The following is a 57,079-nucleotide window of genomic DNA, read 5'->3' as shown; positions in this document are numbered from 1 at the left end:
TCGGCACGGCGTTCACCCAGCGGCTCGTGACGCAGATGTACTTCCCGAGCGACCCGCTGTTCCCCTACGACCCGATCATCCAGTCCGTGACGGACGACGCGGCCCGCCAGCGACTGGTCGCGACGTACGACCACAGCCTGTCGGTGCCGGAGTTCTCGATGGGCTACCACTGGGACATCGTGCTGGACGGCCCGCAGGCCACCTGGATCGAAGAAGGGCGCTGACCAGCCATGACGAGGATCGACACCAGCCGGCCGGACAGCGTGCTGCCCACCCCCTCGCACACCGTCGGCCCGTTCTACGGCCACGCCCTGCCGTTCCGCGGGGGCGAGGACATCGCGCCCCTCGGCCATCCGGACACGGTCACCGTGCACGGATACGTCACCGACGGCGAGGGCGACCCGCTGCCGGACGCCCTGATCGAGCTGTGGGGCCCGGACCCCGACGGCAACCTGCCGACGGCCGACGGCTCGATGCGGCGTGACCCGGCCTCGGGCGGCTTCCTCGGGCGCAACGGCGTGGAGTTCACGGGCTGGGGGCGGATCCAGACCGACGCGAACGGCCACTGGTACGCGCGGACGCTGCGGCCCGGCGCCCGCGGGCGGAACGCCCCGTACCTCAGCGTGTGCGTGTTCGCGCGGGGGCTGCTCGTGCACCTGTACACCCGGATCTACCTGCCCGGCGACGCGGCGGTGCTCGCCACCGATCCGCTGCTGTCCGGGCTGGAGGACGCCCGCCGCGACACGCTGATCGCCGCGGAGGAGGGGGACGGCACGTACCGTTTCGACATCCGCCTTCAGGGCGAAGGCGAGACGGTCTTCCTGGAGTTCCAGTGACATCTCCCTCTGGTGACACCGCCCTGCTCGCCCCCGGGTGGGCCGGTTCGGCGGCCGCGGCGGCCACCGGCGACCACGCGTATCTGCGGGCGCTGCTGGACGCGGAGGCCGCGCTGACCCGCGCGCAGGCCGCCCTGGGGCTCGCCCCGGCCGCGGCGGCGACGGCGGTGACCGAGGCAGCCGGCGGCGCCTTCGACGCGGTCTCCCTCGCCGGGCGGGCCCGGGCGGGCGGCAACCCCGTCATCCCGCTGGTAGCGGATCTCACGAAGGCCGTGGGCGAGCCGTACGGCCCCTACGTCCACCGGGGCGCGACCAGCCAGGACATCCTGGACACGGCGACGATGCTGGTCGCCGCACGGGCCCTCGACCCGGTCCTCGCCGACCTGGGCCGCACCGAACAGGCCCTCGCCCGGCTGGCCGCCGAGCACCGCGACACCGCGATGCCGGGGCGGACCCTCACCCAGCACGCCGTACCGACCACGTTCGGCCTGAAGGCGGCCGGGTGGCGGTCGCTGGTGCTGGACGCGCGGGACCGGGTGAAGGCCGTCCGGGAGTCGTTGCCCGCCCAACTCGGCGGTGCGGCGGGGACGCTGGCGGCCTTCGGGGCGTACGGCGCGAGCGATCCGGCCGCGCTGCCGGAGGCGTACGCCCGGGAACTCGGGCTGCGGGCGCCCGATCTGCCCTGGCACACCCTGCGGACGCCGATCGGCGATCTCGCCGGATGCCTGGCCTTCACCGCCGGGGCGCTCGGCAAGGTCGCCGTGGACGTCCTGACGCTGTCGCGCACCGAGATCGCCGAAGTCGCCGAGGGCAGCGGCGGGGGTTCGTCCGCCATGCCGCACAAGTCCAATCCCGTACGGTCCACCCTGATCGCCTCCGCAGCGCGGCGGGCACCGCAGCTCGCGGCCACGCTGTACGGGTCCATGGCCGCCGAGGACGAGCGTCCGGCCGGGGCCTGGCACGCCGAGTGGGAGCCGCTGCGGGACCTCCTGCGGCTGGTCGGCGGGGCCGCCCGGGACGCCGCCGAACTGGCGGAGGGACTGCGGGTCAGGCCCGAGGCCATGCGTGAACACCTGGACCTCACCCACGGGTTGATCGTCTCCGAGCGGCTGTCCGCCGAACTGGCCCCGGTGCTGGGCCGGGCCCGCGCCAAGGAACTCCTCACCCGGCTGGCCGCGGCGGGGCGCCCGCTCGCCGAGGCGCCGGAACTGACGGACGTCGACCTCGACCCGACCCACTACACGGGCTCCGCCGGGGCCCTCACCGACCGTGCCCTGGAGCGACGTTGACCCTCCTGAACCACCGTGCCGAAGGCCCCTCCTCCGCTCCCCCGCTGCTGCTCGGGCCCTCACTCGGCACGTCGTACGCCCTGTGGGACGAGGTGGCGCCCGAGCTGTCGATCAGCCATCGGGTGGTCCGCTGGGACCTGCCGGGGCACGGCGGTTCGGCGGCCGGCCTCATCAAGGCGGGCGCGACGGTCGGCGACCTCGCCGGGCTGGTGCTGGCGCTCGCCGACTCGCTCGGCATCGAGCGATTCGGGTACGCGGGCGTGTCGCTGGGCGGGGCCGTGGGGCTGCATCTCGCCGTGCACCATCCCGAGCGGCTGTCGTCCCTGGCCGTGATCTGCTCGTCGGCGCACTTCAACGGTTCCAGGCCCTGGGAGGAGCGGGCCGCGCTGGTGCGGCGCGAGGGGCTCGCCGCTCTGGCGGAGAACGCCGACGCGCGCTGGTTCGCCGGTGACTTCACCGTGCCACGCCTGGTCCGGGACCACCGGGACGCCGACCCGGAGGCGTACGCCGCCTGCTGTGACGCGCTCGCCGCGTTCGACCTGCGGGACCGGCTCGCGGAGATCGCCGTACCGACCCTGCTGGTCGCGGGCCGCGAGGATCCGGCGACACCCCCTTCGCATCTGCGGGAGATCGCCGACGCCGTTCCGGGTGCGACGCTCGTGGAGCTGCCGGGCGCCTCGCACCTGGCGCCCGCGCAGTGCCCGGAGGCGGTGCTGACCGCCCTGCGCGCCCACCTCGGCCAGGGCGCCTCCCGGGGCATGGCGGTACGGCGCGAGGTGCTGGGCGACGCCCACGTCGACCGGGCGCAGGACCGGCAGACACCGTTCACGGCCCGCTTCCAGGACTTCATCTCGCGCTACGCCTGGGGCGAGATCTGGACCGACCCGACGCTCTCACGCCGCGAGCGCAGCATGATCACCCTCACCGCCCTGGTCGCGCACGGCCACTACGACGAGCTGGCCATGCACGTCCGCGCGGCCCGCCGCAACGGCCTCACCCCGGAGGAGATCGGCGCGGTGCTGCTCCAGACGGCGGTGTACTGCGGGGTGCCGGCGGCGAACTCGGCGTTCGCGACGGCGCAGCGGGTGCTGGCGGAGGAGGACGGCACCTCTTGAGGGCCGGCGCGTGCGTCACGCCGGGCCTCGGCCGTCACGTCGCCTCCGCCGCCGATCCGCGCCCGACCTACGCCGGGCCGACACCGGCCTTGAGGGCGGCGCGCGCCCGGTCGGCCAGCCCGTCGGCCCCGCAGGAGACCGCCAGGTCCAGGCCGCGGTGCAGGTCGGCCGCCGAGCGGGCGGCGATGCCGAACTCGATACGGGCCGCCGCGTGTTCGTACTGGCAGGGCGAGGCCTCCAGGTACGTGACCGCCTGGGCGTAGAGCCGGACGGCTCGCTGGCCTGTCTCCAGGTCGGCGGCGCAGCGCAGGGCTTCCCCTATCGCCGTGTCCGTGCCGAAGCGCTCCGCCTGGCGGCGGACGTCGACGGCGAGCCGGGCGGCACGGGCCGGGTCCTCGGTGCTGAGGGCGCGGGCGAGGTCGGCCGCCCATGGGACGAGCACCGGGTTGTGGTGACCGCGGGCCGCCGCCGCCTTCTCCGCGGCCTCCAGTTCGTTGATGCCTTCCTTGGTGCGGCCGACGGCCAGCAGCAGCCGGCCGCGCACCGAACGGGGGTCGGGCAGGACGATGGTGGACGGGTAGGGCGGGGCGAAGCCGTGCCGTTCGGCGACCTCCCAGGCCTGCTCGACATGGCCGCGGGCGAGCAGGGTGTCGACGAGGCTGCAGGTCGCGGACCAGTACAGGGGCAGGCCGCGCCCGACGCGCTCGGCCAGGCGCAGCGCCTCACGCAGGGACGCCTCCGCCTCCTTCAGACGGCCCCGCCTGCGGTGGCCGATCCCGACGTAGGCGTGGGCCAGGGCGAGGTGGCCGCCGCTCCAGCCGGCCGTCTCGTAGGCGCGCAGCGCTTCGTTGTAGAGGGTCTCGGCGCGGTCGAGGCGGTCGGTGAAGCCGTAGGCGTTGGCCAGCATCAGCAGCAGTTCGATGCCCCACTCGGTGTCGGTCCAGCCGAGTCCGGGGGCGAGACGGCCGTTGACGAGGGCGCGGTCGCACAGCTCGGCGACCTCCTCGGCGTTCTCGCCGTGCATCAGGGCGTCGAAGCCGCGCAGGATGAGCAGGGCCCGTTCGGAGTTGTCCCGGCCGGTGCAGGGGCGGGCGAGGTCGGCGAGCCGCTGGGAGCGGCCGGGTGAGGCGGCCTCGCCGGCGTGCAGCCCCTCCCACATGAACTGCGCGGCCTGCAGCCGCATCCGGTCGGGACCCGGCTGGAGCCGGGCGGCCTCCGCCTCGACCGTGCGGACGGCCTCCTCCAGCTGGTCGTTGTGGAGCAGCGCCTGGGAGAGGCGGAAGACGGCGTCGACCCGCTGGCCGCCGTGCAGGCCGGGCATGCCGAGCGCGGTCCGCAGATGGCCGATGGTGCGGGCGGGCGCGGTGAGGAAGGTGGCCTCGGCCAGTTCGTACAGCACCTGCGGGTGCGACTCGGGCCGGGGCGGTTCCTCCAGGGCGCGCTCCAGGCAGCGGCGTGCCGCGTCGGGGGCACCGACGGCGAGGTGCTCGCGGGCGGCCTCGCGCAGTTGCCCCACGAGTTCCTCGTCGTCGTCCGGGTGGACCTCCAGAAGGTGGCGGGCGGCGGCCGCGGCGCCGTGCCCCTCGTCGGAGACGATCCGGGCGGCTATGCCGTGCATGGCGGTGCGCAGGGCGTCGGGGATGGAGTTGTAGACGGCGGACGCGATCAGTGGGTGGACGAACTCCAGGTCGCCGTCGGCGCTGCGGCCGGTCGCGGGGTCGGGCGCGGTGAGGATGCGGGCGGTGCGCAGCAGTTCGGCGCAGCGGCGGGCGTCGTCCGGGCGCAGGGTGGCGAGCTTGGCGACCAGGTCGGTGGAGATGCCGGTGCCGAGGATGGCGGCGGCCCAGGCGAACCGGGTGGCGTCGATGCCCAGTTCCTCCAGGCGGGCGACGAGGCCGCCGCCGCGGGCCGAGCGGTTCAGCTCGCGCAGCTCACCTGCCCGGGCCTCGACCGGTTCGAGTTCGCTGTCCTGCACCCTGGCGAGGAGTTCGACGGTCTCGTAGGGGTTGCCGGCGGTGACGGCCCAGACCTCGCGGCAGAACGCGGCGTCGGCGTGTTCTCCCAGGGAGGCGCGGGTGAGCCCGGCCGTGGCGTCCGGGGTGAGGGCGCTCAGCGTCGTCACGGGGCCGTCCGCGGCGGCGGCGACGATGTCGAGGTGGCGGGCGCTCACGCCGGAGACTTCCTCGGGGCGGCGGGTGACGACGACCAGGACGGACATCTCTTCGATGCGCTCGGTGAGCCCCGCGAGCCAGTGCAGGGTCTCCTGGTCCGCCCAGTGCGCGTCGTCGAGCAGCAGCACCAGCGGCCAGTCCCGGCGGGCGAGCCGGCGCACGGCTGCGACCAGGCCGTCGCACACGCCCTGCGGGTCGGCCTGCCGGTCGCCGGGATCCGCGATGCCGAGGGCGGGGCCGGCGATGTCGTACCAGTCGCCGAGGTACTCTCGGGCCTCCTCCGGCAGCATCGACACCAGGGCCGGCTGCAGCAGTTGCCGTACCACGTTGAAGGGGACCGACCTGAGGGTCTCGCCGCCGCGCGCCGACCAGACCGTGCAGCCTCGGGCCTCGGCGATGCGGCGGGTTTCGGCCAGCAGGGCGGTCTTGCCGAGGCCGGCCTCGGCGCGGAAGACCAGCAGTCCGCCGGGTGAGGAACGGTCCGTGCACAGGGTCTCGACCGCCCGCGTGACGGCGGCGATCTCCTCGTCGCGCTCCCACAGGGAAGCCGAGGCGGCGGCCGTGGGCCGTACCTCCGTCATCCCGCTACCTCCCCAAGTCGCCCGAACGACGTACAGACGTCGAGCGTAGCCGTCCGATTGCCCGAGTGGAGGGTGGACGGGGCACCTCTTGCCGTGACGGGTGACACCGGGTGCGGCCGGGCGACGCGCCTGGCCCGCCACCAGCCGTATTTCGGTCAACGCCGGGCAAAGTCAGGGGAGATGACGTGCATTCAGCCATAGCGGGACGAGGCGTCTGCGGTTGCTTCGCCGGTCGCCGCCGTGCCGTGTCGCGGCCCTGCGCGGCTGCCCTGGAACAGCCTGTTCCGGGTCCTCTCATGCCTCTTTCACCGACGCCTCATACGGTGGGGGCATGACGCAGGAGACTCCTCCCGGGTGGTACCCCGACCCCGGACAGACAAATGACGGGCCCGCCACCGAGCGCTGGTGGGACGGCAAGACCTGGACGGACCGCGTCCGCCCGGTACAGCCGCCCGCGACCTGGGGTCCCCCGACCGGGCCGGCGGGCCGTCCGGCTGCCGCCGCCGGGACGACGGCCGGGGACGGGACGACGGCCGGGACCGGGACACCGGCTGGGGCGGGGCATCCGACCGGAACCGACGTACCGGGAACCGGACAGCCCGGCAGCGATGCGCAGGGAGCCGGGAATCCGGCCGGTCCCGAGGCGCCGGCTGCCGCCGAAGCACCGGCAACGGGGCAGCCGACCGGTACGGCGGGGCCGGGAGCCGCCGGGCATCCAGGTGCTGCCGGGCAACCGCAGAGCGGCGCGTATCCGGCTGCCGCCGGGCAACCGGGGAGCGGGACGCATCCATATCCAGGTGCCACCGGGCAACCGGGAGCCCACGGGCAGCCCGGGAGCGGCGCCTATCCAGGGAGCGGCGCCTATCCAGGGGCTGCCGGGTATCCCGCCTACCCCGCCTATCCCACGGCGCCTCCGGGCGACCGCGGGCGACGGCTGCGGATAGGCGCCGCCGTCGCGGCGGCCGTGGTCGTGCTCACCAGCATCGGCGTGGGCGTGTACGCCCTGACGGACGACGGCGGGGGCGGCTCGCCCACGTCGCAGGGGCAGCCCGGCGGGCCGGGCGCGCCCGGCGGCCAGGGCGGGCCGTTCGGCGGACCGGGCGGGTCCGGGGGCTCCGGCGGCGACGGCGGGTCCGGGGGCGACGGCGGGTCCGGTGGGCAGAGCCCGGGGCCCGAGCAGTCCGAGCCGCCGAAGATCAGGAGCGGGTCGGTGACCGACGCGGTGAGCGGGATCAGCCTGCCGATACCGAAGGGCTGGTACGGCCAGCAGGCCCGGGCCGGCGCTCAGGTGACGTCCGACGACTCCTACAAGTGCCCCGGCGACACCTCCTCGACGTGCACCAAGGGCGGCGCCTACTCCGCACCGGCCCTGGCCCTCGGCAGCAAGGGCGCCACCGCCGAGGAGATCGCCAAGGCCGACATCGGGAGGAACGCCGAGGAGTCCTACGGCGGCAAGTCCTACGGCGGGATCACCTCTCACGACGTGCTGGAGTCCAAGGCCGTGACGGTGGCCGGGCAGAAGGGCTACCTGGTCCGCTGGAAGGCCGTCACGAGCAAGGGCGCCGACGGCATCGTGGAGTCGCTCGCCTTCCCCTCCCCCGCGAACGCGAAGCAGATGGTCGTCATCCGGTTCGGCGTCGACGCGGGTGAGCAGGAGAGCGTGCTCGACGACATCACCGAGGGCATCAAGGCGGCGACGGGCAGCGGCAACGGCCAGGACGTCTGACCGGGAGCGGACACCCGCACACCGGTCGGCCGGGTGGGGCGCCCCTGCCGCTCACAGGGGAACCCCACCCGGCCGTGGGGTGCGCGCCGCCCCCGTCCCCACGGGTCGGCGCGGTCGGGTCACCGTCCGGTCATCCGGCGGACGGCGGCCCGGGTCTCAGGTCAGGCCCAGTGCCGGCAGCACGGCGGCCTCCACGAACCGGACGAGGTAGTCCGGGTCCGCGTACTCGCCCTCCAGGACGGGCCGGATGCGCAGGACACCGAACATCTGCGCCGGGATGTACTCCAGCGCCGGGTGGTCGGCAGGCACTTCTCCCCGTTCGACCCCGCGCCGGATGATCTCCTTCAGCGCGGCGATCTCCGGCTCGACCAGCGCCTCGCGCAGGGCGCGTTGCAGCTCCGGGTCCTGAGGGGCCGCGTGCACGAGCGCCTGGAGGAGCTTGGTGTCCCGGCCCGACAGCTCTCCCGCCGCCCGGGCCGCCTCACGCAGGTCGTCCGCGAGCGAGCCGGTGTCGATGCAGCGCGTGCGCCGGTGCGAGCGCAGCGCCGCCGCCACGAACTGCGGCTTGGTCTTCCACTGGCGGTAGAGCGTGGACTTGCTGCACCGGGTGCTGGCCGCGATCCCCTCCATGGTGACGGAGTCGTAGCCGCACTCCCGGAGCTGCTCCAGCACGGCGTCGTAGAACTCCTGCTCACGCTCGGGCGTGATCTTGGAGCGGCGCGTGACACCGGACGGCTCGGGCCGGTCCGCAGCCTGCGACGTCATGGGCGATGCTCCTGGCTTTCGTCGGGCGGCCGGAAAATTCCCGGCCGGCGATGTGTCGTACGTCTATCGATACGGCAGTGTACCGGTACGCAGCCGTATCGGTACACTGCCGTATCGGTACGCTCTCGTACCGATAACAGCGCCACCGTCACCGAAGGGGCCGGGGGATGAATGCCCGCACCGAGCCTGCGCAGGCGGGGTCCGACGCGATAGCGCGGCCGCCGCTCGTCCGGGAGCTCCTGCTCGTCGCAGGGCTCTTCCTCGTCTACAAGTTCGGCCGGCAGCTGGCCACGGGCCACAACGGCGAGGCCTTCCACAACGCGCACCGCGTGTGGGACTTCGAGCGAGCGGTCCATCTGCCCGGCGAGGGGGCGGTGCAGTCCCTGCTGCTGCACGGCGACGGCCTGGTGCACCTCGCCAACACCTACTACGCGGCCGTCCACTTCCCTGCCACCGCCGCCTTCCTGATCTGGCTCTATCCGCGCCGCCCGGCTCACTACGTCTGGGCCCGCCGGGTGCTGGCCGCGGTCACCGCCGCCGCCCTGGCGCTGCACCTGCTGTTCCCGCTCGCCCCGCCGCGCATGCTGGCGGCGACCGGTCTGGTCGACACGGCACGGGTGTACGGGCCGTCGGTGTACGGCGATCCCGCGACCGACTCCGTGTCGAACCAGTTCGCGGCGATGCCGTCGCTGCACTTCGGCTGGGCGCTGATGGTGGCCGTCGGACTCATCGTCGCGACCCATTCCCGGTGGAGCCGGCTGTGGCTGGCGCATCCTCTGCTGACACTGCTCGTGATCGTCGGCACCGCCAACCACTACTGGCTGGACGCGATCGTGGCGACGGTCCTGCTCGGCCTCGCGCTCGCGGTGATCCTCCCCCGGACTCCGTCCGGGGGGACCCCCGTCCCGCTTCGCTCGCCCCACCGCACGGCGACCACGGCCGGCCGCACGCAGGGCAGCCTCGTACCGGCCCAGCGGGACGAGCAGGCACTCGCGGGAGCAGGCCGGTGAACGCCGTCCTGGTCGCCGTCGCCCTGTCCCTCGTCTCCGCCGTCGCCTACGCGGCCGCCGCGGTCGCCCAGGAGCGGCTCGCGTCACGCTCCCCCGGTGCGGGCACGCTGCGGCTGCTGGGCAGCGGCGCCTGGTGGTGGTCGGTCGGACTGAACGCGTCGGCCGCGCTGCTGCACGTCGTCGCCCTCCGGTACGGTCCGCTGACCGTCGTCCAGCCGCTCGGCGCGCTCACCCTGGTCGCGGCGGTACCCATGGGGGCGCGGATGGCGGGACGGCGGGTGAGCGCGGTCGAGTGGAAGGGCACCGCGCTGACGCTGCTGGGCCTGGGCGCGATCCTGGTCACGGCGTCCGGTCCGGCGCCGGACGATGCGCTGAGCGTTCCCGAGGCGCTGGCGGTGGCGGGCGCCACCGCGGCGTTCATCGGGGTGCTGTCCCGGCCGGGCGCCCGCCCCGGACTGCGGCACGCGACCGCGTCCGGGCTGGCCTCCGGTGTCGCCTCGGCCCTCACCCAGACGGTGACCGTGGCTGCGACGGACCGGACCGGACCGGTGCTGAGTGTCCAGGTGGTCGGCGTGGCCCTGCTCGTGGCGGCCTTCGCGGCCGGCGGGCTGCTGCTCGCCCAGACGGCGTACCGGGGCGGGCTGGGCGGACCGCTCGCGATGGTGACGCTGGCCAACCCGCTGGCCGCCGCGGTGATCGGCCTGTCCCTGCTGGGCGAACGTCTCCAGGGCGGCCCGGCGGGGGTCCTGCTCGCGCTCGCCGGGGCGGGGCTGGCGTCCTGGGGCGTGGTGCTGCTCAGCCGGGCGGCACCCGCGGCGGCCGGCCCGGTCGACGACGACCATCCGGTGGCCGCGGTCCTGGCTCTGGAGCCCGGCTCGGCCACGGCCGAACCGGCGCTGGTGCCCCGGCCGCACGATCCGGGGCACCTCACTCCCGCTACGCGGTGATGATCGCCGGGTCGCTCACTCCCGGCCGCCCGTTCTCGACGTGCCCGGCGAACCGCCGCAGGAACGCCTTGTCGCCCTCGGCGGTGACGGTCAGGTCGTACCAGCGGCGGCTGCCGCCGAGGTCTACGGTGCGGCACACCCGGGCGCCCGGGCGGACGGTGACGGTCGAGGGCCGGCCGCCGTAGGCACTCACGAGCTTCAGACGGGCCGTGCCGGAGCCCTTGTTGGTGAAGGTCAGCTCGATGTCGTCGCCGGTGTGGCGCGCGGTGACCTCACAGCCGGCCGTCTTGTTCGAGCCCTTGAAGACCCGCACGAAGCCGTTCGGGCCGTGCACGGTCAGGTCGTAGGAGCCCCCGGAGTACGCCGAGTTCCAGGTGTCGGAGAGCGTCTTGCCGGCCTCGGTGGTGTACATCCAGGGACCGTCGGCGCGGTTGCCGGAGGTGATGTGGAAGGCACCGCCCGCCTTCGCGCCGGAGGCGAAGGTGAGGGTGAGCTTCCCGGCCGCCGTGTCGACCGAGGCGTCCACGTGCGGGGCGTACTTCAGCGGCCGGGAGCGGCGCAGGCCGCGTTCCTGCCGGGGCATGCGCGGGTCGGCGGGCGGGACGGGCTTGTAGTCCGGGTGGCGCTCACGGTCCTGCGGCTCGTACGCGTCGGTGCCGGGCAGCGGAGTGGGGCGGGCGTCCTTGCGGGAGAAGTCGAAGGCGGACGTCAGGTCACCGCAGACGGCCCGGCGCCAGGGCGAGATGTTGGTCTCCCGCACACCGAAACGGCGCTCCATGAACCGCAGGATCGAGGTGTGGTCGAGGGTCTCGGAGCAGACGTAGCCGCCCTTGCTCCACGGGGAGACGACCAGCATCGGGACCCGGGGGCCGAGACCGTAGGGGCCCGCCGTCCTGCTGCCGTCGCCCGGGAAGAGGTCGAGGGAGACGTCGACGGTGGACAGGCCGCGGGAGGCGTCCTTGGGCGGCAGCGGCGGCACCACGTGGTCGAAGAAGCCGTCGTTCTCGTCGTAGGTGATGAACAGGGCTGTCTTGGACCAGACCTCCGGGTTGGAGGTGAGGGCGTCCAGTACCTGGGCGATGTACCAGGCGCCGTAGTTCGACGGCCAGTTGGAGTGCTCGGAGAAGGCCTCGGGGGCGGCGATCCAGGAGATCTGGGGCAGCTTGCCGGCCTTGACGTCCGCCTTCAGCCGGTCGAAGTAGCCCTCTCCGGCCTTGGCGTTCGTGCCGGTGCGGGCCTTGTCGTACCAGGGGTCGCCGGGCTCTGCGCTCCGATACTTGTTGAAGTACAGCAGGGAGTTGTCGCCGTAGTTGCCGCGGTAGGCGTCCTGGATCCAGCCCCAGGAGCCCTTCGCGTCGAGGCCGTCGCCGATGTCCTGGTAGATCTTCCAGGAGATGCCGGCCTGTTCCAGGCGCTCGGGGTAGGTCGTCCAGCCGTAACCGAGCTCGGCGTTGTCCAGGACCGGGCCGCCGCCGCTGCCGTCGTTGCCCGTGTAACCGGACCACATGTAGTAGCGGTTCGGGTCGGTGGAGCCGATGAACGAGCAGTGGTAGGCGTCGCAGACGGTGAAGGAGTCGGCGAGGGCGTAGTGGAACGGGATGTCCTCGCGGGTGAGGTACGCCATGGTCGTAGTGCCCTTGGCGGGCACCCAGCGGTCGTACTTGCCGCCGTTGTAGGCCTGGTGGCCGTCGGGCCAGGAGTGCGGCAGGCCCTCCAGGAACTGCATGCCCAGGTCGTCGGCGTCCGGGTGGAACGGCAGGATCTCCTTGCCGTCCTTCTCCTGGTGCCAGACCGGTTTGCCGTTGTCGAGGGTGACCGGGCGGGGGTCGCCGAAGCCGCGGACGCCTGACAGGGTGCCGAAGTAGTGGTCGAAGGAACGGTTCTCCTGCATCAGGACGACGATGTGCTCGACGTCCTCGATCGACCCCGTGCGGTGGTTCGCCGGAAGCGCGGCCGCGCGCTGGATGCTGGCGGACAGCGCACTGAAGGCCGTGGTGGCGCCCGCGAGTTGGAGGAAGCGGCGCCGGTTGACTTCGGACATGAAGGACAGACCTCTCATCCTGCTGTGCTGGATGGCCGGAACGTGACGGAATCTGCGCGGAAGGAGTGTTTCAGGGACACCAAACGACAAGGAAGGGGCCGGTGACACTCGTGTGAAGGTCGCCGGTACGCCAGGTGTGCCGGGGCGTTCCCAGGGGAGGGTGAGGGGCGTGACAGAGACGCAGACGGCTTCCCCGCCGACGCAACGGCCCGTTCGCCAGCTCCTCGCCGCCTCGGTGGGCAACGCGGTGGAGTGGTACGACTGGTACGCCTACACGTTTCTGGCCACCTACATCGCCGACCAGGTCTTTCCGAAGAGCGCGGACAACTCGCTGGTGCCGCTGCTGTCCACGTTCGCGGTGTTCGCGGTCGGCTTCTTCATGCGGCCGGTCGGCGGGCTGCTGATGGGCGCGGTAGCGGACCGGCACGGGCGGCGGGCCGCGCTGACGGTCACCATCCTGCTGATGGGCGGCAGCAGCCTGTTGGTCGGACTGACCCCGACCTACGCGACGGTGGGCGTGCTGGCGCCGGTGATCCTCGTCCTCGCCCGGTTGCTCCAGGGCCTGTCCGTGGGCGGCGAGTTCGCGGCCTCGACGACGTTCCTGGTGGAGTCGGCGGGGCCCGGCCGGCGCGGGCTGTTCTCCAGCTTCCAGTACGTGTCGACGACGGTGGGGCAGCTGGTCGCCTCCGGCATCGCGACGCTGCTGGTGGGCACGCTGAGCGACGGGCAGATGAACGGCTGGGGCTGGCGGGTGCCGTTCGTCCTCGGGGCGGTACTGAGCCTGGTCGGCTTCTGGATCCGGCAGGGTGCGCAGGAGACCCGCAGCGCCGAGCAGCGGCAGGGACCGCGCCCGGGCCTGTTCGAGGCGCTGCGCCGGCATCCGCGCGAGTCGCTCCTCATCTGCGGCATCACGGCGGGCGGCACGATCGCGTACTACACGTGGACGTCGTACCTGCCGACGTACGCCGAACTCAACGCCGGCATCGAGAAGTCGGATGCGCTGCTCGCGGGCACGATCTCACTGGCCTTCTTCGCCCTGCTGCAACCGCTCGGCGGTCTGCTCTCCGACCGGTTCGGGCGCCGCCCCCTGCTGCTCTTCTTCGGCCTGGGCTTCGCGCTGCTCGCCGTGCCCCTGCTGCACACCCTGAGCGACTCCTTCGCCGTGCTGCTGCTCGTGAGTTGCGCGGGCATGGTGCTGCTGACCGGGTTCACCTCGATCAGCGCGGCCGTGAACGCGGAGATCTTCCCGCCCCGGGTCCGCGCGGCGGGCATCGGCTTCCCCTACTCCCTGACCGTCGCCCTCTTCGGTGGCACGGCCCCGTACGTGGGGACGCTGTTCAAGGAGCAGGGGCACGCGGGGCTGTTCCCCTGGTACGTCGCTGTGATCTGCCTGGTGTCGTCGGTGGTGTATCTGAGGCTGCCGGAGACGGCTCACGCACCGCTGCGGCGGTGAGGTGATCCGCCGTCGGGGGCCGGTTCGCCGTCTCCGCCGGGCGCGTGCGGCTCGTCGTGCGGTCCGGCACCGTTGGGCGATCCGGGAGCGGACGCCGGTGGTCCTTCCCTGACGGCGACTCTCTCCGGGTTGATCACGGCGTCGGTGGTCCGGCCGACCTCCGACAGCGTCATCTGGGCACGGTCGTCGACGAGTCGCGTCACCAGGTGCTGGGCGGCGCCGAAGGCCGCGGCCCAGGCGAGGACCTGCGCCCTGCTGTCGAGGTCGCTGAGCCCGGGGACGAAGGCGCCCCGGATCAGCAGCAGCCCGAGGAAGGCCGACAGCGCGCCGGTGGGCAGCTTCAGCACCGCCGACGCCAGGGGCAGCATGTAGGGGGAGTCGGTTCCCCGGATGCGGCGCAGCGACGCGATGACGGTGAGGGCGGCACCGGCGAGTCCGGCGATCTCGACGGTGAGGATGTCCGTCGCGCCGGCCAGGTCGCTCGCGTCGGTGTCGGCCGGCCGGCCGTAGTGCTCGGAGGTGGGGCACACGACGGTGACTTTGTCTCCGGAGCCGCCCTGGGGTGAGAAGCACAAGCTCAGCGAGCTGGGCGAGAACCATCCGTAGAGGGCCAGGTTCACCACCCCGATCACCACGAGGACCGTCGCGGCCCAGAGGATGTTGCGCAGGCTGCGCACCCGGGCCAGTTCGTCGTCCAGGCTGCAGTACGCGGCGTCGAGCGCCCGGCCCATGAGATCCCGGTCGCTCGCGGTGATGTCACCGGAGATGATGGGACGCAGTCGCTGGGCGAGCCGGACCCGCCGTGGGTCGTCCGCGTCCAGATGGTCCTTGACCAGCGCCATGACCTCACTGACGCGGCCCGATGCTTCGTCGTCGGAAACCAGTTGAATCAGCAATACCTCGGCATTGCGAATATTCGAGCACACGCCCTCACGGGCAGTCGATCCCGACCACGGCATCCGCCATCCGAAATCCTCGTCCGCGGCCGAGCGGGCCTTTTCCAGATGGTTTCGCATTCCCTCGATGAGCGCTGTTCGGTCGCCCGGCGGAAGTCTGCCGCTCTCATGCTCCAGCTCCGCTTCGAGATAGGCGATGCGGGCCCTGGCACGCGCGCGCCATGCCGACCGCGACGGCCCGTTACGCAGACCTGGTACTCGACTGCGCGTACGGGCCGGCCGGCTTTCGGTTCTGGTCATTCGTAAACTGCGGGCACTCGGAGCTTGTTCCAGGACGTCCGACCCGGAATACCGTCGGCGTCAGCGCCGCCGAAGCCGAGCTTGCGCTGCCACTTGGCGTACGACTTCTGGTCCGCCGGGCTCCACGTCGCGTCGGGGCCGTCGGAATACACCGAGCAGTTCTCCTCGATGAGGCGGTAGCCCATGGCCTCAATGACGGGACTGGTCACTGACGCTTGGAAGAAGTCTGCCCCTGGAAAGGGGTCGTCTCGTACTCACCGTCCTCTCCGCCCTCTCCCCGGGGCGGGGCCACGCGTATCCGCTGGCCGGGGTGGATTACGTCCGGGTCCTCGATCTGCGGGTTCCACTCCAGAATCTGATCCAGAGTCACGTGATGCATCCGCGCGATCTTGGTGAGATTGTCACCGCGTTTCACTACGTAGAACTGCGTTCTTGTCTTTTCCATGCATCCAGCCTAAGACAATTCTCGGCGACGATAAAGCGCAGAATTCCGTTTCGATTTCACTTTTTGATTCGGAAACCGCTTCTGCCGTAAGCGGCTTCCGCCTGACGGAAGGGCCGTTGCGGAGCCCGGAGGACCGCCCCGACGATGACGGCACGACCAGAGACGGGAGCCAGCGCCCATGCCCCACATGACCGCCTTCGCCAGGAACCAGTGGTACGTCGCCGCCTACAGTCACGAGGTCGGGCGGGAGTTGCTCGGCCGGACGATCCTCGGTGAGACGCTCGTGCTCTACCGGACGGAGGAGGACGGCACCCCGGTCGTCCTGCACGACCGGTGTGTGCACCGCCGGTACCCGCTGTCCCAGGCGCCGACGCGCCTGGACGGGGACCGGATCGTGTGCGGCTACCACGGCTTCACGTACGACACGACCGGCACGTGTGTGTACGTGCCGGGACAGAAACGGGTGCCGCGCACCGCCCGGGTCGCCTCCTACCCGGTCGTCGAACAGGACTCGCTGATCTGGGTGTGGATCGGCGATCCGGCGCTCGCCGACCCGCAGACCATCCCCCGGGCCCGGCACCTGGACTCCCCCGGCTGGGTCACCGTGCGCGGCATGGAGCCCATCGACTGCGACTACGGCCTGCTCGTCGACAACCTCCTGGACCTGTCCCACGAGACGTATCTGCACGGCGGTTACATCGGCACCCCCGAGGTCGCCGAGACGCCGATCACCACCGAGGTCGACGAGGGCGCCGGCATCGTCCGGGTGAGCCGGCACATGGACGACGCCGAGTGCCCGCCGTTCTACGCCAAGTCCACCGGCATCGCGGGCCGGATCACCCGCTGGCAGGACATCGAATACCACGCGCCGTGCCTGTATTTGCTGCACAGCCGGATCGCCCCGGCCGGAGTGCTGCCCGAGGCGGACGGCAGCGATCCGAACGGCTTCCACACCGAGATCACGTACGCCATCACACCGTCGGGCGACGGCAAGGTGTACGACTTCTGGGCCGTCTCGCGCGACTGGGCCACGGACGACACGGAAGTCACCGAGTTCCTGCGCGGAAACAACCACACGGTCGTCATGCAGGACGTCACCGCGCTCAACCTGCTGCAGGAGACGCTCGGCACCGAGCGCACCGGCTACCAGGAGCTGAGCATCAACATCGACACCGGTGGCCTTGCCGCACGCCGTATCCTCGCCCGGCTGGTCGAGCAGGGCGAGAAGCCCGTGGAGAAGGTCCTGTGACGGCTCCGACCGGCGAGATCTACCGCATCGACTGGGTGCCCGGCACCGACGTGCTGCACGGCACGTGCCACTGCGGGCGTGAGCACACCGCGCAGGACCCGGTCGAGATGTGGGAGTGGATGCTCGCCCACCCCCAGGGGCATGTGAGCGACGACGAACCGCGAGGGGCCGGCTCATGACCGTGTTCGAGGCCGAACTGATCGTTCAGCGGCGGGAGTTCGCCGCCGAGGGAGTGCTCGCCCTGACCTTGCGTCATCCGCTGGGCGAGCCGCTCCCGGCCTGGGAGCCGGGCGCTCACGTGGACGTGCTGCTCGGGCCCGGCCTGGAACGGCAGTACTCGCTGTGCGGCGATCCGGCGGACCGGTCGGCCTGGCGGATCGCGGTGCTGCGCGAGCCCGCCGGGCGGGGCGGCTCCGCCCATGTGCACGAGCAGCTCGGCGAGGACGCCAAGGTGCGGGTGCGCGGGCCCCGGAACAACTTCCGCCTGGAACCCGCCCCCCGCTACCGCTTCGTCGCCGGCGGCATCGGCATCACGCCGATCCTGCCGATGCTGGCGGCGGCGGAGGCGGCGGGCGCCGAGTGGACGCTGCTGTACGGCGGGCGCACCCGCGGATCCATGGCGTTCGGCGGGGAACTCGGCCGCTACGGGGACCGCGTGACGTTCGCACCGGAGGACGAGACGGGCCTGCTGGACCTGCCCTCGGTGCTGGACGACGTGCCCGAGGGCACGCTCGTCTACTGCTGCGGTCCCGGGCCGCTGCTGGATGCCGTCGAGGCCCGCTGCCCCTCCGGGGTCCTGCGTGTCGAACGGTTCCAGCCGAAGGAACAGGAGACCGGCGACGACACCGCGTTCGAGGTGGAACTGGCGCGGAGCGGCAGGACGCTCACCGTCGCACCGGACGTGTCCGTGCTCGACGCCGTGCGCGCCGCCGGGGTGGAGGTCCTGTACTCCTGCACCGAGGGCACCTGCGGCACGTGCGAGACCGACGTCCTGGACGGCGAGCCGGACCACCGCGACTCGGTGCTGACCGACGACGAGCGCGCGACGGGCGAGACGATGCTCATCTGTGTGTCCCGCTGCCGCGGCGGGCGGCTCGTGCTGGACCTCTGACCCGAAGGTGCCGGTTTCAACAAGCCTTCACCGCACGTGCATTGACCTTGGCTCCGGGCGGGCTCTAGGTTCCCGCTGAGCACTTCCGTACTGCCTGCGCACAGCCTGTCGGAGCACCTCAGCCGGTCCCACAGGGGGAGCCATGCGTCGCCTGCTCGTCGGTCTCACGGCCGGGTCCGTCCTCGCCGCCGTCACCGCCTGCGGCTCGTCCGACCCCGGCGGCAAGGACACGGCCGGCTCGTCCGGCAAAGCCACCACCGTCAAGGTCGGCATCGTTCCCGTGCTGGACGTCGCGCCCGTCTACCTGGGCGAGAAGCAGGGCTTCTACTCCGATCGCGGCCTCGAACTGGAGCTGGTACCGGCCCAGGGAGGCGCCGCGATCGTGCCCGCGGTCATGTCCGGCCAGTTCCAGTTCGGATTCAGCAACACCACGTCACTGCTGGTGGCCCGGTCCAAGAACGTGCCCGTCAAGGCCGTGGCGAACGGTGCCGCGTCGACGGGCAGGAGCGGCGCCGACTTCGCCGCCATCACCGTGGGGAAGGGCTCCCCGCTCACCTCCGCCAAGCAGCTCGAAGGCAAGAAGGCGGCGGTCAACACCCTCAACAACATCTGCGACACCTCGATCAGGGAGTCCGTCCGCAAGGACGGCGGCGACCCTTCGAAGGTCGAGTTCGTCGAGATGCCCTTCGACCGGATGCCGGCCGCGCTGGACGGCGGGCAGGTCGACGCGGCCTGCACCCCGGAGCCCGCCCTGGCCACGGTGAAGGCCGCGGGCGGCAAGGAGATCGCCTCGAACTTCCACGACGTGTCACCGGACCTCACCGTCGCCATGTACTTCACCTCGGAGCAGTTCGCCGGCGAGAACCCGGAACTGGTGAAGAAGTTCCAGGAGGCGACCGCCGAGTCGCTGAAGTACGCCGACAGCCACCCGGAGGAGGTCCGGCAGATCCTCTCCACCTACACGAAGATCCCCGCCACCCTGCTGGAGAAGCTGACCCTGCCGCGCTATCCGGCCGGGCCGGACCGGCCGTCGATCGAACGGCTGGCGGAACTCGGCGAGCGGGACGGTCTGTTCGAGAAGGCGCCGGACCTGGACGAGCTGCTGCCGTGAGGGGCTCCGACGCGGCCCTCGGCGCGGCCGGGTGCGCCGTGTTCGTCCTCCTCGGCGAGGCGGTGCCGCGGCTCGGCCTGGTCGACGAGGATCACTTCCCGCCGGCCGGCCGCATCGCCGTCGCGCTCGGCAGTGAACTCTCCGACACCGCCTTCTGGTCGGCGCTCGGCGACACCCTCACCGGCTGGGCGCTGGGCCTGGCGATCGCGGTGAGCGCGGGTGTCGTCGCGGGGGTGGTGATCTCCGTGACGCCGTATCTGCGCGAGGTGACGGCCTCGACGATCGAGTTCCTGCGGCCCATCCCGTCGGTCGCGCTGATCCCGCTGGCCGTGCTGCTGTACGGCACGGAACTGCGCTCGGTCCTGCTCCTGGTCGTGTACGCCGCGTTCTGGCAGGTGCTGATCCAGGTCCTGTACGGCGTGCGGGACGTCGACCCGGTCGCCGAGGAGACGGCCCGCTCGTACGGTCTGGGCGCCTGGGCCCGGATCCGGCACGTGCTGTGGCCGACGGCGCTGCCGTACGTCATGACCGGGGTGCGGCTGGCCGCTGCCGTGGCGCTCATCCTCGCCGTCACCGCCGAACTGGTCATCGGCGCCCCGGGTCTGGGGGCCCGGATCGCGGTGGCGCAGACCTCGCAGGCGGTGCCGGAGATGTACGCGCTGATCGTGGTGACCGGCGTGCTCGGGCTGCTGGTCAACGTGGGGGCGAGGGCGGTGGAGCGGCGGGCGCTGGCCTGGCACCAGTCGGTGCGCGGGGAGGTGGCGGTGTGATGGGGGTCCCTCCTGGCCGGGTGACGTCGAGAGCTTGGGTGAGGGCCCTGCTGCGGCTGGTGTTCGCGCTCGCCCTGCCGGCGGTGCTGGTGGCCGTCTGGTGGGCGGCGTCGGCCGGCAGCACGAACGTCTACTGGCCACCGCTGCGGACCGTGTTCGGCGTCTTCCCGGACGTCTGGACGGGCGAGCGGCTGCGCGGGGACGTGCTGCCGAGCGTGCTGCGCCTGGCGGCGGGCTACACCGCGGCGGCCGTCGCGGGGGTGGCGCTCGGCACGGTCATCGGCTCCTGGCGGGCGGTGCGGGCGCTGTGCGAGCCGGTGCTGGAGTTCCTGCGGGCGGTGCCGCCACCGGTGCTGGTGCCGGTCATCATGCTGTTCGCCGGGATCGGCGACACGATGAAGATCGCGGTGATCGCGAGCGGCTGTGTCTGGCCGGTGCTGCTCAACACGGTCGAGGGCGTGCGCGCGGTCGACCCGGTGCTGGCCGATACGGCCCGTTCGTACGGCATCACGGGCGTGGCCCGGCTGCGGCAGGTGGTGCTGCGCTCGGCGAGCCCGCAGATCTTCGCGGGCCTGCGCCAGGCACTGTCGATCGGGATCATCCTCATGGTGATCAGCGAGATGTTCGCCGCCAGCAACGGCCTGGGCTTCACCGTCGTGCAGTTCCAGCGCGGCTTCGCCATCCCCGACATGTGGACCGGGATCCTGCTCCTCGGTCTGCTCGGCTTCCTCCTCTCGGTCCTCTTCGGGCTGGCCGAGCGGCGGGTGCTCGGCTGGTACCACGGCCTGCGCGAGTCCGGCCGGCGGTCCCCGTGAACCTCGCGAAAGGGCGGTCCATGCTCGACGTACAGGGCCTGCACAAGGTCTACGAGGGTGCAGGGCGGCGGACCGAGGCGGTGCGCGACCTGACCTTCAGCGTGGCGGCGGGGGAACTGGTCTGTCTCGTCGGGCCGTCGGGCTGCGGCAAGACGACCGTGCTGAAGTGCGTCGGCGGCCTGCTCGCCCCCACGTCCGGTGAGGTGCGGCTCGCGGGCCGCCCGGTGGACGGGCCGCCGCCCGGCATGGCGTTCGTGTTCCAGGAGTACGGCCGCAGCCTGTTCCCGTGGATGCGGGTCGGGCAGAACGTCGAACTGCCCCTGAAGCAGAAGAGGCTGAGCAGAGAGCGGCGCCGCGCACTGGTCGCGGACGCGCTGGAGTCGGTGGGGCTCGCGGACGCCGCCGGGGCGTACCCGTGGCAGCTGTCGGGCGGCATGCAGCAGCGGGTGGCCATCGCGCGGGCGCTGGCGTACGAGCCCGAGGTGCTGCTCATGGACGAGCCGTTCGCGGCGGTGGACGCCCAGACCCGCGCCGAACTGGAGGATCTGGTGAGGCGGTTGTGGCGGGAGCGCGGGATCACGATCCTGTTCGTCACCCATGACATCGACGAGGCCGTGTACCTCGGCGAGCGGGTGCTCGTGCTGTCGGCCTCCCCCACCGTCGTCCAGGAGCAGTTCAAGGTCGGTCTGCCGGCCGAGCGGGACCAGTTGCACACGCGGGTGGACCCGCGCTTCGCCGAGCTGCGGACCCGGGTGTACGAGCAGGTCCAGGCGGCGAAACGCGGCCGTTGAACCGGCGGCGTCCCGCTGTTCAGGGTCCTGCCCACAGGCTCCGCACGTGCCCCAGGTGCCGGGTCATGACGGCCCGTACGGCCTCCTCGTCCCGGGCGAGCAGCGCGTCGAGGATCTCCAGGTGCTCCTCGGCCGAGGCCTCCAGCCGCCCCTGTTCGACCAGTGCCGTCAGACCGTAGAGCCGGGAGCGGCGTCTGAGGTCGCGTACGACGTCGACGAGGTGGCCGTTGCCGGCGAGGGCCAGCAGGCCGAGGTGGAAGCGCAGGTCGGCCTCGACGTAGGCGATGAGGTCACCGGCCGCGGCGGCGGTGACGATCTCCCGGGCGACCGGGCGGAGTGCCTCCAGGGCCACCGGGTCGGCCGTGCGCGCCAGCTCCGCCGTGGTGGGGATCTCGATCAGTGCCCGGACGTGGGTGTACTCGTCGAGCTGCCGCTCGGAGACGGCGGTGACCCGGAAGCCCTTGTTGGGCACGGTGTCGACCAGTCCCTCCTTGGCCAGGTCGAGCATGGCCTCGCGCACGGGCGTGGCGGAGACGCCGAAGCGGCCGGCGAGGCCGGGTGCCGAGTAGACCTCGCCGGGCCGCAGTTCTCCGGCGATCAGGGCGGCGCGCAGCGCGTCCGCGACCCGCTCCCGGTGGCTGGGCTTCCTGCTGCCGAGCACGGGCAGGGCGGGGGTGTGCTGCGCGGCCATGACGGTCGGGGTTCCTCTCTCGTGTCCTGTCGGGGGTGTCTACAGGACGAATCCCGCGGGGAACGGGTCCTCGGGGTCCAGCAGGTACTGGGCGGTGCCGGTGATCCAGGCGCGGCCGGTGAAGCTGGGCAGCACGGCCGGGCGGCCGGCGACCTCGGTCGTGCCGAGCAGTCTGCCGGTGAAGCGGGTGCCGATGAAGGACTCGTTCAGGAACTCGGTGTGCAACGGGAGTTCGCCGCGTGCGTGCAGCTGTGCCATGCGGGCGCTGGTGCCGGTGCCGCAGGGCGAGCGGTCGAACCAGCCGGGGTGGATGGCCATGGCGTGCCGGGAGTGGCGGGCGGTCGAGCCGGGGGCGGCCAGGTAGACGTGGTGGAGGCCGTGGATGGAGGGGTCCTCCGGGTGGACGGGCGGGTCCTCGGCGTTGACGGCGGCCATGAGGGACAGGCCGGCCGCGAGGATCTCGTCCTTGCGGGACCGGTCGAACGGCAGGCCGAACTGCTCCAGCGGCAGGATGGCGTAGAAGTTGCCGCCGAAGGCCAGGTCGTACGTCACCGTCCGGCCGTCGGCGAGGGTGGCCTTGCGGTCGAGGCCGACGGCGAAGGAGGGCACGTTCCGCAGGGTGACCGCCTTGGCCGCCCCGTCCTCGACGGCCACCTCGGCGACGACCGGGCCCGCCGGGGTGTCGAGCCGGATGGTGGTGACCGGCTCGACGACCTCGACCATGCCGGTCTCGACCAGGACGGTCGCCACGCCGATGGTGCCGTGCCCGCACATGGGCAGATAGCCGGAGACCTCGATGTAGAGGACGCCCCAGTCGCAGTCGGGCCGGCTCGGGGGCTGGAGGATCGCGCCGCTCATGGCGGAGTGGCCGCGCGGCTCGTTCATCAGCAACTGCTTGATGTCGTCGCGGTGTTCGCGGAACCACAGCCGCCGTTCGTTCATGGTGGCGCCGGGGACGGTGCCGACGCCGCCGGTGATCACGCGGGTCGGCATGCCCTCGGTGTGCGAGTCGACGGCGTGCAGGACGAGTTTGCTGCGCATGGTCCTCAGCTCAGTCCGGCCGCGAGGGCCTTCTCCGTGGCGGCGCGGACCGCCGCCTCCTGCCCGGGCAGCAGCGCGGCGCGGGGCGGGCGGCAGGGACCGCCGTGGCGGCCTGCGATGTCCATGGACAGCTTGATGGCCTGGACGAACTCCACGCGGGAGTCCCAGCGCAGCAGCGGATGCAGTTGCCGGTACAGGGGCAGTGCCGTGCCGAGGTCGCCGCCGGCGGCGGCCCGGTACAGCTCCACGCAGGCCCGGGGCAGCGCGTTCGGGTAGCCCGCCACCCAGCCCTTGGCGCCGGCGACGGCCAGCTCCAGCAGGACGTCGTCCGCGCCGATCAGGAGGTCCAGTTCGGGGGCGAGTTCGGCGATCCGGTAGGCGCGGCGGACATCGCCCGAGAACTCCTTCACGCCGCGGATGTACCCCTCGCCGTGCAGGCGGGCGAGCAGCTCGGGCACGAGGTCGACCTTGGTGTCGATGGGGTTGTTGTACGCGACGACCGGCAGGCCCGACCGGGCGACCTCGGCGTAGTGGGCGAGGACGGAGCGCTCGTCGGCGCGGTACGCGTTCGGCGGCAGCAGCATCACCGCGCGGCAGCCGGCCTCGCCGGCCTGCTCGGCCCAGCGCCGGGCCTCTGCGGACCCGTACGCGGCGACGCCGGGCATCACGCGCTCCCCGCCTACGGCGGCGACGGCCGTCTCGACGACCCTGGCCCGCTCCTCGGGTGTGAGCACCTGGTACTCGCCGAGGGAGCCGTTGGGCACGACGCCGTCGCAGCCGTTCTCGACGAGCCAGGCGCAGTGCCCGGCGTACTTGTCGTAGTCGACGGAGAGGTCGCCGTTCAGTGGGAGCGCGGTGGCGACGAGGACGCCGCGCCAGGGGTGGTGGCCGGTCATGACAGTCCCTCCTGGGGGTGTTGCCGGGCGAGGACGCCGAGCGGTACGGGACGGGCGAACGGGCGTTTGGCCGGGGTGGGTGCGCAGCCGGCGAGACCGGCGACGGCGGTACCGCACATCCGGCCCTGGCACCAGCCCATCCCGGCCCGGGTGAGCAGCTTCACGGTGCGTTCGTCGCCCGCCCCGAGGTCCAGGGCCTCGCGCACGGCCCCGACGGTGACCTCCTCGCAGCGGCAGACCACCGTGTCGTCGGTGAGTTGCTCGGGCCAGTGCGCGGGCGGTGCGTACGCGGATTCGAGGGCGGCCGCGGAACGCTGGAGCGCCGCACGGGCCTTGAGGGCGGCGGGGGCCGGGCCGGGGGCGGCGCCGTGCAGGTGGGCGGCGACGGAACAGCCGGCGATGTGCCCCTCGGCGAGGGAGAGGGCGGCGCCGCCGATGCCGGTGGCCTCGCCGGCCGCCCACACGCCGGGCACGTCCGTGCGCTGTTCGGTGTCGACGGCCACGGCGAGTCCGTCGAGGCGGCAGCCGAGGCTCTCGGCGAGGTCGGTGTGCGGGAGCATGCCGTGCCCGGCGGCGAGGGTGTCGCAGGGCAGGTGCCGTTCGGTGCCGGGCCGGACGTGCCCGTCGGCGTCGAGGGCGGCGACGGTGACGCCGGTCAGCCGGTCCTCGCCATGGGCGCGGACGACGGTGTGCCGGGTGAGGACCGGGATGCGGTGGCGCAGCAGCCCGGCGGCGTGTCCGGCGCCCTCGGCGAGCTTGCCCGCCAGGGCGGGGGCATGCCGGGCGAGGCGCCTGGGACCGGTGGACTCGACGAGTGCGGCGACCTCGACGCCGGCCGCCGCGAGGCCGGTCGCGACGGGCAGCAGCAGCGGCCCGGTCCCGGCCACCACGGCTCGGTGCCCCGGCACCACGAGCCCGCCCTTCAGCATGGCCTGGGCTCCCCCGGCCGTGACGACGCCCGGGAGCGTCCAGCCGGGGAAGGGCAGCACCTGCTCGTAGCCGCCGGTGGCCAGGAGCACGGTGCGGGCCTGCACCTCGACGGACTCCTCCTGCTCCGGTCCGAGCAGGGCGTGCACGGTGAAGCCGTCCGGCGTGCGCTCCACGCACCACACATGGTGGTCCGTCAGGACGCGTACGGGCCCGGCGGCGAGCCCGTCCCGCAGCCGCTCCCAGGTCCGCCACCGGTGGTGCAGCGCCTCGGGCCGCCCGGCGCCGAGTCCGGCGGCGGGCTGCCGGTAGAACTGGCCGCCGGGTTGCGTGGCGGCGTCGAGGAGCGTGGCCCGTACGCCGCGTGCGGAGGCCGCCAGGGCGGCGGCGAGGCCGGCGGGTCCGGCGCCGATCACGGCGAGGTCAGTCCGCATGACCCGCCTCCTCGTGGCCGGTGCCGCCACCCTGTGTGCCGGTCTCGCCGTGACCCGTCCCGCCCTGCGCGCGGTTCTCCCCGTGACCCGTGCCGTCCTGCGCGCCCATCTCCCCGTGACCCGTCCCGCCCTGCGCGCCCATCTCCCCGTGACCCGTCCCGCCCTGCGCGCCCATCTCCCCGTGACCCGTCCCGCCCTGCGCGCCCATCTCCCCGTGACCCGTCCCGCCCTGCGCGCGGTTCTCCCCGTGACCCGTGCCGTCCTGCGTGCCGATCTGGTCCCCCGGCCGCACCGGCACCAGGCAGGCCCGTTGGTTGGGGCGGCCGTTGACGGTCACCAGGCAGTCGAAGCAGACACCGATCCCGCAGAACACACCGCGCGGGCGGCCCTCGCGGCGGGTGTCACGCCACGAGGTCACCCCTGCCGCCCACAGCACGGCAGCGACCGTCTGCCCGGGCAGCGCCTCGACCGGCCGCCCGTCGAACGTGACCGTGAACGCGGGGCCGGGCCTGGCCCGGGCCAGTTCCAGGGGGTTCACTCGCCCTCCTCGGTGAAGCGGTCGGGCCGGAACGGGCCGAGGTCCAGATCGGGCGTGTGCCCGGTCAGCGCCTGGGCGATCAGCTGCCCGGTGCCGGTGGCGAGCCCGATGCCCGCGCCTTCGTGCCCACAGGCGTGGAAGAGCCCGGGCGCCCGCGGGTCGGGGCCGATCGCCGGCAGGTGGTCCGGCAGATACGGCCGGAAGCCGGCGTACGTCCGCATCGCCCTCACTCCGGCGAGGAACGGGAAGAGCCCGGTCGCCCCGGCCGCCAGCGCGCGCACCGCCGGGAGCGACAGCGTCCGGTCGAAGCCGACCCGTTCACGGCTGGCGCCGACGAGGACCGGCCCGGCCGGGGTGCCCTCCACGACCGGGGAGGTCTGCAGCGCCGCGGAGTCGCTCGCGACGTCGGCCACGTAGTCGGCGGCGTACACCTTGTGCCGGATGCGCGGCGGCAGCGGTTCGGTGACCAGGACGAAACCCCTGCGGGGCAGCACCGGCAGGGACACTCCGGCGCGGGCCGCGACCTCACCGCCCCAGGTGCCGGCCGCATTGACGACCGCGGGGGCGTGGAGGTCGCCCCGGTCGGTACGCACGCCGCGCACCGCACCGCCCGGTCCGCGCAGGACCCCGGTCACCTCCCGGCCGGTGAGCACCCGGGCCTTCGAGGCGCGCAGCAGGTGCGCCGCCGCCAGGGCGGGCATCACCTGGGCGTCCTGCGGGTAGTGCATGCCGCCCGCGAGGCCGGGGGCCAGGTACGGCTCCAGGTCGGTGAGCCGGTCGGGCGGCACCGGCACCGCCTCGACCCCGGCCGCACGCTGCTCGGCGGCGAGGTTCTCCAGCCCGGCCAGGGCCCGGTCCGTGCCGGCGACGACGACACCGCCCTTGGCCTCGTACTCGACGGCCTCGCCCAGCCCCTCCCGGGCCAGTGCGGTCCACAGCCGGGCGGACAGCAGGGCCAGTTCGAGCTCCGGCCCGGGTTCCTTGTCGGAGACGAGGAGGTTCCCCTCCCCCGCTCCGGTCGTACCGCCGGCCACCGGTCCCCGGTCCACCACGACGGTGTCCAGGCCCGCGCGGGCCGCGTACAGGGCGGTGGCGGCGCCGACGACACCGGCTCCCACCACCACGACATCGCAGGTCAGCGACTCGCTCACGTCAGTACTATGTCACACACCACAGGGGCTGGGAATGGTGCGGGCACAGGCCGGTCCGACCGCGCGGGAGCGGTCAGTCGGCCATGGGGACGACCCTCAGGTGGGAGGCGTTGCGGCGAGTGCGGCGCTCCCTGGTCACGGAGCGGCGCGTCTCGCGCAGGACGAACGTGACCCGGGCGCAGCCCAGCTCCTCCAGCGTCCTGGACGTCTCGATGACGATCCGGCACTCGGTGGAGCCCCGGCGCGGGTCCGGGTGGAGCAGCGGCCGTACGGCGCCGTCCTGCTCGACGGCGCCCTCGCCGACCGCGCGGATCCAGTGCGGCAGGCCGTGCCGGTAGGCGGCCTCCATGATCGGGTCCTGGGCGATGTCGCGGCGGATGGCCTGCAGGCCGTGGTCCGGGCCGTGGCTCTCCACGGCCCGTGCGAAGTGCGCGAGCATCGGCAGGCACCAGCTCGCCTCGTGGTCGCCGAGCACCGCGGGGGCGTCGGGGTGGAAGAGCACGAAGCGGAGGAAGTTGTCGCCCGGCATGGCCGTGGGGTGCGGGCCCGCCTCACGGAAAAGTGACCGGAAGGCGCTGTTGGTCAGCACCACGTCCCAGCAGTGGTCGACGACGAGCGAGGGGAAGGAGACACCTTCCAGGAGCCCGGCGTAGTCCTCCAGATAGGCCTGGGCCTCGGGAGTCTCGGGGACGGGCCGCGGTGCCGGCCGCCGCCCTCCTGCCTGATATGCCATCGGGAGGTCACCCCTCTTGCCTGTGCGGCCTTGACGCGGCGCCCCGATCCTGCTGCCCCGGGCTGAGGCGTGTCAACTATCGTGGCATTCCATGCCTGTTGACGGCTGAAATTGGCCACAGTTGTGGCGAGACCTGGATGTGAGTTCGAAACACCGGCTACGCTCCGGGAAGTTCACGCCGGGGTAGGTCACGGCATCCACTTGTGAGAAGCCTGTGAGATACGTAGGAGATCTGTCGGTGACGGGTGGCTTCGTCGAGGGTCCGGGCGCCACGCCGACGGCCGTGCTACCGGCCGTCGTCTCCCGTGTCGGCGCGCTCGCCGACCGGCTCGGCGTGCCGCACGCCGAGGTCTTCGACATCGGCCGGCTGTCCGTCGCCTCCGGGGTCCCGGACCCCGTCGTCAAGGCCCTGCTCACCGGCCGGCCGGCGGGCGAGCCCGACGTTCAGGCCCGGTTTCTGCAACGCCTGGACCTGCTGCGCCGGACCCGGCTCAAGCCCAACGGCCGCAAGTACACCCAGCAGGAGATCGCCGACGGCGCGGGCATGTCCCGCCAGCAGGCCGGCGCCCTCATCAACGGCGACCGGCGGCCGACCATGGAACACTGCGACGCCCTCCAGCGGTTCTTCCGGGTACACGCGGGCTTCCTGACGGCCGAGGACCCCGAGGCGCTGGTGAGCGCCCTCCAGACCACCGAGCAGGAGCTGCTGCAGAAGCTCGCCGACCGCGAGCGGCAGGCGGCCGCGGCGGCGGACGACCCGCTGGAGCGCCTGCTGCAGGACCACGGCGTGCGCGGCATCGCCTGGCGGGCCGCGCAACTGCCCACCGACCAGCACCGCGACAAGGTCGCGGAGTGGCTGGACATGCTCCTGGAGAGCGTCAAGCGGCCCGAGTCGTGACCGTGGGGAGAACTGTGGGCATCGGTAAGGAAATGCGCCGTCTGTGCGGCGAGCTGGTCGCGGAGCTGACCCTCCCCGCGCCGGCTCGGCCCGAGGAGCTGTACGCCGCCCTGTGCGACGGCATGAGCAGACGCCGCGGCCGCCCCGTCCGCTTCCGGACGGCCGCGTTCCCGCCCGGGACCGCCAGCGGACTCTGGCTGGACATGGCCGAGCAGGACCTCGTCGTGATCGAGGAACGCACCGCTCCCGATCACCAGTTGGTGATCCTGGGCCATGAGCTGTGGCACATGAAGGCCGGGCATTGCTCCCACCACGTCGAGGGCGCCGCCGTCGCGGCCCGGCTGCTCGACGACGGTGCTGATCTCCAGGCGACCGTGCTGAAGGTCGCCGCGCGTACCCGCTTCGACCTCGACGACGAGAAGGAGGCCGAGAGCTTCGGCCTGCTGCTCGCCAGCAAGTGCCGGGCCTGGCTCGCCGGTTCATCGTCGCGGGGGCCGGTGCAGCGGGATCATCTGGCGGGGCGGATCGAGGCGTCGCTGGGATATCGCGGACCGCAGGGCTGACGGCTCGCGCGCCACGGCAATGGGGTGCGGTCCCGCCTCCGCCGAGCGGGCTAACCGGAGGGCTGCGGGGCCGGATTGTCAGTGGTGGGCGGCAAGCTGGAGGGGCGCCACCGCTGTGCGGGGCGTGCGCGCCGCGAGGGCGCGGGACCGACGACGCCGACACGGGGAGAGCCGATCGATGCCCACCGCCGTTCTGACCGATCGCGAACGCACCGCCGTCCAGGCCTATCTGCGGCTGCTGCACACCGTCCGGGCCGCCTTCGACGTGGAGGGCGGCCCGCCGCTGGTCCCGCCCACGGTCCTCGCCGAGGCGGAACAGGCCCTGCAACGCGCCGGACTGACCGGCAACGAGGAGGCGTTCTTCCGCCTCCTGGAAAACTGGTGCCCGGAGCCGGGCCCCTGACCTGCGGCCCCACCAGCGGGCTCCGTCGTTCGCCGGATGCGCCGGCCCGCCGGCTCGAAGCCGGGCCGGCACTCCGGTGCAGGGCCCGGGCCGCGGGCCGGAAGCGAGCCCCGCATTGCTGCACAGGCCCGGGCCGCGGGCCGGAGCGGCCCCGGAGGCCTACTGAGACTCCCCGACGGCAGCCGGGAAGGTTGCTGAATGCCCGTCGGACAGCCCCGGCCCTTGACGGAAACAGGCCCTGGACCGGGCGGACCGCCGCGTCCGTCCGGCCAGGGGTTCCGGGACTGAGGGCCCGGACCTCCGCCCTGAAGCCGAAAGGGAGCCCCGCGGAGCGGGGTCAGGCGGGGGGTACCGCTATCGCCGTCGCGATCAGGCCCCGCCCCGTTGTCCAGCGGCCGTCGAAGTGGCCGACGCGGCGGGTGCCCACCTGTGGGCCGGGGACGAGCAGCGTCGCGCGGAAGGTGCCGTCGGCGGTGAGTTCGATGTCGGCCTCCATGAAGTCCAGCCACTTCCCGGTGAGGGGGAACCACGCCTTGTAGACGGACTCCTTCGCGCTGAACAGCAGCCGGTCCCAGTGGATGTCGGGGCGTTCGGCCGCGAGCCTGCGCAGCCGGTCCGCCTCGGCCGGCAGGGACACGGACGGCAGGACGCCCTCGGGCAGCGGGCCGTGCGCCTCGGCGTCGATGCCGAGGGACGCGAGGTCGGTGGCACGGACCAGGGCGGCGGCGCAGTAGCCGTCGCAGTGGGTCATGCTGCCGGCCAGCCCGGCCGGCCAGCGGGGGGCGCCGCGTTCCCCGGGCAGGACCGGCTGCGGCGGCACGCCGAGCTTCTCCATGGCACGGCGCGCGCAGGAGCGCACGGCGGCGAACTCCTTGCGCCGCTTGGCGACCGCCCGGGTCAGGAGCGCCGCCTCCTCGGGGAACAGGGGGTCCGCGTCCTCGTGGCCGTAGGCCTCCACGGCGACCACGGCCTCCGGCAGCAGTTCCTCGATCACAGCTCCTCGCCCTCTCTCGGCAGGACACGCCGCAGCCGCCCCGGCGGTCCGGACCGCTTGCGCCACTCGCGCGGATAGCCCACCGACACCTCCTCGAAGCGCACGCCCTCGTGCCAGGTGGTGCGCGGGATGTGCAGATGGCCGTAGACCATCGTGTGCACGCGGAACCTTCGGTGCCAGTCGGCTGTCAGATCCGTGCCGCACCACATGGCGAACTCGGGGTGCCACAGGACGTCCATCGGGTGCCGGTGCAGCGGGTAGTGGTTGACCGGGATCACCGGCAGGTCGCCGGGGAGTTCGGCGAGTCTGCGTTCGGTCCCGGCGACCCGGGCCCGGCACCAGGCCTCCCGGCTCGGGTAGGGGTCGGGGTGCAGCAGATACTCGTCCGTGCACACGATCCCGGTGCCCTGCGCGTACTCCAGGCCCTGCTCCTTGGTCGTGCAGCCGGCCGGCAGGAACGAGTAGTCGTACAGCAGGAACAACGGCGCGACGGCGACCGGCCCGCCGGGGCCCTCCCAGACCGGGTAGGGGTCCTCGGGTGTCGTCACGCCGAGTTCGCGGCACATCTCGACCAGGTACTCGTACCGGGCGACACCGCGCAGGGTGACGGCGTCGCTCGGATGGGTCCACAGTTCGTGGTTGCCGGGCACCCACACGACCTTGCGGAAGCGGGCCGCGAGCGTCTTCAGGGTCCAGCGGATGTCCGCCACGGTCTCCGCGACGTCCCCGGCGACGAGCAGCCAGTCGTCGTCCGTCCCGGGCCGCATGTCCTCGACCAGGGCGCGGTTCTCCGGGTATCCGATGTGCAGATCGCTGATGGCCAGCAGTTGTGCGGCGCCACCGGCCGTCGACGTCACCCCTCGCCCCCTCCGCGCGCACCCGGACGTCACCAAGAGATCACATCCGCGCGACGGGGAGCAAGAGCGGCCCGGGAGCGTGGCCGGAGAATTCCTTCACACGCGCGTTGCACGACGGGGCCCGCCGAAGCCGTATGATCTGGCCCAACACCACCGCTACGAACTTCCCTCTCAAGGGGCGGTTTGGTGTCCCTCCCTTTTCTTGCCCGGGCACGGGCTGCTCAGCCCTGCCCGCGAACCGTGAAAGGCGGCCTGCATGGTCTCTCGCGTACGCGTCTGGCTCAACCGCACGTACGCGGAGAACGTGTTCTTCATGGATCAGCTGCGGAGAAATCCCAGCGACCGGGCCGTCGAGATCCACGCCACCCACGGCGACCCCGACTCCCCGGTGCTGGCCGCCGCCGACACCGCCGAGCTGGAGCCCGAGAACCTGTCCCCCGCCGGGTATGTCGAGTACGCGCTGGACCAGTGCGCGCGGCGCGGCATCGACGTGTTCGTGCCCCGGCTGCACCAGTCGGCGATCGTGGCGCACCGCGCCGAGTTCGAGGCGGCCGGCACGGCGGTGCTGGCGCCGCCGCCCGAGGCCGTGGCCGTCTTCCACGACAAGGTGATCGCCTACGAGGCCGTCCAGGCGATCGGCGTGCCGGTGCCGCCCTGGTACCGGATCCGCTCGGATGACGAACTCGTCGCCGCTGTGGAGGAGTTGGAGGCCGGAGGGCACAAGGCGTGCTTCAAGCCGGCGTCCGGGGCCGGCGGGGTGGGCTTCCGGGTGATCACGCGTACGCCCTTCTCGCTGATGCAGCTGAGCGGGTTCCCGAGCCCGTACGTGCCGCTGGACCTGGTGCTGGAGGCGCTGCGGCAGGCCGAGGAGCCGGTCGACTGGATGGTGATGCCGCGTCTGGAGCAGCCCGAGGTGTCGGTGGACTGCCTGACCGGTCCGGACGACCGGGTCCGGCTGGCCGTGGGCCGCACCAAGAACGGCCGCCGCCGGGGCTTCACCCTGCACGAGCAGTGGCTGGACCCGGCCCGGCAGATCGCCGAGGGCTTCGGTCTGCACTACCTGTCGAACATCCAGTTCCGGATGTTCGGCGACCGCCCGGTCCTCATGGACGTCAACACCCGCCCGGCGGGCGGACTGCACCAGCTGTCGCTGTGCGGGGTCAACGCCCCGTGGGCCGCGGTGCAGCTGGCGCTCGGCGAGGACCCGGGCGAGGTGGTGCCGCCGTTCCTGGGCCAGGACTACACGGTGGTGTCGGGACTGCGTCCGCTGCGGCCGGTGTCGCTGCCGCAGCAGCGGCCGGAGGCGGCGGATCCGCTGCCCGCGGTACCGGCGCCCGCGTCGGCCGAACCGGCCGATTCCGTCGGGTCGGCGGCCCAGGCGCTGCCTCTCTGAGGCCTCAGGCCCTGGCCGCGAGCGCCTCGCGCCAGACGGGGCTGTCGACGTAGTGGTTGTCGAAGCGTTCGGAGGAGTCCTTGATCTCCTGCGGGTCGGCCTCGCCGCGCATCACCCGGCCCAGCAGCCGGAGGTAGTCGAAGCGCCCTGCGCCCGGAGTGAAGACGAACAGCACGTCGGCCGTCGCACCGGGCGCGGCGGCGAAGGCGTGCGGGATGTTCGGCGGTACGAGGAGGAAGTCGCCGGCTCGCAGCACGGTGATCTCCTCGCCCACCAGCACCTGGAGCGCGCCGCCGAGGACGTAGAACATCTCGGACGCCTCGGTGTGCAGGTGGGCGGGCGCGCCGACCGCGCCCTCGGCGAACGTCGACCGGTAGCTGGTGAGCCGCCCGCCGGTGTTCCCGGAGTCGGCGAGCAGGGTCATCACGCTGCTGGGGTCGCGCGTCGTCTCGGCCTCGGCGGCGCGCGTGAGGACCGGTGCGAAGCCGCTGCTGTTTCCCGTTGCGTTCTGTGTCGTCGTCATGACATCGACTCTAGGGAGCCGGGCGACCCACGGCAGGGGGCATTCCGGTGCCGGAATCGTGGGTCAATTCGGCGGCGTCAGAAGCGGCCCCCGCCCCGGTACAACTCCAGCTCTCCGTCCAGTTCGACGGCCAGCACCGTGGCGTGCGGGTCGAGGTCCGCCGCCGCCGGAGGCGTGATCCAGAGGATGCCCGGTGTCTCGTGGAGGCCGCCGGTGACCTGGTGGGGCAGTTCGGTGCCGCTGCCCAGGACCGAGACCCGTCGGACGTCGTTCAGCAGGCCCCGGACGTTGATCTCGGCGCGCGGGGCGTCGAAGAGGGTCAGGTAGAGGGTGCGGCGGTCCTTGGAGAGGGTGCTCGGGCCGTAGTGGTGCCCGGGCGGGAGTCCTCGGACGGTCCCGTACACCGCTTCGGCGTGCCGGGCGATCCAGTCGCCGAGCCCTTCCAGCCGCCGGGCCTGCTCGTCGGTGATCGTGCCGTCCTCCCGCGGGCCGACGCTGAGAAGCAGATTGCCTCCGCCGCCGATGGTCTCGGTGAAGTAGCGGATCAGCTGATCGACGGACTTGTGGTGGTGGTCGTGGTGCTGGTGGCCCCAGGAATCGTTGATCGTGAGGCACAGCTCCCAGGGGCCCTCCGGGGGGGACGACGGGGGCGCCCTGCTCGGGGGTGGCGTAGTCGCCCTCGCTCAGCATGCGGGCGTTGAAGACGACGTCAGGCACCTCGGAGCGGATGAGGGCGGCCAGTTCGGGGATGCGCCACTGCTCCTCGTCGCGGTCCCACTCGCCGTCGAACCACATCAGGTCGGGCCGGTAGCGGCGGGTGAGTTCGCGGATCTGGCCGTCGCGGTAGGCGAGGAACCTCTCCCAGGCTTCCAGGTCCTCGAACTCGGCGGCGACCTCGGAGTAGCGGTTGTCCTCCAGCTCCGGCGGGCGGCCGGGCTTGCGGGTGGAGGCGTAGTCGGGGTGGTTCCAGTCGGAGTGCGAGTAGTAGAGGCCGACCTTGAGACCCTGCTCGCGCAGGGCCTCGGCGTAGCCGGCGATCAGGTCGCGGCCCACGTTCAGCTCGCCGTACGCGGTGTCCCACAGGGCGACCCCGTCGTGGTGGCGGCTGGTGAGGACGGCGTACCGGGCCCCGGCCCGCGCGAAGAGCCGCGCCCAGTCGCGCGGGTCGTAGCGGGCGGCCGTGAACCGGTCGAGCTGGGACATGTACCGGTCGTGCGGGACGATGTCGTCGTAGAACGACCAGGACTCCTGGACGCCGTCGACGGCGTAGATGCCCCAGTGCACGAAGATGCCGAGCTTGGCGTCCTCGAACCACGGCTGCATGGCCATGAGGTCAGCCCCTTCGCAGGCGCAGGGTGAGGATCTGGAAGGGCCGCAGCGTGAGGGCGACGGCCCCGTCGGTGATCTCCGCGTCCTCCAGCGGGCGTTCCAGCAGGTCGGTGATCTGAGCGCCGGCCAGTGGGAACCCGGTGCGCAGGGTGCCGGTGGCGCGGCCGCCGCGGGACTCGTAGAGCCGTACGACGACATCGCCGGAGGCGTCGTCGGCGAGCTTGACCGCCTCCACGGTGACGCCCTCGCCCTCGGCCGAGACGACCGGTTCGGGGGCGCCGGCCGCGTCGGCCACCCGGAGCGGCAGGTTGAGGGAGTAGCCCTCGGCGACGGCGTCCTCGACGGTCGCGCCGGGCAGCAGTGCGTAGGTGAAGCGGTGGCGGCCCTGGTCGGCCTCGGGGTCCGGGATGCGCGGGGCGCGGACCAGGCTGAGGCGGACGGTGGTCGTGGTGCCGCCGTCCTCGCGGACGGTGCGGGAGACGTCGTGGCCGTACGTCGAGTCGTTGATGACGGCGACGCCGTAGCCGGGCTCGGCGAGGTGCACCCAGCGGTGGCCGGAGACCTCGAAGCGGGCCGACTCCCAGCTGGTGTTGGTGTGGGTGGGACGCTGGATGTGGCCGAACTGGATCTCGGCGGAGGAGTGCGGGGCGCGGATGTCGACGGGGAAGGCCGCCTTGAGGATCTTCTCCGTCTCGTGCCAGTCGATGTCGGTCTCGATGTCGATGCGGGGACTGCCGGCGCGGACGCTGATCGTCTGGGTGATCGTGGAGCCCTTGCCGAAGGACCGCTCGACGCGGATCGCGCCGACCAGCGGGTCCTGCTCGACGACCGTGACGGACGACGCGTCCAGGAGGTCCGTGTAGCGGTTCTTGTAGTGCTTGTCGATGTCCCAGGCGTCCCAGTAGTTGGGCAGGTCCGTGTGCAGACGGAGCAGGTTGCCCGGCTCGGCGAGCACCTCGCGGCCGGCGCGCAGGTCGCGGACCGAGGAGAGGGTGCCGTCCTCGGCCACCTCCACGCGGACCAGGCCGTTGTCGAGGACGCGGCCGTCCACGGTCACCGGCTGCGGCGGCGCGGTGTCGGTCAGGGGCGCGGAACCGCTCGCGGGCACCTCCACGAACACCGGTGTGCCGTCGGCGGTGCGGACCACTTCGGCGCGGTCGTAGGGGCCGGCGTTGAAGGCGCGGGGTTCCCCGGCGCCCAGTGCGGTCACCGCCTCGGCGGTCAGCTCGTGCAGCTCCCGCGCGACGCGGGCGTACTCGGCCTCGGCCTCGCGGTGCACCCAGGCGATGGAGGAGCCGGGCAGGATGTCGTGGAACTGGTGCAGCAGCACCGTCTTCCACAGTCGGTCCAGCTTCTCGTGCGGGTAGCTGTAGCCCGGCGCGTGCAGCGCGGCCGTGGTCGCCCAGAGTTCGGCCTCGCGCAGGAGGTGCTCGGAGCGGCGGTTGCCCTGCTTGGTGCGGGCCTGGGAGGTGTAGGTGGCGCGGTGCAGCTCCAGGTAGAGCTCGCCGACCCACACGGGCGCGTCCGGGTACTCCTCGCGGGCCTTGGCGAAGAACTCGTCGGGGTGTTCGACGACGACCTTCGCGGAGCCCTCCAGGTCCGCCAGCCGGCGGGCCCGTTCCATGATCTCGCGGGTGGGGCCGCCGCCGCCGTCGCCCCAGCCGAAGGGGGCCAGGGAGCGGGAGGCGCCGCCCTTCTCGGAGTAGTTGCGGACCGCGCGGGACATCTCCTCGCCGCTGAAGCGGGCGTTGTAGGTGTCGACCGGCGGGAAGTGCGTGAAGATGCGGGTGCCGTCGATGCCCTCCCACCAGAAGGTGTGGTGGGGGAACTTGTTGGTCTGGTTCCAGGAGATCTTCTGGGTGAGGAACCACTCGTTCCCGGCGAGCTTGGCGATCTGCGGATAGGCCGCGTTGTAGCCGAAGGAGTCCGGCAGCCACACGCCCTTGGTCTCGATGCCGAAGTGGTCCATGAAGAACCGCTTGCCGTGGACGAACTGGCGGGCGACGGCCTCGCCGCCGGGCAGGTTGCCGTCGGACTCGACCCACATGCCGCCGACGGGCGCCCACTGGCCGTTCTTGACCGACTCCTGGATGCGGGACCAGACCTTGGGGTAGTTGTCGCGGACCCACTCGTACTGCTGGGCCTGGGAGCAGGCGAAGATGAAGTCGTCGTACTCGTCGGCGAGCGAGGTGACGTTCGAGAAGGTGCGGGACGTCTTGCGCTTGGTCTCGCGGATCGGCCAGAGCCAGGCGGAGTCGATGTGGGCGTGGCCGACGCCGGAGACCGTGTGCGCGCTGGCGTGCGCGGGCCTGGACAGCACCGGCTTGAGCGCCTCCCGGACCGCGGCGGCCGAGCCGGAGACGTCGTCCAGGTCGAGCAGGTCCATCGCCCGGTCGAGGGCGTGGGCGATCTCGTGCCGGCGCGGGTCGTGCTCGCCGAGCTCCAGCATCAGCTCGCGCAGCACCTGCACGTCGAGGTCGAGGTGCCAGACCTCCTCGTCGAGGATGGCGATGTCGGCGGCGCGGAAGGTGTAGAGGGGCTTGTCGCCCGCGGTGAGCTTGTCGCCGAGGGGGGTGGTCTTGGAAAAGTTGTCCGCGAGGATGTCCGGGTTGGAGGCGGCCTCGACCAGGTAGTCGACCGTCTCGCCGCCCTGTGCGGGGTTGGCGATCGCCACGTACTGGTTGAGCGGGTTGACGGCCTTCAGCGGGGTGCCGTCGGTGAGGTGGACGAGGGCCTCGGCCTGGTTGCCGGGCCAGTCGCCGGTGAAGCCGAGGTCGATGACGGCCTCGACGCGCTTGCCGGCCCAGTCGGCGGGCACCTGCCCGCGCATGCGGAACCAGGTGGTGCCCCAGGGCGGGCCCCACGGGGTGCCCATCGAGAACGTCTCGTAGGACGCGGCGGCGGCTTCCTCGAACGGGACCGGCTCCCCCGGGGCCTGCCAGGCCTCGACCTCGAAGGGGACGGTGGCCGCGTAGACGGCGGTCTTGATGCGCTGGTCGTGAAGGCGCTGCACGCGCTCCTCGATGCGGCGGCTTTCGTCGTGCATGGGATGTCTCCAGGAAGCGGGAAGAGCGAGCAGGCGGGAAGCGGCGGGGGAAAGCGCTTACCGATCGGCGTTCACCTAAGGTACGCCAGCCCGGGGTGGACGTCGGTGTAGCCCTCGACCAGCCTGCGGGCCACGTTGACGGAGTCGACGAGCGGATGCAGGGCGAAGGCCTTCACGGCCGTCGCGCGGGAGCCCGATCCGGCGGCGGCCAGCACCTCGCGCTCGACCGCCTTGACCGCGCAGACCAGGCCCGTGGCGTGGTCGGGCAGCGGGTCGACGGTGACGGGGTGGGCGCCGTTGGCGTCGACGAGGCAGGGCACCTCGATGACGGCCTCCGTGTCCAGGACCGACAGCGTGCGCCGGTTGCGGACGTTGAGGATCAGGGTGGTGCGCTCGTCCCGGGCGATCGCCCGCATCAGCGCGAGCGCGACCTTCTCGTAGCCGCCGGACAGGTCGTCCTCGTCGCGTTCGCCGGCGCCCGCGGTCTCGCGGTTCTCGGCCATGTAGGTGGCCTCGCGCTCGGCGCGGGTGCGGTCCCAGACCGTGAGGGCGGGGGCGTGCGGGTTCTTCATCTCGGCGTAGAAGCGGGCCTGCTGCTCGTGCAGGAAGGCGCCACGGGTCTTCTCGGCCTGCTGGTAGGCGCGGACGGCCTCGCGGTTGAAGTAGTAGTAGTGCAGGTATTCGTTGGGGATCGCGCCGAGGGAGCGCAGCCAGTCGGCGCCGAAGAGCTTGCCCTCCTCGAAGGAGCCGAGCAGGTCGGGGTCGGCGAGCAGCCGCGGCAGCTCGTCGCGGCCGGCGACCCGCAGGCCGCGCACCCAGCCGAGGTGGTTGAGGCCGACGTAGTCGATCCACGCCTCTCCCGGGTTCTCCACGCCGAGCACCCGGGCGATGCGGCGGCCGAGGCCCACCGGGGAGTCGCAGATGCCGATGACGCGGTCGCCGAGGTGGCGGGACATGGCCTCGGTGACCAGGCCGGCCGGGTTGGTGAAGTTGATGACCCAGGCGTCGGGCGCGAGCCGGGCCACCCGCTGCGCGATGTCGACGGCGACCGGGACCGTGCGCAGACCGTAGGCGATGCCGCCCGCGCCCACCGTCTCCTGCCCCAGCACGCCCTCGGCCAGGGCGACACGCTCGTCGTCGGCGCGTCCCTCCAGGCCGCCGACGCGGATCGCGGAGAACACGAAGTCGGCGCCACGCAGCGCCTCGTCGAGGTCGGTGGTGGCGGTCACCTCGGGCGCGTCGGCCACTCCGGCCGCCTGCTCGGCGAGGACACGGGTCACCGCCGACAGGCGTCCGGCGTCCAGGTCGTGCAGGACGACATGGGTCACCCGGCCCTCGGCGTGGTCCTGGAGGAGCGCTCCGTACACCAGCGGCACGCGGAATCCTCCGCCGCCCAGAATCGTCAGCTTCACCGGGTTCCTCCGATACGGCGGGCCGCGTGCGGCATGTGGCGGGAACCGAACACGCGCCACCTCCTTGAACTTGCTTCAGGACCCCGGGCTGATGCCAGCCCGGCTGGTGTCGAGGGTGGGGGGCCTTGCTGTTCACCGGACGGCGGGGCGGTCTGAGCCGGCCGTCCTCCCGCCTCGGCCGGGGGAGGGTTCAAGCCTGCCCCTTTCCCGCCACGACCACTTCGACGCCCGCCTCCTGGAAGGAGGCCCGCGTCGCCGCGTCGACCGGCTCGTTCGTCACGACCGCGTCCAGTTCTTCGGGGCCGCAGACCTTCGCCATCCCGTGCCCCGGGAACTTCGCCGCGTCGGCGAGCAGCACCACCTTCTCGCCGGCCTTGATCATGGCGCGCTTGACCGGCACCTCCACGACCGTCGTGTCCATGACCTGCCCGCCGGGCCGCACCCCGCTGGTGCCGAGGAAGAGCCAGTCGGCGTGCAGCTGGCGCAGGTTGTCCTCGGTGAGGAAGCCGACCAGGGAGCGGTACTCGCGGCGGACCATGCCGCCGAGCAGGACCAGCTCGATGCCCTCGTCGTCGGCGAGCTCCTCGTAGACCACCAGGTTGCTGGTGATCACGGTGAGGCGGCGGCCGTGCAGCTGCCGGGCCAGGCGGTAGGCCGTCGTCCCGATGTCCAGCAGAACCGACTGGCCGTCCCTGATCATCGCGGCGGCGCGTTCGGCTATGGCGTCCTTCTCGTTGACGCGCACCTCGGCGACCTCGGCGAAGGGCTGGTCGCCCTCCTCCACGACGGCGCCGCCGTGGACGCGCGTGAGCAGTCCGTCTTCTTCCAGTTTGACCAAGTCACGCCTGATAGTGGCGGGACTCACCCCCAGTTGCTCCGAGAGGTCGGTCACGGCCGCGGGCCCGCCGGCGCGCAGGGCCCGCAGGATGAGTTGGTGTCGTCGTTCTGCCAGCACGGCGTGCACATTACTCGTCATCTCCAATCATCGCCATGCTTATTTCTGCTCGGGTATTGACCAATCTCTCTGAAGCAGCGCACGATTCCGGTCACCGAAATGAAGAGTTTTGACGATCTCCGTCGAAGCCGTGAGCGAGAGGACACATCCGTGGACGGTGACCGGCCCGATGTGCTGCTGACCGGGCTGCTCTTCTACGACCTCGTCCTCACGGGGCTCGACAAGCCGCCGACGCCGGGCGAGGAGATCTGGACCCGGGGCATGGGCTGCGGCCCGGGCGGCATCGCGAACCTCGCGGTGGCCGCCTCCCGCTTCGGCCTCAGGACCTCCCTGGCCACGGTGTTCGGCGACGACTTCTACGGCGCGTACTGCCGGGGCGTCCTGCGCGACCAGGAAGGCGTCGACCTCTCGCTCTCGCGCACCGCGGACGGCTGGCCGACCCCGGTCACCGTCTCCGTCGCGTACGGCCACGACCGGGCCCTGCTCACCCACGGCCAGGAGCCTCCGTACTCGCAGGACGTGCTGATGGGCGACCCGCCCGACGCGCTGACCGCCCTGGTGCACATCGAGGCCCGGCCGCGCGAATGGCTCGCCAAGGCCGCTGCGAACGGCACGCGGATCTACGCCGACGTCGGCTGGGACCCCTCCCAGGAGTGGTCGCCGGCCCTCCTGGAGCAGCTGGCCCTGTGCCACGCCTTCCTCCCGAACGAGACCGAGGCGATGGCCTACACCCGCACCGACAGCGCGATGGCCGCGCTCGGCACGCTCTCGGAACTGGTGCCGGTCGCCGTGGTGACCCGGGGCGGGGACGGCGCCATCGCCGTCGACCAGATCACCGGCGAGTTCGCCGAGGTCCCGGCCCTGGAGACCGACGTCCTGGACGCGACGGGCGCCGGTGACGTCTTCGGCGCGAGCTTCGTCGCGGCGTCCCTCGGCGGCTGGCCGCTGGCGGAACGCCTGCGGTTCGCGGTCCTCTCGGCCGGACTGTCCGTCCGGCACCACGGCGGCGCCCTCGCGGCCCCCGGCTGGCACGGCGTCGAACGCTGGTGGCGCTCCCTGAGCGACCCCGGGCTGCGCCGTGCCTACGGCTTCCTGGCCGACCGGATCCCGGCCGATCCCGGGCCGCCCGTGCGCCACGCCCCCGTCACCCCGCCCGCCCCTCACACCCCCGTCGGTCCGCGCTCCTGAGAAGGGCCGCACTGACCCTCCCACCCCTCTCCACGTCGAACAGGAACAACAGGAGTGACCCGTGGACCTTTCTCGTAGAGGCTTCCTCCAGGCCGCCGCGCTCACCGCGGCCGCCTCCGGTCTGACCGTCGCCTGCGGCGGCGGCTCCGGCTCGACCGGCAGCAAGAACGGCAAGAACCTCACCCTGTGGTACTGGGGAGGCGCGCTCAGCGACAAGGTGGTCGCCGAGGCGAAGACGCACTTCAGCGGCCAGGTGAAGCTGACCGCCGCCTCCATCGGCGGCGACTTCAAGCAGAAGCTGACGACGACCCTCGCGGCGGGCGCCTCCGTGCCCGACATCACCGGCATCAAGGGCGAGGACATGGCGTCCTTCCTGCCCAACGCGAACCGTTTCCTCGACCTGAACGACCTGGGCTTCGAGAAGCTCGCGCCGCAGTACCTGGACTGGAAGACGAAGCTCGCCCGGACCGAGGACGGCCGGCAGATCGGCTTCCCGATCGACATCGGCCCGACCGCGCTCTTCTACCGCGCGGACATGTTCGACAAGGCCGGGCTGCCCACCGACCCCGACAAGGTCGCCGCCCGGGCCGGAACCTGGGAGGAGTACTTCGCGCTGGGCACCGAGCTGCGCGCGAAGGTGCCGGGCACCTACCTGGTCAACAACATCGGCTCGGTCTTCACCATGGCGGTCGGGCAGGGCACCGAGCGGTTCATCGACAGGGACAACCACTTCATCGGCGACCAGGACCACATCCGCAAGGCGTGGACCACGGCGGTCCGCCCCTACACCCTCGGCATCGACGCCAAGATCAACGACAACACCTGGAACGCTGCCGTCGGCAAGACCCTCAGCACCGAACTGGGGGCGGCCTGGCACGCCCTGGACATCGAGCAGGCGGCTCCGAAGACCAAGGGCAAGTGGCGGGTGTGCGCGATGCCCGGCGGACCTGCCAACCAGGGCGGCTCCTACCTGGCCCTGCCCAAGCAGTGCCGGAACCCCGAGGAGGCGTTCAAGATCATCAGCTGGATCCTCAGCCCGGAGAACGACGCCCGAGGCTTCGCCGACGCCGCCATCTTCCCCGCCGCGCCGGCGGCGTACGCCATGCCGGCCATGACGGGCGGCGACCCCTTCTTCGGCGGGCAGAAGGTCATCGAGGTCTTCGGCCCCGCCGCCAAGGCCATCCCGGCCGCCTACGAGGCACCCGCCGACGCCGCCGTCATGGCGCCCTTCATGACCGAGCTGTCCAGCATCGAGGCCAAGGGCAAGAAGCCCGACGCCGCCTGGAAGGACGCGGTCGCCCAGGCACGGCAGATCGCCCGGCGACAGGGGGTGAACTGAGGTGTCCTCACCTCCGGTCACCGGTTCCGCCGCGGTGCCCCGGCACCACGGCGGGCCCGGCCCGGCCCGCTTCCGCCCGCGGCGCACACCGCCCGCCGGCGCCGTGCGGCCAGGGCGACGGGGGGTGCTGTCCCACTGGCGGCAGTACCTCGCGATCTCGCCCTTCTTCCTGATCTTCGGCGTCTTCTCGCTCTTCCCGGTCTTCTACTCGCTGTACCTCGCCTTCCAGCGCTGGGACGGCATGGGCACCGTGCAGTTCGTGGGACTGGACCAGTTCCGGTTCCTCCTGGACGACCCGGTCTTCTGGCTGTCGATCCGCAACACCCTGGTGATCTGGGTGCTGTCCACCGTCCCCACCCTGTTCGGCGCCCTGGTGCTGGCGACGCTGCTGCATTCGGTGCGCCGCTTCAAGGGCTTCTACCGCATCGCTCTGTACATACCGAACGTCACCTCGATCGTCGCCGTGTCGATCTTCTTCGGGGCGGTGTTCAGCAACAACTTCGGTCTGGTCAACGCGATCCTGGGCACGGTCGGCATCTCGCCCGTGCCGTGGCTGAGCAACCCGTGGCTGATCAAACTGGTCATCGCGCTGCTGATGACCTGGATGTGGACCGGCTACAACATGATCATCTATCTGGCCGGCCTCCAGGCCATCCCCACCCAGATCTACGAGGCGGCCAGGCTGGACGGCGCCGGACCGATCCGCACGTTCTTCCAGATCACCATGCCGATCATGCGGCCCATCATCCTGTTCACGGTGATCATCTCGACCATCAACGGCCTGCAGAGCTTCAGCGAGCCCCAGGTGCTGTTCGGCAGCAACGCCGCCAACCCGAACCTCGGCGGTCCCGGCCAGGCGGGCCTGACCACGCTTCTGTACTTCTACCAGTCGGCTTTCGTCAACAACGACTACGGCTACGGCGCGGCCATCGTGTGGGCCTTCTTCGTACTGATCATGGTGCTGGTCGTCGTCAACTGGCGCGTCGTCCAGCGCGGGAGGAAGTCATGACCGCAGTGATCCCGAGGCGGTCACGGCGTCCCAAGGGCCTGACCGCGCACATCGTCCTCGTCCTGGCCGTGCTGATCTCGGTCTTCCCGTTCGTGTGGACGATCGTCATGGCGACGAACACCACCGAGGACATCTACAAGAGCCCGCCGAAGCTGACCTTCGGCTCCCACCTGCTGGAGAACATCCGGCACGTGCTGGACACCATCGACTTCTTCGGGTCGATGCTGAACACGCTCGTCGTCGCGACCGTCACGACCGTCCTGGTCCTGTTCGTCGACTCCCTGGCGGCGTTCGTGTTCGCCAAGTTCGACTTCCCCGGCCGCAAGACGCTCTTCGCCCTGCTGGTGGGGTTCATGATGCTGCCGCTCCAGCTGGCCGTCCTCCCGCAGTTCATCCTCATGTCCGACATCGGCTGGGTCGGCACGCTCAAGGCGCTGGTCCTGCCCGCCCTCGCCAACGCCTTCGGCATCTTCTGGCTGCGCCAGTACATAGAGAACGGCGTGCCCGACGAGCTCCTCGACGCCGCGCGCATCGACGGCGCGGGGTTCTTCCGCCAGTACTGGAACATCGTGCTGCCGATGATCAAGCCCGCGCTGTCCTTCCTCGCCATCTACGCCTTCGTCGGCGCCTGGAACGACTACATCTGGCCGCTCGTCGTACTCAACGACCCCGCCCACCTCACCCTCCAGGTGGCGCTGGCCCAGCTCCACGTCGGCCACACCACCGACTACAGCATGGTCATGGCCGGTGTGCTCATGGCGTCCGTGCCGCTGGTCGTGGTCTTCACGATCTTCGCCCGCGGGTTCATCGCGGGGGCGACGGAGGGGGCGGTGCAGGGGAGTTGAGGCGCACCGAAGGGCGGCGCCGCTCAGGGGTGCGGGGCTGCATCGATGTGCGGCTCCGCCGCGTGGGCGCGACCAGCCACCGCAGGCGCGCAGCCAAGAACCGGCGGTCGGTCCCGAGCTCGTAGTAGTCACAGAAGAAGGGCACCCCAGTGACGGACGTCAACACCGAGGCCCGCCGCCCCAAGGTCCTCGTCGTCGGCATGGACGGCCTGCGCTACGACCGGCTGATCCGCTCCCCTTCCACCGCACCCGTGCTGCACCACCTGATGGCCACGGGGGCCCACGGCACGAGCCTGCTGCCCTACGGCCGTGCCGACGACGACCCCTCGACCGGCACGGCCTACACCGACTCCGGGCCCGGCTGGTCGAGCATCCTCACCGGGGTGTGGCCCGACCGCCACGGCGTCACCGGCAACGATTTCAAGGGTGCCGACTACGCCCGCCACCCCGACTTCCTGACCCGCGCCGGCATCACCAGGCCCGGTCTGCGCACGGCGGCCGCCGTGTCCTGGCCGGCGCTGGTGCGCCGCGGCACACTCGGCCGGGCCATCGGCCGGCGTGTGCGCCACAACGGCGAACGCAGGGGATACGGCACCGCGGACCGCCGCGTCGCCCGCACCGTCCTGCGCTGGCTCGCCAAGTCCGACCCGGACGTGCTGTTCGTGTACTTCGGCGCCACCGACGAGGCCGGCCATGCCAGCGGCCCCCTCTCCCCCGCCTACGACCAAGCCCTCCTCGACCAGGACGCCCACCTCGGGCGGCTGCTGGAGGCGATCGACGCCCGGCGCGCGGATCCGGGCCGCCCCGAGGAGCACTGGACGGTACTGGTCACCACCGACCACGGGCACCTCGACTCCGGTGGCCACGGCGGTGACTCGCCGGCCGAACGGGAGGTCTTCGTCATCCTCGCCGAGCCCGGCGGACCCGCGGGCACCCTGCTGGACACACCCCGCCTCATCGACATCGCCCCCACGGTCCTGGACCGTCTCGGCATCCCCCTCGACCCCGCCTGGGACCTGCAGGGCCGTGTCCTGCCCGGTCCCGCCGCACCGACTTCGGAATGGCCATGACCGACGCACACCCCGACCCCCTGATCGCCCTCCGCCCCTGGCAGGCACCCGAGGTGACCTCCTGGGGCCGGCTGCCGACGAACGCCGTCGACAGGCGCTCCGGAGCCGTCCCGCTCGACGGCGACTGGCGCTTCCAGCTGCTGCCCGCGCCGGACGCCCCGCCCGGGGAGGTCTGGTCGTCGTCGTACGTACCCGGTGTGTGGACCCTGCAGGGCACGGACGATCTTCCGCAGTACCTGAACATCCGCATGCCGTTCGCCGAGTTCCCGCCGGACGTGCCCGCCGCCAACCCGACCGGGGTCTACGAGCGGGTGGTCGACGTGCCCGCCGAGTGGGCCGGGCGGCGGATCGTGCTCCAGGTCGGGGCCGCCGAGAGCCTGCTGCTGGTGCACGTGAACGGGCGGCCCGTCGGGATCTCCAAGGACTCGCACCTGGCCGCCGAGTTCGACCTGACGGGTCTGGTGCGCCCCGGGGAGCGGGCCACCGTGCGCCTGACCGTGGCCAAGTGGTCGGACGCCTCGCACATCGAGGACCAGGACCAGTGGTGGCACGGCGGGATCACCCGCTCGGTGCTGCTGTACGCCACCGACCCGCTGCATCTCGCGGACGTCACCGTGCGGGCCCGGCGGGACGGCGACCTGCTGGTGGAGTGCCGGGTGCGGGACGCGGGCGGCGCCCTGCCCGAGGGCTGGTACGTCAGCGGGGAGCTGGACGGTCAGCTGCTCACCCAGGACGCGGAGTTCGACCGGGCCAACGCCGAGGACGAGCGCGTCTCCGACTTCCTCGGCGAGGCCCGGCTGCGCGCCGCCGTACCGGACGTGCGCACCTGGAACGCCGAGACTCCCGAGCTGTACGGCCTGACCGTCCGCCTGCACCGCTCCGACGGCACCGTCGCGGACACCTCACGGCACCGCGTCGGCTTCCGCGACGTCGAGATCGTCGGCCGGGACCTGCTGGTCAACGGCGAGCGGGTGTTCATCCGGGGCGTGAACCGGCATGATTTCCATCCGCTGACGGGGCGCACGGTGTCGTACGACGACATGCGCGCGGACCTCGTCCTGCTGAAGCGCTACGGCTTCAACGCGATCCGCACCGCGCACTACCCGAACGACCCGGCCCTGTACGACCTGGCCGACGAGCTCGGCTTCTACGTCGTCGACGAGGCCGACATCGAATCCCACGACCACGCGCACGAGATCGCCGACGACCCGCGCTATCTGGGCGCCTTCGTGGACCGGGTCGCGCGGATGGTGCTGCGGGACAAGAACCACCCGTCCGTCATCGTCTGGTCGCTGGGCAACGAGTCCGACTACGGGGCGAACCACGACGCGGCGGCGGGCTGGGTGCGCCGGCACGACCCGACCCGGCCGGTGCAGTACGAGGGCGCGGCCAAGCGCGGCTGGGCGGATCCGGACCTGGCGTCCGACATCGCCTGCCCCATGTACGCGCCGCTGGAGGAGTGCCTGGCGCACGCCCTGTCCGGCACCCAGACCAAGCCGCTGATCCAGTGCGAGTACTCGCACGCCATGGGCAACAGCAACGGCACGCTGGCGGACCATTGGGCGGCCATCGAGGCCACCCCGGGTCTTCAGGGCGGGTTCATCTGGGAGTTCTGGGACCACGGCATCCTCCAGCGTGTGAACGACGGCAGACCGGCCGGGCGTGGGGGCGCCGGGCTCTATGACAACGGTGTCGCCGCGCCCGGGCATCGCTGGGCCTACGGCGGCGACTTCGGGGAGACGGACCACGACGGCGCCTTCATCGCCGACGGGGTCGTCTTCCCCGACCGGACCCCCAAGCCGGTGATGTCCGAGCACCGCGAGATCGCCGCGCCGGTGCGGATCGAGGCCTTCCGGCACGAGGGCGTCGTGCTGGGCAACCACCAGCACTTCCGGGGCCTGGAGTGGCTGTCCGGCGAGTGGGAGCTGTCCCTCGCCGACGGCGGCACCTTGACGGCGCCCGCCGAACTGCCCGCTCTGCGGCCCGGCGAGACGGCCGCGGTGCCGCTGCCGTTCGCGGTGCCGGAGGACGGTGGCGAGGCGTGGCTGACGCTGCGGGTCACGACGGCCGGGGACGAGCCGTGGGCGCCGCGCGGCACGGTGGTGTGCCTGCCGCAGGTGCGGCTGCGGGCGGCGCTCCCGTCGGCGCACACCCGGGTCCCGGACGGTGTGGTCGAGGTCGACGAGGCGGGGCTGCTCGTCCATCCGCTGCTGACGGCCGCGCCCGTGCTGTCGCTGTGGCGGGCGCCGACCGACAACGACGAACTGGGCGGCATGGCGGCCCGCTGGCGGGACTGGGGGCTGGAGGCGCCCGCCCGCGAGGTCGTCTCCGTGCGGCGGGCCCCGGGCCGGGTTGCCGTGGTGTCCGACTACGTCTGCGCGGGCGGGACCGTCCGGCACGAGCAGGTGCTGACGGCGGTGGACGGCGGGCTGATCGTGGACGAGAGCGCGGAACTGCCCGAGGCGCTGCACGACGTGGCCCGGGTGGGGACCGTGTTCGAGACGGTCCCCGGGCTGAACCTGCTGGAGTGGTTCGGGCAGGGCCCCTGGGAGTCGTATCCGGACCGGGCCGCCGGCGCGCCCGTCGGCCACCACTCCCTTCCGGTGGACGACCTGTTCACGCCCTATCTGCGGCCGCAGGAGAGCGGCGGGCGGCACGGCGTACGGCGGTTCACGCTGTCCGCGCCGGACGCCACCGGGCTCGCGGTGCGGCTGGACCGGCCCCGGCAGGTCTCCGTGACCCGGCACCGCGCGGCCGGTCTCGCCGCCGTCGCACACCATGACGAACTGGTGCCGCGGGCCGGGTGCGTGGTGCACATCGACGCGGCGCACCGCGGGCTCGGCACGGCGTCGTGCGGACCCGACACCTTCGCTGCCTACCTCGTCGCGACAGGCGTCCATCGCTGGAGCTGGTCGCTGCGCGTTCTCTGAGTTCTTCCCCCCCTCTCGATCACCCGTCTCGTTCTCTGAGTTCCCCCCTCTCGATCACCCGTCTCAGTCACCTCATGGAGCACCCGTGTGCATTTCGCATGACCACGACCTGGGCGAGGCGCCCCAGGCCGGTGCCGGAAGACGCAGTTTCCTGCGCGCCACCGCGCTGCTCGGCGTGACCGCCGCCGCCGTGACCGCGCTGCCGGCCGTCACCGCCGAGGCGGCGGCCTCGGCGTGGCGCCCCGATCCCGGCAGCCGCCGCTTCACGCTCGCGGTGATGCCGGACACGCAGTACCTCTTCGACGGCCCGAGCATCGACAAGGCGCCGGTCGAGGCCTCGCTGCGGTATCTGCTGGAGCACGGCCGGGAGGAGAACGTCGTCTTCCTGTCCCACCTCGGCGACCTCACGCAGAACGGCGTGAAGGAGGAGTTCGGGGCGATCGGCGAGGCGTTCCGGCTGCTGGACCGGCGGGGCGTCGGCTACAGCGTCCTGGCCGGCAACCACGACGTGAAGTCGTCGACGACCGACCAGCGCGGCGCGACACCGTACCTGGACGCCTTCGGGCCGGAGCGGTTCGCGGGACAGCGGACGTTCGGCGGGGCCTCCCCGGACGGGTACAACACCTTCCACCGGTTCACCGCGGGCGGCCGCGAGTGGCTGGTGCTGGCGCTGGACTGGCGGCTGTCGCCGCAGGGCTACGCGTGGGCGGAGGACGTCCTGGCGAAGCACCCGAAGACGCCGGTGATCCTCACGACGCACGAACTGGTCGTGGCGGACGACACGTTGTCGGACTACGGGCAGCAGCTGTGGGACCGACTGATCGAGGACCACGACCAGATCTTCCTGGCGCTCGGCGGGCACTACTGGCCCGCCGGTCGCGCGACACGCACGAACGCGGCCGGGCACGACGTCCATCTGCACCTGACGAACTACCAGAACCGCTACTTCGGCGGCGCGGCCATGATCCGTCTGTACCGGTTCGACCTGGACCGCGGGGTCATCGACGTCGAGACGCTCTCGCCGTGGATCCTGGGCCGTGCCGCGAAGGGGCTCAACGAGCTGGAGCGGCAGGAGATGGAACTGAGCGGCGACGCCGACCGGTTCTCCGTCGAGATCGACTTCGAGAAGCGCTTCGCCGGATTCGCGCCCGTGCCCGCCCGTGCGGCCCGGCCCGCCTCGAAGCTGCTCGTCCCGGGCACGATGGCGTACTGGCGCTTCGACAAGCCCGTGGACGGCTCGGCCGGCTCGGCCGGCACGGTCCGTGACCTGTCCGGGCGGGGCAACGACCTCTCCGTCGTGTCGGTCGGCGGCGGCGCGCTGGGCTGGTCGGCCGACCACCACCCCGACCAGCCGGCCCACGGCAGCCTGGAGTTCCAGGGCTTCAAGTCCCCGCTGAAGGGCGCGTATCTGAGAACGGTCGACGGCGCCCCGCTCAACGCGGCGACGTTCGAGGACGGTTACACCATCGAGGCGTTCTACCGGCTGCCCGCCGACTGGGACCCGGACCACAACGCCTGGTCGGGTCTGGTCTCGCGCACGGGCACGGGCGGGGCCGCCGGGAAGACCGCCGACGACCCGGACGAGCCGCTGGCCACGCTGTCGCTGTCCAACGACCGGGAGCCGCAGTGGGCGATGCGGCCGGTCAACCAGCAGGGCATCGCCACCAACTGGGGCCAGGAGACGCCGCTGGAGACCTGGTGGCACCTCGCGGTCGTCAACGACGGCAGGCACACAACGCTGTACGTCGAGAGCTGCCCGGTGCTCCGCAATCCCAAGGCCTCCTCCGTCGGCATCACCTCCGTGGGGCTGCCGTGGCTGCTGGGCGGCTACGAGTACGGCGGGAAGATCGACCAGATCTTCCACGGCCGGCTCGGCGACGTCCGGATCGTCTCCCGGGCGCTGCCCGTCACCTCCTTCATGAATCACTGAGATCCGAAGGGCTTGTCGATCATGACCGAGCAGCAACTGCCCGCCTGGGCCGACCCGTCCGTCTCCCCCTCCGCCCTCGACCCGCAGGGCGTCTCCCGCCGCGGGCTGCTGCGCCGCGCGGGCCTCTTCGGCGCCGCGTTCGCCCTCGGCTCGGCGGCGGTCCCGGCCCGGGCCGCCGACGGCCTGCGGCCCGGCGGTGAGGACCCACGCCTCGCCTACCTCGTCGGCGACCACCACATCCACTCCGTCTACAGCCACGACGCCAAGTACACCTTCTCCCAGCTGGCCGCCGCGGGCGCGAAGTACGGCCTGGACTGGATGGTGTTCACCGAGCACTCCAACTTCGGGCACGCCGGCTTCGGGGCCGCGCTGGAGCACCGGGAGATCCTCGACGCGCGGGCGGAGAACCCCCGTCAGCTGATCTTCCAGGGCCTGGAGTGGTACATCCCGGCGGCCGAGCACTGCACGGTGTTCACCGCGCCCGGCCCGCACGAGGTCGACGTGCTGACCCGCTTCGAAAGCGCCTACGACGGCAAGCTCCTCGCCTACGACAAGGGCGGCCCCGGCGACGCGGACACCGCCCGTAACGAGGCACACGCGGTGAAGGCGATCAAGTGGCTGGCCGAGCAGCGGCGTTCGGGCTACGTCGACGACGTGCTGGTCCTCGCCAACCACCCGATGCGCCTGGGCATCGACTCCCCGCACGAGATGCGCAACTGGCGGGACGCGGCGCCCGAGATCATGATCGGCATGGAGGGCGCGCCCGGTGCCCAGGGCGCGGCCATCCCCGGCTGGCGCGGGGCCGGCTCGATCCGCGGCGAGTACGAGAACAAGCCGTCCGCGCAGTCCTGGCCCGGCTATCCGGCGGACGCCTACCTCACGTACGGCGGTTTCGACTGGGCGACCGCGACCGTCGGCGGTCTGTGGGACTCGATGCTGGCCGAGGGCCGGCTGTTCTCGGTCACCACCAACTCCGACGCCCACCGGATCGTCTTCGACACCTGGAAGAACGGCGACTGGGCGCCCGGGCAGACCTTCGACAGCACCGGCAGGCTGCCCGACCCGGTGAACACGGACACCCCGCAGCCGGGCAGCGACTTCTGGCCCGGCCAGTTCAGCCGCACCCACGTGGGCGTGACCCGCTACGGGTACCGCGCGGTCATGGCGGGGATGCGCGCGGGCCGGGTGTGGCTGGACCACGGGCATCTGCTCGACGGGCTGGAGGTGCGCCTGACCCGGGACCACGACCGGGGCCGGGGCGTGACGCTCGGCGGCCGGCTGCGGGTGCGCAAGGGCGAGAAGCTCATCCTGAACGTCACGGTGACGACCGCCTCCCGGCCCAACCCGCAGGGGATCCTGCCCGAGCCGGCGCATGTGGACGTCATCCGCGGCACGGTGCGCGGCCCGGTCGCCGACCGTGACACCTGGAAGGCGCCCGACACCCGGGTCGTGGAGTCGAGGGACGTCTCGGGCCGCACGGGCACCTACACCCTGCGCATCCCGCTCACCGCGGGCAACGAGTCCTTCTATGTCCGGCTGCGCGGCAGCGACGGCAACCGCAACGGCACCGGGTACCTCGGCGCCTCGGTCGATCCGCACGGGCCGGTCCCGCACGCGCCCGGGAACGGCGACCCGTGGGCGGACACGTGGTTCTACTCGAACCCCGTGTTCGTCGACGTCGAGGGGGCCTGATCCCCGGGTACCAGCAGGTCACGGACTGATCGGGCGGAGGTACGGTGGGCCGCGTGACCGGTGAAGAGTCGCTGCGGCCCCAGTCCCTCATGCTGACGTTCCTGGGCGACCAGGTGCTCGGCCGTGACGTGTGCGTGTACTCCGGCAGCGTCATCGACGTGTTCGCCCGCGCCGGGATCGGCGAGCAGGCCACCCGCTCGACCCTGACCCGCATGGTGGGCCGTGACCTGCTGCGCCGCCAGCGCGAGGGCCGTCGCATGTACTTCGGGCTCACCGAGCGCTCGGAGGCGGTGCTGCGCGACGGCGCGCAGCGGATCTGGCGGGCGGGTGCCGTCAACCGGCGGTGGGACGGCACCTGGACGCTGCTCGGCTTCTCCCTGCCGGAGTCCTGGCAGCGCCAGCGCCACGACCTGCGCTCCCGGCTGACCTGGAGCGGCTTCGGCCCGCTCTTCAACGGCCTGTGGATCGCCCCGGGCGAGGTCGACGTGTCGGCCCTGGTGGCCGAGCTCGGCCTGTCCGCCCACGTCAAGGTCTTCCGGGCGCACGCGGACACCGGCATGGACATCGGCCGGATGATCGAGGAGACCTGGGAGCTGTCCGAACTGGCCGACCGCTACGAGGGGTTCGCGGGGCGCTGGCAGCACTGGGAGGACGACCTGCCGGACGCCGGCGACGCCCTCGTGCTGCGCCTGCGCCTCCAGACGGAGTGGCTGCAGATCGTCCGCCGCGACCCACGGCTGCCGGTCGAGCACCTGCCCGCCGACTGGCCGGCCGAACCGGCCGAGAAGACGTTCCGGACCGTGCACGAACGCCTCTCCCCCCTCGCCGAGGAGGCCTCGGAACGCCTTCTGGACCTGGTGCCGGCGCGGGCGCGTGCGTGAACTACGCCGGATGGACGACCGACCTGCTGACGTCCCTCGTTCCGGTCCTCGTCGCAGGACCGGAACGACGCGGCACGCCTCAGGCGTAGAACCGCGACAGGCTCTGCAGCACCGCGGCCGGCTTGGTGGCGCCCTCGATCTCGATCGCGCCCTCGACGGTGATCTGCACGCCGCCCGGCACCTCCTCGGCCTCGGCGAGCTTCGCCGTCAGGCGGATGCGGGAGCCCACCTTCACGGGGGACGGGAAACGCACCTTGTTGAGGCCGTAGTTGACCTTCGTCGTCACGCCCTGGACGTCCAGCAGCTCGGTGAAGAGCGGGATGAAGAGGGAGAGCGTGAGGTAGCCGTGCGCGATGGGGGCGCCGAAGGGGCCGTCCTTGGCTCGCTCGGGGTCCACGTGGATCCACTGGTGGTCGCCCGTGGCGTCGGCGAAGGTGTCGATGCGCTCCTGCGTCACCTCGATCCACTCGCTGGTGCCGAGGTCGCTGCCGGCGAGCTTCTTCAGTTCGTCGAGGCCGTTGACGGTGAGGCTCATGCGGATCCTTCCTGGGTGCCGTAGCGCGTACGGACACGGGACTTGAGGAGTTTTCCGGAGGCGGTGCGCGGGAGTTCGTCCGCGAGGACCACCGACTTCGGGATCTTGTACTTGGCGAGGCGGCCCGCGAGGGAGGCGAGCACCTCGTCGGGGTCGAGGTCGGCGCCCTCGCGGGGCACGACGACCGCGCGCGGCACCTCGCCCCACTTGTCGTCCGGCACGCCGATCACCGCGCACTCGACGATGTCCGGGTGGGCGAGGAGCCGGTCCTCGATCTCGGCGGGGTAGATGTTCTCGCCGCCGGAGATGATCATGTCCTTGATGCGGTCGACGATGTGGACGTAGCCGTCCTCGTCGATCTGGGCGGCGTCGCCGCTGCGGAACCAGCCGTCCGCGAAGGACGCGGCCGTCTCCTCGGGCAGCCCCCAGTAGCCGGGCATGACGTGCGGGCCGCGCACCACGACCTCGCCCACCTCGCCGACGCCGGCCGGTGCCAGGTCGGGGCGGACGACGCGGACGTCGCTGAAGAAGTGCGGCACGCCCGCCGATCCCGCCTTGCTCACGGCGTGCTCGGCGTCCAGGAACAGCGTGCCGGGGGCGGCCTCGGTCATGCCGTAGCCCTGGAGGAAGGTCAGACCGCGTTCCTGGTAGGCGGCGATGAGCGGGGTGGGGACCGGGGAGCCGCCGCAGGTGAGGATGCGGAGCGAGGAGAGGTCGGCTCGCGGCCAGCGCGGGTGCCTGGCCACCTGGTCGAACATCGTGGGCACGCCGAACATGAAGGTGATCCGGTGCCGTTCGATGAGGTCGAAGGTGGCGTCCGGGTCGAAGGCGTCGACCAGAACGCAGGTGCCGCCCTTCAGCAGGACCGGCAGGGTCAGCATGTTCAGGCCCGCCGTATGGAACAACGGGGCGGAGACCAGGGCGCGTTCGTCGGCGATCAGGTCGGTGTCGACGAGGACGTTGATGGCGTTCCAGGTGAGGTTGCCGTGGGTGAGCATGGCGCCCTTGGGGCGGCCGGTCGTGCCCGAGGTGTACATGATGATGCAGGTGTCGTCGGCGCCGACCGGTTCGTCGATCGGCTCCGCGGGCGCCTCGGCGACGGCCGCCTCGTACTCGGGGCCGGCCTCCAGGTAGACCCGGACGTCCGTGCTGCCCGGCAGGCCCGCGACCAGACCGGCGTAGGACGGGCCGTAGACGAGGGCCCGGGCGCCGGAGTCGGCGAGCTGGTAGGCGATCTCGGGTCCGGCGAGGCGGATGTTGAGGGGGACGAAGACCGCGCCGAGCGTGCCGGCCGCGAACAGGGTCTCCAGGTAGGAGGGGTGGTTCGGGCCGAGGTAGGCGATGCGGTCGCCGCGGCGCACGCCCCGGGCGCGCAGGGCATGGGCCAGGCGGGTGGTGCGGGTGTGGAGCGTGCCGTAGTCGGTGGCGTCCTCGCCGTGGATCAGGGCGGTGCGGTGCGGGGTCTTGCGGGCCCGGCGTGCGGGCCATGACCCCAGTCCCTCGTTGCGCATGTCACGCCCCTTACGGTTTCGTCAGCCCGAGCAGGCGGGCCGCGTTCTCCTTGAGGATCTTCGGACGGACCTCGTCCTTGATCGTCAGCTTGCCGAAGTCGGCGAGCCAGCGGTCGGGGGTGAGGACGGGGAAGTCGGACCCGAAGAGCACCTTGTCCTTGAGCAGGGTGTTCGCGTACTGCACGAGCTGCGGCGGGAAGTACTTCGGCGACCAGCCGGACAGGTCGATGTGCACGCCCGGCTTGTGCGTGGCGACGGCCAGGGCCTCGTCCTGCCAGGGGAACGACGGGTGCGCCAGGATGATCTTCAGGTGGGGGAAGTCGGCCGCCACGTCGTCGACGTGGAGCGGGTTGGAGTACTTCAGCCTGATCCCGCCCCCGCCGGGGACGCCGGCGCCGATGCCCGTCTGGCCGGTGTGGAAGAGGGCGATCGTGCCGGTCTCCTCGATCACCTCGTACAGGTCGTACGCCACCGAGCGGTCGTTGGGGAAGAAGCCCTGGATGCTGGGGTGGAACTTGAAGCCCTTCACCCCGTACTCCTCGACCAGCCGCCTCGCCTGCCGGACGCCGGCCTTGCCCCGGAAGGGGTCGATGGAGGCGAAGGGGATCAGGACGTCGGCGTTGGCGGCGGCCGCCTCGGCGACCTCCTCGTTCGGCACGGGCGGGGTGCCGGTCGCGGACTCGGCGTCCACCGTGAAGATCACGGCGGCCATGTTCCGCTCGCGGTAGTAGGCCGCCGTCTCCTCCAGGGTCGGCTTCCGCTTGCCCTCGACCTTGAAGTAGGCGGAGGAGGCGTCGTGCAGGTCGTCGTCCAGGGAGGAGTGGCCCTTGGAGGACACCTCGGCATGGGTGTGGACGTCGATCGCGACCAGGTCGTCGACGTTCATCGAGGGGTCCATCACGCCTCCGGGAACTTCGGCGCCGGGATGCCGACCGACTGGGGCTCGGCACCGATCGACGTGGGCCAGGCGTCGGCCAGCGTGTCCGGGGTCCAGCCGCCGTCGGCGTAGGCCGCCCTGATCTCCTGCGGATGCGACCAGAGTGCCACCTTGTCGCCGCCGATGCCGATGGCCTGGCCGGTGACGCCCCGGGCGGCCTCGGAGGCGAGGAACGGGACGAGGGCCGCGCAGTCCTCGGGGGTGCCGAAGCCTTCGCCCTTGCGCAGGAAGTCCGGCAGCGGCTCGCCGCCGCGCATGGCCTCGATGTACGGGGCGAAGGCCGGGATGGTCTCGGTCATCGCGGTGGCGGCGACCGGCACGATCGCGTTGACCGTGATGCCCGCGCGGCCCAGCTCCATCGACCAGGTACGGGCCATCGCCGCGATGCCGGCCTTGGCCGCGGCGTAGTTCGTCTGGCCGAAGTTGCCGCGCTGGCCGGCCGGGGAGCCGACCAGGATCAGCGAGCCGCCCTCGCCCTGCTCGCGCATCCGGACGGCGGCGGCGCGCGCACAGGTGAAGGTGCCCTTGAGGTGGGTGGTGATCACCGCGTCGAAGTCCTCGTCGGTCATCTTCCACAGCACCTTGTCGCGCAGGATGCCCGCGTTGGTGACGAGGACGTCCAGCCGGCCGAATTCCTCGACCGCGCGGTTCACCAGGCGCTCGGCGGCCTCGGTGGTGCCGACCGGGACGACCTCGGCGACGGCCTTGCCGCCCGCTTCCGCGATGGACTTCACGGCCGCCTCGGCCACGGCCTCGTCGACGTCGTTGACGACCACGGAGGCCCCGTGGGCGGCCAGGGCGCGGGCATAGGCGAGGCCGAGGCCCCGGCCGCTGCCGGTGACGACGGCGGCCTTGCCGGAGAGATCGATGCTGGGCACGGGCGGGTCCCTTCACGAGCTGATGCGGGTGGTGCGGCTTCGAGATCGAAGCTAAGAGCAATAATTGTTGTCGTCAATAGTTGTTCGCGACCTGTGGGTGCGGGATGCTGGAATCACCGGCAAGCAGC

49 protein-coding genes and 4 pseudogenes (1 of these 53 running past the window's edge) are annotated in these 57,079 nt (G+C 72.2%); 29 read left to right on the top strand and 24 right to left on the bottom strand.

Features of this window, described 5'->3' with window-relative positions:
- The 4 genes in view from pcaH to pcaDC are tightly spaced (at most 6 nt apart) and all read left to right on the top strand, a layout consistent with a single transcriptional unit that may run on beyond the window.
- On the top strand, positions 1 to 224 hold the end of the coding sequence (pcaH, locus tag RFN52_RS34235; RefSeq protein WP_184852186.1) for a protocatechuate 3,4-dioxygenase subunit beta. Its footprint begins 550 nt before the window's first position; 224 of the gene's 774 nt are visible here — the last part of the coding sequence; the start codon falls outside the window, past its left edge; the stop codon is at positions 222 to 224.
- Between the two features lie 6 nt (positions 225 to 230).
- Positions 231 to 836 (top strand): protocatechuate 3,4-dioxygenase subunit alpha, encoded by a 606-nt coding sequence (gene pcaG, locus RFN52_RS34230; RefSeq protein ID WP_184852184.1) that lies wholly within the window; start codon positions 231 to 233, stop codon positions 834 to 836.
- Complete coding sequence (gene pcaB / locus RFN52_RS34225; RefSeq protein WP_184852182.1) at positions 833 to 2,125, top strand: 3-carboxy-cis,cis-muconate cycloisomerase; 1,293 nt, start codon at positions 833 to 835, stop codon at positions 2,123 to 2,125. Before pcaG ends, pcaB begins: the two co-directional genes overlap by 4 nt.
- Positions 2,122 to 3,240, top strand: a complete 1,119-nt coding sequence (gene pcaDC / locus RFN52_RS34220; protein ID WP_184852180.1) for a bifunctional 3-oxoadipate enol-lactonase/4-carboxymuconolactone decarboxylase PcaDC — start codon at positions 2,122 to 2,124, stop codon at positions 3,238 to 3,240. The genes pcaB and pcaDC overlap by 4 nt, the downstream gene beginning before the upstream one ends.
- 67 nt (positions 3,241 to 3,307) lie before the next feature.
- On the opposite strand, the gene RFN52_RS34215 is transcribed toward pcaDC, so the two are convergent.
- Positions 3,308 to 5,992 (bottom strand): ATP-binding protein, encoded by a 2,685-nt coding sequence (locus RFN52_RS34215; protein ID WP_184852178.1) that lies wholly within the window; start codon positions 5,990 to 5,992, stop codon positions 3,308 to 3,310.
- A gap of 331 nt (positions 5,993 to 6,323) precedes the next feature.
- Between RFN52_RS34215 and RFN52_RS34210 the strand changes: the two are divergent.
- Positions 6,324 to 6,404: pseudogene (locus RFN52_RS34210) on the top strand (DUF2510 domain-containing protein); the annotation flags it as partial.
- Positions 6,405 to 6,824: 420 nt separating this feature from the next.
- Positions 6,825 to 7,718 (top strand): annotated as a pseudogene (locus RFN52_RS34205) (hypothetical protein); the annotation flags it as partial.
- A gap of 156 nt (positions 7,719 to 7,874) precedes the next feature.
- Here the strand turns inward: RFN52_RS34205 and RFN52_RS34200 are convergent.
- On the bottom strand, positions 7,875 to 8,483 hold the full coding sequence (locus RFN52_RS34200) for a TetR/AcrR family transcriptional regulator (RefSeq protein WP_184852176.1): 609 nt from the start codon (positions 8,481 to 8,483) through the stop codon (positions 7,875 to 7,877).
- A 167-nt stretch (positions 8,484 to 8,650) separates the two neighbouring features.
- Between RFN52_RS34200 and RFN52_RS34195 the strand changes: the two genes are divergently transcribed.
- Positions 8,651 to 9,493, top strand: a complete 843-nt coding sequence (locus RFN52_RS34195; protein ID WP_184852175.1) for a phosphatase PAP2 family protein — start codon at positions 8,651 to 8,653, stop codon at positions 9,491 to 9,493.
- Positions 9,490 to 10,440: a DMT family protein gene (locus tag RFN52_RS34190; RefSeq protein ID WP_184852173.1), complete on the top strand. Its 951-nt coding sequence runs from the start codon at positions 9,490 to 9,492 to the stop codon at positions 10,438 to 10,440. Before RFN52_RS34195 ends, RFN52_RS34190 begins: the two co-directional genes overlap by 4 nt.
- Here the strand turns inward: RFN52_RS34190 and RFN52_RS34185 are convergent.
- Positions 10,430 to 12,481 (bottom strand): phosphocholine-specific phospholipase C, encoded by a 2,052-nt coding sequence (locus RFN52_RS34185; RefSeq protein ID WP_184852171.1) that lies wholly within the window; start codon positions 12,479 to 12,481, stop codon positions 10,430 to 10,432. The genes RFN52_RS34190 and RFN52_RS34185 overlap by 11 nt on opposite strands.
- Positions 12,482 to 12,650: 169 nt before the next feature.
- On the opposite strand from RFN52_RS34185, the gene RFN52_RS34180 reads away from it, so the two are divergent.
- Positions 12,651 to 13,934, top strand: coding sequence for an MFS transporter (locus tag RFN52_RS34180; RefSeq protein WP_184852169.1), 1,284 nt, complete (start codon positions 12,651 to 12,653; stop codon positions 13,932 to 13,934).
- Here the strand turns inward: RFN52_RS34180 and RFN52_RS34175 are convergent.
- From RFN52_RS34175 to RFN52_RS34165, 3 genes are all read right to left on the bottom strand, one after another.
- A complete protein-coding gene (locus RFN52_RS34175; RefSeq protein ID WP_311241125.1) occupies positions 13,913 to 14,776 on the bottom strand; it encodes a hypothetical protein in 864 nt (287 codons plus the stop codon). The two genes, RFN52_RS34180 and RFN52_RS34175, sit on opposite strands and share 22 nt — an antisense overlap.
- A 350-nt stretch (positions 14,777 to 15,126) precedes the next feature.
- A complete protein-coding gene (locus tag RFN52_RS34170) occupies positions 15,127 to 15,339 on the bottom strand; it encodes a peptidoglycan-binding protein (RefSeq protein WP_184852167.1) in 213 nt (70 codons plus the stop codon).
- Positions 15,336 to 15,575, bottom strand: coding sequence for a LysM peptidoglycan-binding domain-containing protein (locus RFN52_RS34165; protein ID WP_184852165.1), 240 nt, complete (start codon positions 15,573 to 15,575; stop codon positions 15,336 to 15,338). The genes RFN52_RS34170 and RFN52_RS34165 overlap by 4 nt, the downstream gene beginning before the upstream one ends.
- 178 nt (positions 15,576 to 15,753) lie before the next feature.
- Between RFN52_RS34165 and RFN52_RS34160 the strand changes: the two genes are divergently transcribed.
- The 7 genes from RFN52_RS34160 (at position 15,754) to RFN52_RS34130 (ending at position 21,422) form a co-directional block, all read left to right on the top strand.
- On the top strand, positions 15,754 to 16,824 hold the full coding sequence (locus tag RFN52_RS34160) for a Rieske 2Fe-2S domain-containing protein (RefSeq protein ID WP_184852163.1): 1,071 nt from the start codon (positions 15,754 to 15,756) through the stop codon (positions 16,822 to 16,824).
- A complete protein-coding gene (locus RFN52_RS34155) occupies positions 16,821 to 17,003 on the top strand; it encodes a hypothetical protein (protein WP_033307662.1) in 183 nt (60 codons plus the stop codon). Before RFN52_RS34160 ends, RFN52_RS34155 begins: the two co-directional genes overlap by 4 nt.
- A complete protein-coding gene (locus RFN52_RS34150) occupies positions 17,000 to 17,935 on the top strand; it encodes a PDR/VanB family oxidoreductase (protein ID WP_184852161.1) in 936 nt (311 codons plus the stop codon). The genes RFN52_RS34155 and RFN52_RS34150 overlap by 4 nt, the downstream gene beginning before the upstream one ends.
- A gap of 142 nt (positions 17,936 to 18,077) precedes the next feature.
- On the top strand, positions 18,078 to 19,046 hold the full coding sequence (locus RFN52_RS34145) for an ABC transporter substrate-binding protein (protein WP_184852159.1): 969 nt from the start codon (positions 18,078 to 18,080) through the stop codon (positions 19,044 to 19,046).
- Complete coding sequence (locus RFN52_RS34140; RefSeq protein ID WP_184852157.1) at positions 19,043 to 19,816, top strand: ABC transporter permease; 774 nt, start codon at positions 19,043 to 19,045, stop codon at positions 19,814 to 19,816. Before RFN52_RS34145 ends, RFN52_RS34140 begins: the two co-directional genes overlap by 4 nt.
- Positions 19,816 to 20,631, top strand: a complete 816-nt coding sequence (locus RFN52_RS34135; protein ID WP_184852155.1) for an ABC transporter permease — start codon at positions 19,816 to 19,818, stop codon at positions 20,629 to 20,631. Before RFN52_RS34140 ends, RFN52_RS34135 begins: the two co-directional genes overlap by 1 nt.
- A gap of 20 nt (positions 20,632 to 20,651) precedes the next feature.
- Positions 20,652 to 21,422 (top strand): ABC transporter ATP-binding protein, encoded by a 771-nt coding sequence (locus RFN52_RS34130; protein WP_184852153.1) that lies wholly within the window; start codon positions 20,652 to 20,654, stop codon positions 21,420 to 21,422.
- Positions 21,423 to 21,441: 19 nt separating this feature from the next.
- On the opposite strand, the gene RFN52_RS34125 is transcribed toward RFN52_RS34130, so the two are convergent.
- The 7 genes and pseudogenes from RFN52_RS34125 to RFN52_RS34095 all read right to left on the bottom strand — a co-directional run bounded on the left by RFN52_RS34125 (position 21,442) and on the right by RFN52_RS34095 (position 27,833).
- On the bottom strand, positions 21,442 to 22,113 hold the full coding sequence (locus RFN52_RS34125; RefSeq protein ID WP_184852151.1) for a GntR family transcriptional regulator: 672 nt from the start codon (positions 22,111 to 22,113) through the stop codon (positions 21,442 to 21,444).
- 39 nt (positions 22,114 to 22,152) lie between these two features.
- The gene (locus tag RFN52_RS34120) at positions 22,153 to 23,154 is read right to left on the bottom strand and encodes a proline racemase family protein (RefSeq protein WP_184852149.1); all 1,002 of its coding nucleotides are present in this window, start codon (positions 23,152 to 23,154) and stop codon (positions 22,153 to 22,155) included.
- A 5-nt stretch (positions 23,155 to 23,159) separates the two neighbouring features.
- The gene (locus tag RFN52_RS34115; protein WP_184852147.1) at positions 23,160 to 24,050 is read right to left on the bottom strand and encodes a dihydrodipicolinate synthase family protein; all 891 of its coding nucleotides are present in this window, start codon (positions 24,048 to 24,050) and stop codon (positions 23,160 to 23,162) included.
- The gene (locus tag RFN52_RS34110) at positions 24,047 to 25,411 is read right to left on the bottom strand and encodes an FAD/NAD(P)-dependent oxidoreductase (protein WP_184852144.1); all 1,365 of its coding nucleotides are present in this window, start codon (positions 25,409 to 25,411) and stop codon (positions 24,047 to 24,049) included. The genes RFN52_RS34115 and RFN52_RS34110 overlap by 4 nt, the downstream gene beginning before the upstream one ends.
- Before the next feature lie 247 nt (positions 25,412 to 25,658).
- Positions 25,659 to 25,949: pseudogene (locus RFN52_RS34105) on the bottom strand ((2Fe-2S)-binding protein); the annotation flags it as partial.
- Positions 25,946 to 27,100, bottom strand: a complete 1,155-nt coding sequence (locus RFN52_RS34100) for an NAD(P)/FAD-dependent oxidoreductase (protein ID WP_184852142.1) — start codon at positions 27,098 to 27,100, stop codon at positions 25,946 to 25,948. The gene RFN52_RS34100 and the pseudogene RFN52_RS34105, both read right to left, overlap by 4 nt.
- 73 nt (positions 27,101 to 27,173) lie before the next feature.
- A complete protein-coding gene (locus RFN52_RS34095; protein WP_184852140.1) occupies positions 27,174 to 27,833 on the bottom strand; it encodes an MmyB family transcriptional regulator in 660 nt (219 codons plus the stop codon).
- 238 nt (positions 27,834 to 28,071) lie between these two features.
- Here RFN52_RS34095 and RFN52_RS34090 point away from each other — a divergent pair, with 238 nt between their 5' ends.
- From RFN52_RS34090 to RFN52_RS34080, 3 genes are all read left to right on the top strand, one after another.
- Positions 28,072 to 28,731, top strand: a complete 660-nt coding sequence (locus RFN52_RS34090; protein WP_184852138.1) for a helix-turn-helix domain-containing protein — start codon at positions 28,072 to 28,074, stop codon at positions 28,729 to 28,731.
- A gap of 32 nt (positions 28,732 to 28,763) precedes the next feature.
- Positions 28,764 to 29,294, top strand: a complete 531-nt coding sequence (locus tag RFN52_RS34085; RefSeq protein WP_033307649.1) for a hypothetical protein — start codon at positions 28,764 to 28,766, stop codon at positions 29,292 to 29,294.
- 178 nt (positions 29,295 to 29,472) lie between these two features.
- Positions 29,473 to 29,697: a hypothetical protein gene (locus RFN52_RS34080; protein WP_184852136.1), complete on the top strand. Its 225-nt coding sequence runs from the start codon at positions 29,473 to 29,475 to the stop codon at positions 29,695 to 29,697.
- A gap of 337 nt (positions 29,698 to 30,034) precedes the next feature.
- On the opposite strand, the gene RFN52_RS34075 is transcribed toward RFN52_RS34080, so the two are convergent.
- Complete coding sequence (locus tag RFN52_RS34075; protein ID WP_184852134.1) at positions 30,035 to 30,691, bottom strand: 4'-phosphopantetheinyl transferase family protein; 657 nt, start codon at positions 30,689 to 30,691, stop codon at positions 30,035 to 30,037.
- Positions 30,688 to 31,548 carry a metallophosphoesterase family protein gene (locus RFN52_RS34070; RefSeq protein WP_184852132.1) on the bottom strand — a complete coding sequence of 287 codons (861 nt, stop codon included), beginning with the start codon at positions 31,546 to 31,548 and terminating at the stop codon, positions 30,688 to 30,690. The genes RFN52_RS34075 and RFN52_RS34070 overlap by 4 nt, the downstream gene beginning before the upstream one ends.
- Before the next feature lie 256 nt (positions 31,549 to 31,804).
- Here RFN52_RS34070 and RFN52_RS34065 point away from each other — a divergent pair, with 256 nt between their 5' ends.
- Positions 31,805 to 32,941: an ATP-grasp domain-containing protein gene (locus tag RFN52_RS34065; RefSeq protein WP_184852130.1), complete on the top strand. Its 1,137-nt coding sequence runs from the start codon at positions 31,805 to 31,807 to the stop codon at positions 32,939 to 32,941.
- A gap of 4 nt (positions 32,942 to 32,945) precedes the next feature.
- Here RFN52_RS34065 and RFN52_RS34060 read toward each other — a convergent pair whose 3' ends face one another.
- The 5 genes and pseudogenes from RFN52_RS34060 to RFN52_RS34040 all read right to left on the bottom strand — a co-directional run bounded on the left by RFN52_RS34060 (position 32,946) and on the right by RFN52_RS34040 (position 40,206).
- The gene (locus RFN52_RS34060) at positions 32,946 to 33,464 is read right to left on the bottom strand and encodes a cupin domain-containing protein (protein WP_184852128.1); all 519 of its coding nucleotides are present in this window, start codon (positions 33,462 to 33,464) and stop codon (positions 32,946 to 32,948) included.
- 77 nt (positions 33,465 to 33,541) lie between these two features.
- A pseudogene (locus RFN52_RS34055) lies at positions 33,542 to 34,793 on the bottom strand (alpha-L-fucosidase).
- Between the two features lie 4 nt (positions 34,794 to 34,797).
- On the bottom strand, positions 34,798 to 37,839 hold the full coding sequence (locus RFN52_RS34050) for an alpha-mannosidase (protein WP_184852126.1): 3,042 nt from the start codon (positions 37,837 to 37,839) through the stop codon (positions 34,798 to 34,800).
- 71 nt (positions 37,840 to 37,910) lie between these two features.
- The gene (locus RFN52_RS34045; protein ID WP_184852124.1) at positions 37,911 to 39,251 is read right to left on the bottom strand and encodes a 6-phospho-beta-glucosidase; all 1,341 of its coding nucleotides are present in this window, start codon (positions 39,249 to 39,251) and stop codon (positions 37,911 to 37,913) included.
- Positions 39,252 to 39,441: 190 nt separating this feature from the next.
- On the bottom strand, positions 39,442 to 40,206 hold the full coding sequence (locus RFN52_RS34040) for a DeoR/GlpR family DNA-binding transcription regulator (protein ID WP_033307990.1): 765 nt from the start codon (positions 40,204 to 40,206) through the stop codon (positions 39,442 to 39,444).
- A gap of 150 nt (positions 40,207 to 40,356) precedes the next feature.
- Between RFN52_RS34040 and RFN52_RS34035 the strand changes: the two genes are divergently transcribed.
- The 9 genes from RFN52_RS34035 to RFN52_RS33995 all read left to right on the top strand — a co-directional run bounded on the left by RFN52_RS34035 (position 40,357) and on the right by RFN52_RS33995 (position 53,090).
- Positions 40,357 to 41,394, top strand: coding sequence for a carbohydrate kinase family protein (locus tag RFN52_RS34035; RefSeq protein ID WP_184852122.1), 1,038 nt, complete (start codon positions 40,357 to 40,359; stop codon positions 41,392 to 41,394).
- A 61-nt stretch (positions 41,395 to 41,455) separates the two neighbouring features.
- Positions 41,456 to 42,733 (top strand): ABC transporter substrate-binding protein, encoded by a 1,278-nt coding sequence (locus RFN52_RS34030; protein WP_184852120.1) that lies wholly within the window; start codon positions 41,456 to 41,458, stop codon positions 42,731 to 42,733.
- Positions 42,734 to 42,857: 124 nt separating this feature from the next.
- Positions 42,858 to 43,742, top strand: coding sequence for a carbohydrate ABC transporter permease (locus RFN52_RS34025; protein WP_184854133.1), 885 nt, complete (start codon positions 42,858 to 42,860; stop codon positions 43,740 to 43,742).
- Complete coding sequence (locus RFN52_RS34020) at positions 43,739 to 44,587, top strand: carbohydrate ABC transporter permease (RefSeq protein ID WP_184852118.1); 849 nt, start codon at positions 43,739 to 43,741, stop codon at positions 44,585 to 44,587. The genes RFN52_RS34025 and RFN52_RS34020 overlap by 4 nt, the downstream gene beginning before the upstream one ends.
- A 149-nt stretch (positions 44,588 to 44,736) precedes the next feature.
- Complete coding sequence (locus RFN52_RS34015; protein ID WP_311241124.1) at positions 44,737 to 45,657, top strand: alkaline phosphatase family protein; 921 nt, start codon at positions 44,737 to 44,739, stop codon at positions 45,655 to 45,657.
- A complete protein-coding gene (locus tag RFN52_RS34010) occupies positions 45,654 to 48,587 on the top strand; it encodes a glycoside hydrolase family 2 TIM barrel-domain containing protein (protein ID WP_184852116.1) in 2,934 nt (977 codons plus the stop codon). Before RFN52_RS34015 ends, RFN52_RS34010 begins: the two co-directional genes overlap by 4 nt.
- Positions 48,588 to 48,672: 85 nt before the next feature.
- Entirely contained in the window at positions 48,673 to 50,517 is a 1,845-nt protein-coding gene (locus RFN52_RS34005; protein WP_184852114.1) for a LamG-like jellyroll fold domain-containing protein, read from the top strand.
- A 21-nt stretch (positions 50,518 to 50,538) separates the two neighbouring features.
- On the top strand, positions 50,539 to 52,209 hold the full coding sequence (locus RFN52_RS34000) for a PHP domain-containing protein (protein WP_184852112.1): 1,671 nt from the start codon (positions 50,539 to 50,541) through the stop codon (positions 52,207 to 52,209).
- 53 nt (positions 52,210 to 52,262) lie between these two features.
- Positions 52,263 to 53,090 carry a PaaX family transcriptional regulator gene (locus RFN52_RS33995; protein ID WP_311241123.1) on the top strand — a complete coding sequence of 276 codons (828 nt, stop codon included), beginning with the start codon at positions 52,263 to 52,265 and terminating at the stop codon, positions 53,088 to 53,090.
- A 79-nt stretch (positions 53,091 to 53,169) separates the two neighbouring features.
- Here the strand turns inward: RFN52_RS33995 and RFN52_RS33990 are convergent, their stop codons facing one another.
- Genes RFN52_RS33990 through RFN52_RS33975 form a run of 4 tightly spaced genes read right to left on the bottom strand, consistent with a single transcriptional unit; the run spans position 53,170 to position 56,951 of the window.
- Positions 53,170 to 53,625 (bottom strand): MaoC family dehydratase, encoded by a 456-nt coding sequence (locus RFN52_RS33990; protein ID WP_184852110.1) that lies wholly within the window; start codon positions 53,623 to 53,625, stop codon positions 53,170 to 53,172.
- Positions 53,622 to 55,136, bottom strand: a complete 1,515-nt coding sequence (locus RFN52_RS33985) for an acyl-CoA synthetase (protein ID WP_184852108.1) — start codon at positions 55,134 to 55,136, stop codon at positions 53,622 to 53,624. The genes RFN52_RS33990 and RFN52_RS33985 overlap by 4 nt, the downstream gene beginning before the upstream one ends.
- A gap of 10 nt (positions 55,137 to 55,146) precedes the next feature.
- Positions 55,147 to 56,022: an amidohydrolase family protein gene (locus RFN52_RS33980; RefSeq protein ID WP_184852106.1), complete on the bottom strand. Its 876-nt coding sequence runs from the start codon at positions 56,020 to 56,022 to the stop codon at positions 55,147 to 55,149.
- A gap of 11 nt (positions 56,023 to 56,033) precedes the next feature.
- Entirely contained in the window at positions 56,034 to 56,951 is a 918-nt protein-coding gene (locus RFN52_RS33975; protein ID WP_184852104.1) for an SDR family NAD(P)-dependent oxidoreductase, read from the bottom strand.
- Positions 56,952 to 57,079: the final 128 nt, after the last annotated feature.

It is taken from the genome of Streptomyces collinus (assembly GCF_031348265.1).
GTDB classification, from domain to species: Bacteria; Actinomycetota; Actinomycetes; order Streptomycetales; family Streptomycetaceae; genus Streptomyces; species Streptomyces collinus.
This window is presented reverse-complemented; position numbering and strand designations above follow the sequence as displayed.

Coding starts and splice junctions, on each gene's coding strand:
- RFN52_RS34125 (WP_184852151.1), bottom strand. CDS start 22,113: ATGGCCGCGCAGCACACCCCCGCCCTGCCCGTGCTCGGCAGCAGGAAG.
- RFN52_RS34150 (WP_184852161.1), top strand. CDS start 17,000: ATGACCGTGTTCGAGGCCGAACTGATCGTTCAGCGGCGGGAGTTCGCC.
- RFN52_RS34065 (WP_184852130.1), top strand. CDS start 31,805: ATGGTCTCTCGCGTACGCGTCTGGCTCAACCGCACGTACGCGGAGAAC.
- RFN52_RS33985 (WP_184852108.1), bottom strand. CDS start 55,136: ATGCGCAACGAGGGACTGGGGTCATGGCCCGCACGCCGGGCCCGCAAG.
- RFN52_RS34020 (WP_184852118.1), top strand. CDS start 43,739: ATGACCGCAGTGATCCCGAGGCGGTCACGGCGTCCCAAGGGCCTGACC.
- RFN52_RS34115 (WP_184852147.1), bottom strand. CDS start 24,050: ATGACCGGCCACCACCCCTGGCGCGGCGTCCTCGTCGCCACCGCGCTC.
- RFN52_RS34085 (WP_033307649.1), top strand. CDS start 28,764: ATGCGCCGTCTGTGCGGCGAGCTGGTCGCGGAGCTGACCCTCCCCGCG.
- RFN52_RS34135 (WP_184852155.1), top strand. CDS start 19,816: ATGGGGGTCCCTCCTGGCCGGGTGACGTCGAGAGCTTGGGTGAGGGCC.
- RFN52_RS34000 (WP_184852112.1), top strand. CDS start 50,539: ATGACCGAGCAGCAACTGCCCGCCTGGGCCGACCCGTCCGTCTCCCCC.
- RFN52_RS34215 (WP_184852178.1), bottom strand. CDS start 5,992: ATGACGGAGGTACGGCCCACGGCCGCCGCCTCGGCTTCCCTGTGGGAG.
- RFN52_RS34145 (WP_184852159.1), top strand. CDS start 18,078: ATGCGTCGCCTGCTCGTCGGTCTCACGGCCGGGTCCGTCCTCGCCGCC.
- RFN52_RS34160 (WP_184852163.1), top strand. CDS start 15,754: ATGCCCCACATGACCGCCTTCGCCAGGAACCAGTGGTACGTCGCCGCC.
- RFN52_RS34175 (WP_311241125.1), bottom strand. CDS start 14,776: ATGGCGCTGGTCAAGGACCATCTGGACGCGGACGACCCACGGCGGGTC.
- RFN52_RS34120 (WP_184852149.1), bottom strand. CDS start 23,154: ATGCGCAGCAAACTCGTCCTGCACGCCGTCGACTCGCACACCGAGGGC.
- RFN52_RS34130 (WP_184852153.1), top strand. CDS start 20,652: ATGCTCGACGTACAGGGCCTGCACAAGGTCTACGAGGGTGCAGGGCGG.
- RFN52_RS34185 (WP_184852171.1), bottom strand. CDS start 12,481: ATGTCCGAAGTCAACCGGCGCCGCTTCCTCCAACTCGCGGGCGCCACC.
- RFN52_RS34165 (WP_184852165.1), bottom strand. CDS start 15,575: ATGGAAAAGACAAGAACGCAGTTCTACGTAGTGAAACGCGGTGACAAT.
- RFN52_RS34060 (WP_184852128.1), bottom strand. CDS start 33,464: ATGACGACGACACAGAACGCAACGGGAAACAGCAGCGGCTTCGCACCG.
- RFN52_RS34095 (WP_184852140.1), bottom strand. CDS start 27,833: ATGGCATATCAGGCAGGAGGGCGGCGGCCGGCACCGCGGCCCGTCCCC.
- RFN52_RS34200 (WP_184852176.1), bottom strand. CDS start 8,483: ATGACGTCGCAGGCTGCGGACCGGCCCGAGCCGTCCGGTGTCACGCGC.
- RFN52_RS34195 (WP_184852175.1), top strand. CDS start 8,651: ATGAATGCCCGCACCGAGCCTGCGCAGGCGGGGTCCGACGCGATAGCG.
- RFN52_RS34080 (WP_184852136.1), top strand. CDS start 29,473: ATGCCCACCGCCGTTCTGACCGATCGCGAACGCACCGCCGTCCAGGCC.
- pcaG (WP_184852184.1), top strand. CDS start 231: ATGACGAGGATCGACACCAGCCGGCCGGACAGCGTGCTGCCCACCCCC.
- RFN52_RS33980 (WP_184852106.1), bottom strand. CDS start 56,022: ATGAACGTCGACGACCTGGTCGCGATCGACGTCCACACCCATGCCGAG.
- RFN52_RS34010 (WP_184852116.1), top strand. CDS start 45,654: ATGACCGACGCACACCCCGACCCCCTGATCGCCCTCCGCCCCTGGCAG.
- RFN52_RS33990 (WP_184852110.1), bottom strand. CDS start 53,625: ATGAGCCTCACCGTCAACGGCCTCGACGAACTGAAGAAGCTCGCCGGC.
- RFN52_RS34110 (WP_184852144.1), bottom strand. CDS start 25,411: ATGCGGACTGACCTCGCCGTGATCGGCGCCGGACCCGCCGGCCTCGCC.
- RFN52_RS34050 (WP_184852126.1), bottom strand. CDS start 37,839: ATGCACGACGAAAGCCGCCGCATCGAGGAGCGCGTGCAGCGCCTTCAC.